General features: G+C 72.1%; 38 protein-coding genes and 1 other RNA gene. 8 read left to right on the top strand and 31 right to left on the bottom strand.

What is annotated here, in order from left to right:
* The coding region (locus MHY49_RS12200) for a histidine phosphatase family protein (RefSeq protein WP_239204459.1) at positions 1-780 on the top strand (780 nt) is incomplete at its 5' end.
* Positions 781-815: 35 nt separating this feature from the next.
* The gene (locus tag MHY49_RS12195) at positions 816-1,352 is read left to right on the top strand and encodes a DUF4916 domain-containing protein (RefSeq protein ID WP_239204457.1); all 537 of its coding nucleotides are present in this window, start codon (positions 816-818) and stop codon (positions 1,350-1,352) included.
* Positions 1,353-1,401: 49 nt separating this feature from the next.
* Here the strand turns inward: MHY49_RS12195 and rdgB are convergent, their stop codons facing one another.
* The 8 genes from rdgB to MHY49_RS12155 all read right to left on the bottom strand — a co-directional run bounded on the left by rdgB (position 1,402) and on the right by MHY49_RS12155 (position 8,063).
* The gene (gene rdgB / locus MHY49_RS12190; RefSeq protein ID WP_239204456.1) at positions 1,402-2,073 is read right to left on the bottom strand and encodes an RdgB/HAM1 family non-canonical purine NTP pyrophosphatase; all 672 of its coding nucleotides are present in this window, start codon (positions 2,071-2,073) and stop codon (positions 1,402-1,404) included.
* On the bottom strand, positions 2,070-2,849 hold the full coding sequence (gene rph / locus MHY49_RS12185) for a ribonuclease PH (protein WP_239204455.1): 780 nt from the start codon (positions 2,847-2,849) through the stop codon (positions 2,070-2,072). Before rph ends, rdgB begins: the two co-directional genes overlap by 4 nt.
* 139 nt (positions 2,850-2,988) lie before the next feature.
* A complete protein-coding gene (locus tag MHY49_RS12180; RefSeq protein ID WP_239204454.1) occupies positions 2,989-3,783 on the bottom strand; it encodes an MBL fold metallo-hydrolase in 795 nt (264 codons plus the stop codon).
* Entirely contained in the window at positions 3,780-4,595 is an 816-nt protein-coding gene (gene murI, locus MHY49_RS12175) for a glutamate racemase (RefSeq protein WP_239204453.1), read from the bottom strand. The genes MHY49_RS12180 and murI overlap by 4 nt, the downstream gene beginning before the upstream one ends.
* Positions 4,596-4,692: 97 nt before the next feature.
* Positions 4,693-5,337 carry a DUF2017 family protein gene (locus tag MHY49_RS12170; RefSeq protein ID WP_239204452.1) on the bottom strand — a complete coding sequence of 215 codons (645 nt, stop codon included), beginning with the start codon at positions 5,335-5,337 and terminating at the stop codon, positions 4,693-4,695.
* The gene (gene clpS / locus MHY49_RS12165) at positions 5,337-5,672 is read right to left on the bottom strand and encodes an ATP-dependent Clp protease adapter ClpS (RefSeq protein WP_228358041.1); all 336 of its coding nucleotides are present in this window, start codon (positions 5,670-5,672) and stop codon (positions 5,337-5,339) included. The genes MHY49_RS12170 and clpS overlap by 1 nt, the downstream gene beginning before the upstream one ends.
* Before the next feature lie 104 nt (positions 5,673-5,776).
* Positions 5,777-7,624, bottom strand: coding sequence for a DEAD/DEAH box helicase (locus MHY49_RS12160; RefSeq protein WP_239204451.1), 1,848 nt, complete (start codon positions 7,622-7,624; stop codon positions 5,777-5,779).
* A 55-nt stretch (positions 7,625-7,679) separates the two neighbouring features.
* On the bottom strand, positions 7,680-8,063 hold the full coding sequence (locus MHY49_RS12155) for a DUF3039 domain-containing protein (protein WP_228358039.1): 384 nt from the start codon (positions 8,061-8,063) through the stop codon (positions 7,680-7,682).
* A 95-nt stretch (positions 8,064-8,158) separates the two neighbouring features.
* Between MHY49_RS12155 and MHY49_RS12150 the strand changes: the two genes are divergently transcribed.
* The gene (locus MHY49_RS12150; protein ID WP_239204449.1) at positions 8,159-9,388 is read left to right on the top strand and encodes a serine hydrolase domain-containing protein; all 1,230 of its coding nucleotides are present in this window, start codon (positions 8,159-8,161) and stop codon (positions 9,386-9,388) included.
* A complete protein-coding gene (locus MHY49_RS12145; protein ID WP_239204447.1) occupies positions 9,385-9,816 on the top strand; it encodes a VanZ family protein in 432 nt (143 codons plus the stop codon). Before MHY49_RS12150 ends, MHY49_RS12145 begins: the two co-directional genes overlap by 4 nt.
* On the opposite strand, the gene MHY49_RS12140 is transcribed toward MHY49_RS12145, so the two are convergent.
* The 9 genes from MHY49_RS12140 to hrpA all read right to left on the bottom strand — a co-directional run bounded on the left by MHY49_RS12140 (position 9,731) and on the right by hrpA (position 24,024).
* The gene (locus MHY49_RS12140; protein ID WP_239204445.1) at positions 9,731-10,645 is read right to left on the bottom strand and encodes an ABC transporter ATP-binding protein; all 915 of its coding nucleotides are present in this window, start codon (positions 10,643-10,645) and stop codon (positions 9,731-9,733) included. The two genes, MHY49_RS12145 and MHY49_RS12140, sit on opposite strands and share 86 nt — an antisense overlap.
* Complete coding sequence (locus MHY49_RS12135) at positions 10,642-12,501, bottom strand: dipeptide/oligopeptide/nickel ABC transporter permease/ATP-binding protein (protein WP_239204444.1); 1,860 nt, start codon at positions 12,499-12,501, stop codon at positions 10,642-10,644. Before MHY49_RS12135 ends, MHY49_RS12140 begins: the two co-directional genes overlap by 4 nt.
* Before the next feature lie 3 nt (positions 12,502-12,504).
* Complete coding sequence (locus tag MHY49_RS12130; RefSeq protein ID WP_228358034.1) at positions 12,505-13,482, bottom strand: ABC transporter permease; 978 nt, start codon at positions 13,480-13,482, stop codon at positions 12,505-12,507.
* 11 nt (positions 13,483-13,493) lie between these two features.
* Positions 13,494-15,173 carry an ABC transporter substrate-binding protein gene (locus MHY49_RS12125; protein ID WP_239204443.1) on the bottom strand — a complete coding sequence of 560 codons (1,680 nt, stop codon included), beginning with the start codon at positions 15,171-15,173 and terminating at the stop codon, positions 13,494-13,496.
* A complete protein-coding gene (locus tag MHY49_RS12120) occupies positions 15,170-16,297 on the bottom strand; it encodes a GNAT family N-acetyltransferase (RefSeq protein ID WP_239204442.1) in 1,128 nt (375 codons plus the stop codon). The genes MHY49_RS12125 and MHY49_RS12120 overlap by 4 nt, the downstream gene beginning before the upstream one ends.
* Positions 16,294-17,496, bottom strand: coding sequence for an exo-beta-N-acetylmuramidase NamZ domain-containing protein (locus MHY49_RS12115; protein WP_239204441.1), 1,203 nt, complete (start codon positions 17,494-17,496; stop codon positions 16,294-16,296). Before MHY49_RS12115 ends, MHY49_RS12120 begins: the two co-directional genes overlap by 4 nt.
* 123 nt (positions 17,497-17,619) lie before the next feature.
* Positions 17,620-19,071, bottom strand: coding sequence for an NAD-dependent malic enzyme (locus tag MHY49_RS12110; RefSeq protein WP_239204440.1), 1,452 nt, complete (start codon positions 19,069-19,071; stop codon positions 17,620-17,622).
* A gap of 130 nt (positions 19,072-19,201) precedes the next feature.
* Positions 19,202-19,786, bottom strand: a complete 585-nt coding sequence (locus tag MHY49_RS12105) for a hypothetical protein (RefSeq protein WP_200503123.1) — start codon at positions 19,784-19,786, stop codon at positions 19,202-19,204.
* 332 nt (positions 19,787-20,118) lie between these two features.
* Positions 20,119-24,024 (bottom strand): ATP-dependent RNA helicase HrpA, encoded by a 3,906-nt coding sequence (hrpA, locus tag MHY49_RS12100; protein WP_239204438.1) that lies wholly within the window; start codon positions 24,022-24,024, stop codon positions 20,119-20,121.
* Positions 24,025-24,214: 190 nt separating this feature from the next.
* On the opposite strand from hrpA, the gene tdh reads away from it, so the two are divergent.
* Together tdh and MHY49_RS12090 are read left to right on the top strand one after the other, a co-directional pair.
* Positions 24,215-25,285, top strand: coding sequence for an L-threonine 3-dehydrogenase (gene tdh, locus MHY49_RS12095; protein WP_200503154.1), 1,071 nt, complete (start codon positions 24,215-24,217; stop codon positions 25,283-25,285).
* A 71-nt stretch (positions 25,286-25,356) separates the two neighbouring features.
* A complete protein-coding gene (locus MHY49_RS12090) occupies positions 25,357-26,574 on the top strand; it encodes a glycine C-acetyltransferase (RefSeq protein ID WP_239204436.1) in 1,218 nt (405 codons plus the stop codon).
* Here the strand turns inward: MHY49_RS12090 and MHY49_RS12085 are convergent.
* The 3 genes from MHY49_RS12085 to MHY49_RS12075 all read right to left on the bottom strand — a co-directional run bounded on the left by MHY49_RS12085 (position 26,543) and on the right by MHY49_RS12075 (position 30,770).
* Entirely contained in the window at positions 26,543-27,544 is a 1,002-nt protein-coding gene (locus tag MHY49_RS12085; protein ID WP_239204434.1) for a phosphotransferase, read from the bottom strand. The genes MHY49_RS12090 and MHY49_RS12085 overlap by 32 nt on opposite strands.
* 43 nt (positions 27,545-27,587) lie before the next feature.
* A complete protein-coding gene (locus MHY49_RS12080; protein WP_239204432.1) occupies positions 27,588-29,006 on the bottom strand; it encodes an MFS transporter in 1,419 nt (472 codons plus the stop codon).
* A gap of 288 nt (positions 29,007-29,294) precedes the next feature.
* The gene (locus tag MHY49_RS12075; RefSeq protein WP_239204430.1) at positions 29,295-30,770 is read right to left on the bottom strand and encodes a SulP family inorganic anion transporter; all 1,476 of its coding nucleotides are present in this window, start codon (positions 30,768-30,770) and stop codon (positions 29,295-29,297) included.
* A 189-nt stretch (positions 30,771-30,959) separates the two neighbouring features.
* Here MHY49_RS12075 and MHY49_RS12070 point away from each other — a divergent pair, with 189 nt between their 5' ends.
* Entirely contained in the window at positions 30,960-33,056 is a 2,097-nt protein-coding gene (locus tag MHY49_RS12070) for a glycoside hydrolase family 3 N-terminal domain-containing protein (RefSeq protein WP_239204428.1), read from the top strand.
* Positions 33,057-33,460: 404 nt separating this feature from the next.
* Here MHY49_RS12070 and ssrA read toward each other — a convergent pair.
* Positions 33,461-33,831, bottom strand: a transfer-messenger RNA (tmRNA) gene (gene ssrA / locus MHY49_RS12065).
* A gap of 188 nt (positions 33,832-34,019) precedes the next feature.
* Here ssrA and MHY49_RS12060 point away from each other — a divergent pair.
* Positions 34,020-34,589 (top strand): hypothetical protein, encoded by a 570-nt coding sequence (locus MHY49_RS12060; RefSeq protein WP_239204426.1) that lies wholly within the window; start codon positions 34,020-34,022, stop codon positions 34,587-34,589.
* A 66-nt stretch (positions 34,590-34,655) separates the two neighbouring features.
* Here the strand turns inward: MHY49_RS12060 and smpB are convergent, their stop codons facing one another.
* The 10 genes from smpB to MHY49_RS12010 form a co-directional block, all read right to left on the bottom strand.
* Positions 34,656-35,162: an SsrA-binding protein SmpB gene (smpB, locus tag MHY49_RS12055; protein WP_228358021.1), complete on the bottom strand. Its 507-nt coding sequence runs from the start codon at positions 35,160-35,162 to the stop codon at positions 34,656-34,658.
* 146 nt (positions 35,163-35,308) lie between these two features.
* A complete protein-coding gene (locus tag MHY49_RS12050) occupies positions 35,309-36,646 on the bottom strand; it encodes a M23 family metallopeptidase (RefSeq protein WP_239204424.1) in 1,338 nt (445 codons plus the stop codon).
* A 2-nt stretch (positions 36,647-36,648) separates the two neighbouring features.
* Positions 36,649-37,566: a permease-like cell division protein FtsX gene (ftsX, locus tag MHY49_RS12045; protein WP_200503116.1), complete on the bottom strand. Its 918-nt coding sequence runs from the start codon at positions 37,564-37,566 to the stop codon at positions 36,649-36,651.
* Positions 37,563-38,534: a cell division ATP-binding protein FtsE gene (ftsE, locus tag MHY49_RS12040; protein WP_239204422.1), complete on the bottom strand. Its 972-nt coding sequence runs from the start codon at positions 38,532-38,534 to the stop codon at positions 37,563-37,565. The genes ftsX and ftsE overlap by 4 nt, the downstream gene beginning before the upstream one ends.
* A gap of 131 nt (positions 38,535-38,665) precedes the next feature.
* Positions 38,666-39,790, bottom strand: a complete 1,125-nt coding sequence (gene prfB, locus MHY49_RS12035; protein WP_228358019.1) for a peptide chain release factor 2 — start codon at positions 39,788-39,790, stop codon at positions 38,666-38,668.
* A gap of 58 nt (positions 39,791-39,848) precedes the next feature.
* Complete coding sequence (locus tag MHY49_RS12030; RefSeq protein ID WP_239204420.1) at positions 39,849-41,021, bottom strand: glycerate kinase; 1,173 nt, start codon at positions 41,019-41,021, stop codon at positions 39,849-39,851.
* Positions 41,022-41,098: 77 nt separating this feature from the next.
* A complete protein-coding gene (locus tag MHY49_RS12025; RefSeq protein WP_239204418.1) occupies positions 41,099-41,590 on the bottom strand; it encodes a pilus assembly protein TadG-related protein in 492 nt (163 codons plus the stop codon).
* Positions 41,587-42,192, bottom strand: coding sequence for a TadE/TadG family type IV pilus assembly protein (locus MHY49_RS12020; protein WP_239204416.1), 606 nt, complete (start codon positions 42,190-42,192; stop codon positions 41,587-41,589). The genes MHY49_RS12025 and MHY49_RS12020 overlap by 4 nt, the downstream gene beginning before the upstream one ends.
* Entirely contained in the window at positions 42,189-42,557 is a 369-nt protein-coding gene (locus MHY49_RS12015) for a TadE/TadG family type IV pilus assembly protein (protein WP_228359688.1), read from the bottom strand. Before MHY49_RS12015 ends, MHY49_RS12020 begins: the two co-directional genes overlap by 4 nt.
* Before the next feature lie 29 nt (positions 42,558-42,586).
* Positions 42,587-42,835 (bottom strand): hypothetical protein, encoded by a 249-nt coding sequence (locus MHY49_RS12010; RefSeq protein ID WP_239204412.1) that lies wholly within the window; start codon positions 42,833-42,835, stop codon positions 42,587-42,589.
* Positions 42,836-42,891: the final 56 nt, after the last annotated feature.

Below are 42,891 nucleotides of genomic sequence, written 5' to 3'. Positions count from 1 at the left end.
CCCCACCGTCCACCCACCCGCACGACCCCTGACCCTGGACGCCGGACCATCGCCGCGGACGGCTACCCTGGCCGGGACGACGATGCGCGGCACCTGCCGGCCCGTCGGCCCCCACTCACCTCGTCCTCAGGAGCGTTCCCGACGATGACCCTCTTCGGCCTCGTGCGACACGGGCAGACCGACTACAACCTGCGGGGCCTGTTCCAGGGCTCGAGCGACATCCCGCTGAACGCGACCGGCCGCGAGCAGGCGCACCACGCGCTGGACGGCGCGCCGGACATCGCCTGGGACGCGGCCGTCTCCTCCCCGCTGGGGCGTGCGGAGGAGACCGGTCGGATCATCGCCGAGGACCACGGCATCCCCTTCGTCGGGACGGATCCGCGGCTCACGGAGATCGACTGGGGCGCTGCCGAGGGGCATGACGTCGCCGAGATGGAGGCCCGCTACCCCGGGCGCGCGTTCCCCGGTCGCGAGGGCCTGCAGGCCGTCGCCGACCGCGGCTACCTCGCGCTCGACGATCTCGCCGAGCGCTTCCCCGACCAGAACGTGCTCGTCGTCGCCCACGGCACCTTCATCCGCCTGCTGCTCTCCGGCGTCACCGGGACACACCTGCCCTCGATCCCCAACGGCGCGCTCTCCCTGCTGCGTCACGAGGGCGAGTCGTGGCAGGTGGAGATGATCGCCGGTGAGGCCGCCGAGGAGCCCGCGCGCACCGCGCCCGTGGGAGCCTCGCCGCGCTTCCCGCTCTCCGAGCACCACCTGCGCCCCTACGGACTCTGAGCAGTCCGCCACTCCCCGACCTTCCAGGAGGACACATGAGCCGCACCGCCGTGGACGCCGAGGGCGCCTGGTTCGAGCCCGAGAGGATGGCCGAGCTGCGCCGCGCACTGCCCATCGCCTATGTGGACGTGGTGCCCGTGCGCACCGACGTCGACGGCGCGATCACGCAGGTCGGACTGCTGCTGCGCGCGTCCGGGAGCGGGCGCATCATCCGCGCGATCGTCTCCGGCCGCGTGCTCGTGCACGAGACGCTGCGCGAGGCCATCGCCCGGCACGTGGAGAAGGACCTGGGCACGATGGCGATGCCGCGGATCCCCGTCTCGCCCGTGCCGTTCACGGTCGCCGAGTACTTCCCGACGCCCGGCCAGTCGCTGTTCACCGACCCGCGGCAGCACGCGATCTCGCTCGCGTACATCGTGCCCGTGGACGGCGAGGCGGCCCCGCAGGAGGACGCGCTCGAGCTCACGTGGTTCGACGTCGCGGAGCTGCGCGAGGGCGAGGTGCTCTCCGAGCTCGACAACGGCCACGACGTGATCGTGCGCCGCGCCCTCGCCCACGCCGGGCTGGTCTGAGACCCCGGCCGGCCCCGCCCTGCGGGATCGGGACCGGCCGGGCGGCCGCTCAGCCCAGCAGCTGGGCGATGTCTCCCGCGATCGCGCGGAACGCCCTGCCGCGGTGGGAGATCGCGTTCTTCTCCTCGGGGCTCAGCTCTGCCGCGGTGCGCTCCTGCCCCGCGGGCTGATCCGCCGGCACGAAGAGCGGGTCGTACCCGAAGCCGCCCTCGCCCCGACGCTCCGTGAGGAGACGGCCCGGCATCTCGCCGCGCTCGACGCGCTCGGTGCCGTCGGGCGCGACCAGCGCCGCCGCGCACACGAAGCGCGCGGCGCGGTGCTCGGCGGGCACGTCGCCCATCTGGGCGAGCAGCAGGTCGTTGTTGGCCTCGTCGTCGCCGTGGTGCCCCGACCAGCGGGCGGAGAGGAAGCCGGGGCTGCCGCCGAGCACGTCGACGGCGAGACCTGAGTCGTCGGCCACCGCGATCAGGCCCGTCGCCGCGCTCACCGTGCGGGCCTTCAGCAGGGCGTTGCCCTCGAAGGTCACGCGGTCCTCGACGACGTCGGGGAGCTCGAGGCCGGCCGACGAGACGAGCATGCCGTCCTCGAATCCGGGGACGATCTGCTCGAGGATCTGCTGGAGCTCGCGGAGCTTGCCCTGGTTGTGGCTCGCGATGATGATGCGGGCCCCCTCGGGGATCGGGGCTGCGCCGGTCCCCCGGTTCTCGTCCGCCGGGCTCATCGGCCGACCCCGAGGGCATCGCGCTGGAGCGCCGAGAGGTCGGCGCAGCCGCCGACGGCGAGATCCAGCAGGGTGTTCAGCTCGGAGCGGTCGAAGGGCGCGCCCTCGGCGGTGCCCTGGACCTCGACGAAGGAGCCGGAGCCGGTGACGACGACGTTCATGTCGGTCTCTGCCTTCACGTCCTCGCGGTACTCGAGGTCCAGGAGCGCCTCGCCGTCGACGATGCCCACGCTCACGGCGGACACGGAGTCCGTGAGGACCTCGCGGGCGGCGGGGACGGCGGCGTGCAGCTTGCCCCAGGAGATCGCGTCGGCGAGGGCCACGTAGGCGCCGGTGATCGCGGCGGTGCGGGTGCCGCCGTCGGCCTGGAGGACGTCGCAGTCCAGCTGGATCGTGTTCTCGCCCAGGGCCTCCATGTCCACCACGGCGCGCAGGGAGCGGCCGACGAGGCGGGAGATCTCGTGGGTGCGTCCGCCGATCTTGCCTTTCACGCTCTCGCGGGAGGAGCGGGTGGAGGTCGCGCGCGGCAGCATCGCGTACTCGGCGGTGACCCAGCCGCTGCCCGACCCCTTCTTCCAGCGCGGCACGCCCTCGGTGAAGGAGGCCGCGCACAGCACGCGGGTGCGGCCGAACTCGACGAGAACGCTGCCCTCGGCGTGGTCGAGCCAGTTGCGGGTGATCCTCACCTCGCGCATCTCATCGGCCGTGCGGCCGTCGACGCGGGGGCCGTCGGTGCTGGGGCCGGTGCGGTGGGTCTCGGGGGTGGTCGCGCTCATGGGCCGCGCACCTCTCTCGCTGCTCGGGTGGCGGGCGGGGCCCGCGGGACGCAGTCGAGGATATCGGCCCGTCGGCCGTGCGCTCCGCACAGGAGCGGGCTCCGCTCAGGAGCGGGCTCCGCTCAGGAGCGGGCTCTGCTCAGGGCAGCGCGCGCACGGACTCCGTCTCGACCACGAGCGCCGGGCGCGCCATGGTGATCTGCCCGTCGAAGACCGCACGGGTCTCGGCCAGGGTGACCTCCGGGTCGGTCCAGGGGGCGATGTGGGTGAGGACGAGGCTGCGGGCTCCGACGGCGGCCGCTGCCTCCCCCGCGCGCCGCCCGGTGAGGTGGACGCCCGAGAAGCGGTCGTCGCGGCCCTCGATGTATCCGGCCTCGCACAGGAAGACGTCGGCCCCGCGGGCGAGGTCGAGCAGGCGGTCGCAGGTGTCGGTGTCGCCCGAGTAGGTGAGCACGCCGCCCCCTGCGGTCACGCGCATGCCGAAGGACTCGACGGTGTGGCGCACGGCGCCGATCTCGATGCGGAACGGCCCGATCTCGATCTCCTGGCCGTCGTGGATCGGACGGTGGTCGAAGGGCAGGCAGGTGACGCCGTCGGGGACGTCGCCCTCGCGGCCCAGCACCGCGCGCAGGCGGTGGGCGAGCCCCTCGGGGGCGAAGATCGGCAGGCGCGGCAGATCACGGGAGTTGTACGCCCAGAACACCTCGAGGCCGGTGAGGTCCAGGAAGTGGTCGGGGTGCAGGTGGGAGATCACCACGGCGTCCAGCGTCGCCGGGTCGATGTGCGCCTGGAGGGGCCCGAAGGCGCCGCTGCCCAGGTCCAGGAGGATGCGCCAGGTGCGGCCGTCCTCGTCGTCCTGCTCGAGGAGGTAGCTCGAGGCGGCGCCGGTGGGTCCTGCGAAGCTGCCGCAGCAGCCGATGACGGTCAGTCTCATGGGGTCACCACCGGGAGGGTCGCGGTCATGGTCACGGACGGGCCCAGGAAGCGCCGGGAGAGGCGCGAGAACATCGAGGGGGTGCCGTCGTGCGGCGCCGTCTCGGCGAAGACGTGCGCCGGCGGGTTCGGGTCCGTGCGCTGGATGCCGCCGGCCACGAGCTGGCGGTAGACGTCCAGGGCGGTCTCCTCGGCCGAGGAGACCAGGGTGACCTCGGATCCCATCACGTAGCTGATGGGGCCGGTGAGCATCGGGTAGTGGGTGCAGCCCAGCACGAGCGTGTCCACGCCCGCCTCCTTGACGGGCGCCAGGTACTGCTCGGCGATCCCGATGACCTCGTCGCCCTGGGTCTCGCCGCGCTCGACGAACTCGACGAAGCGCGGGCACGCGGCGGAGGTGATCTGCAGGCTCGGGGCGGCGGCGAAGGCGTCGTCGTAGGCGCGCGAGCCCACCGTCGCCTGGGTGCCGATGATGCCGACGCGGCCGTTGCGGGTCGCGGCGACGGCGCGGCGCACGGCGGGCTGGATGACCTCGATGACGGGGACGTCGTAGCGCTCGCGGGCATCGCGAAGCACGGCCGCGCTCGCGGTGTTGCAGGCGATCACGAGCATCTTCACGCCGCGCTCGACGAGATCGTCCATGATCCCCAGGGCGAGGGCGCGGACCTCCGCGATGGGACGGGGACCGTACGGCGTGTGCGCGGTGTCCCCGATGTAGAGGAGCTCCTCGCGCGGCAGCTGGTCCAGGATCGCTCGGGCGACCGTGAGGCCCCCGACCCCGGAGTCGAAGATCCCGATCGGCGCGTTGCTCATCTGCCCCACAGTAGGCAGGATCCTTTCAGCCCTCAGTGAGGACGCACTCAGTGCGCGGGACATCACACCGTCCGCGGGGCCGCGACCGGCCCGTCGATCAGTACTCGTCGATCGCGCGCAGCAGGCTCTCCTGCAGCCACGTGAGCAGCTCGTAGACGGCCGCGACGACATCGGCCCCGGCCACGCCGTCCTCGTCCTCGAGCGGGGGCGCGTCCTCGACGCGCTCCCCGATCTGCTGGAGCATGCGCAGGGTCTCGAAGTCGCCGTCCTGCGTGATGTGCAGCCGATCCGCCAGGACGATCCGCACGTCGTTCATGGCGCGCAGCCAGGAGGCGATGTCGTCGGCGGGGACGGTGACCTCGCCGTCACCGGGGCCGCTGCCGTCGAGGGCACGCACCAGGTGGGTGAGGTCCTCGATCTTCTCGGTCGCGAGGTCCTGCTGGCCCAGGCGGCGCAGCTCCTCGGCGACGGCCGCATCGGTGCTCGCGTCGGGGAAGAGTCGGCGCACCGCGGAGTCGCGGGGCGCGCGCACCGAGGACTGCGCGAACTCGGCCTCGAGGCGCTCGAGGGGATCGTCCGATCCGGCGGCGGCGCGCACCGCCCCGGGCTCCTCGCGCAGGTCGAGGTCGTGCCGGATGAGCTCGGCGACCTCCTGGGCGACCTGGCTGATGATCGCCTTCTCCTCGCCGTCCAGACGGCAGGCGATGTCGCCTCCCGGGCGGGGGCGGAACGCGTGGGCCATCAGCCCTCCTCCGTGCGCTCGAGGGTCGCGCGCAGGCCGTAGGAGTGCATGGCCTGCACGTCGGACTCCGCGCGCTCGCGCGAGCCGCGGGAGACGACGGCCCGTCCCTGCTCGTGCACCTGCTGCATGAGCTGGTGGGCGCGGGCGCGGCTGAAGCCGAAGTAGGTGCGGAAGACGTGCTCGACGTAGCTCATGAGGTTCACGGGGTCGTTCCAGACGACCGTCTGCCAGGGGCCGTCCTCGAGGTCCTCGGCCTGCGCGGCGCGCTCGGGGTCGAGGACGCCGACGGTGCGCGAGCCGCCGTCCGTGTCGGCGTCGGGATCGTGTCCGTGCACGGCGTCCTCCTTCCGGGGTCGCGTGGACCGCGTGGTTCATCGATTCTACGAAGCGGGTGGGACGAAGCGGTCAGCTCGGTCCCAGCGGGGTGCGGGCCCGGTCCTCAGCGGCGGCCGACGAACCAACCGCGCACGACCGCGATCCTCTCCTCGATCTGCTCGGCGCTGGCCTGCGGCACGGCGGGGCCGCCGCAGCGCGAGCGCAGGGTGTTGTGGACCTGGCCGTGCGGGGTGCCGGACTTGCGGGCCCACGCGGAGACCAGGGAGGAGAGCTCCTTGCGCAGGTCCATGAGCCGGCGGTGGTCGACGACGGGGATCGCCCGGTCCGCCTCGCTCGCGGCACCCTCGCCCTTCTTCGAGCGGCGGGCCATCTGGCTGGCCTGGCGCTCCTGGAGAAGGGTGCGCATCTGGTCGGCGTCGAGCAGGCCCGGGATGCCCAGGAACTCCTGCTCGTCCTCGCTGCCGGCGTCTCCCCCGGCGCCGTACTCGCCGCCGTCGAAGAGGACGCGGTCGAAGGACGCGTTCGACTCGAGGGCCTCGAAGGAGAGCTCGAGCTGGTCGGAGGCCTGCTCGGTGCGGTTGGCCTCCTCGATCAGGTGCTCGTCGAGCCCGGTCTCCGCATCGCCCTCCTGCGGGCGCAGGTCCAGGACGTGGTCGCGCTCCTCCTCCATGGCGGCCGCGTGGGCGGTGAGGATCGGCACCGAGGGCAGGAAGATGCTCGCGGTCTCGCCGCGGGTCCGCGAGCGCACGAAGCGGCCGACGGCCTGCGCGAAGAACATGGGGGTCGCGGTCGACGTCGCGTAGACGCCGACGGCCAGGCGCGGCACGTCCACGCCCTCGGACACCATGCGCACGGCGACCATCCAGCGGTCCTCGGAGTCCGAGAACGCCTCGATGCGCTTGCCGGCGCCCGCATCGTCCGAGAGGACGGTCGTGACCTCCTCGCCGGTGATGTCGTGGAGAGTCGCGGCGTAGGCGCGCGCCGTCTTCTGGTCGGTCGCGATGACCAGGCCGCCCGCGTCGGGCACGTGGCGGCGCATCTCCGTGAGGCGCTTGTCGGCCGCGGCGAGGACCGCTTGGATCCACTCGCCCTTGGGATCCAGGGCCGTGCGCCAGGCCTGCTGGGTGATGTCCTTGGTCTCGATCGCGCCGAGCTGCGCGGAGACCTCGTCGCCGGTCTTCGTGCGCCAGTGCATGCGCCCCGAATAGGTCATGAACATGACGGGGCGCACCACGTTGTCCCGCAGCGCGTCGGCGTAGCCGTAGGAGTAGTCGGCCTTCGAGCGCAGGAAGCCCTCGGAGTCCTCCTCGTAGACGACGAAGGGGATCTGCGAGGAGTCCGAGCGGAACGGGGTGCCCGTCAGGGCGAGGCGACGCGTGGCGGGATCGAAGGCCTCGCGCACGCCCTCGCCCCAGGTGAGGGCGTCGCCGGCATGGTGGATCTCGTCGAGGATCACCAGGGTGCGCTCGGCCTCCGTGCGCGCCCGGTGCAGCATCGGGTTCATGCCGACCTGCGCGTAGGTGATCGCGACGCCCTGGAAGTGGGCGCCATGGCGCCCCTGGGCGTTGGTGAAGTTCGGGTCGAGCGAGATGCCCACGCGCGCGGCGGAGTCCGCCCACTGGGTCTTCAGGTGCTCGGTCGGGGCGACCACGGTCACGCGGCGCACGGTGCCCTCGGCGAGGAGCATCGCGGCGATCTGCAGCGCGAAGGTGGTCTTGCCTGCGCCCGGCGTCGCGACCGTCATGAAGTCCTTGGGGGCGCGCTCGCGGTACATCGCGAGGGCCTCGGACTGCCAGGCGCGCAGCTTCGGGGCCGTGCCCCAGGCGGCGCGCTCCGGGTATGCCGGTGGGAGGGACTGCGCCGCCGCGGTCGAGGGCCGGTGCGGGTCGCTTGTCTGGGGTGTCGTCGGTGGTGTCACAGCGCGGACCACGTTACCGCCGCGCCCGGACATCCCGACGCCGGGGCACGGCGGGCGGGATGTGAGGAATCTTCGACGCGGAGATCCTTCAGCGCCGACCGCCGAAGAAGCCCCGGAACCCGCCGCGTCCGCCGCCCGAGCCGCCCTTGCCGCCACCCGCTCCGTCGCCGCCGTCGTTGGGCTCGCGCAGGCCGTCGTGGATCTCCTTGCACTCCGGGCACACGGGGTACTTCTTGGGGTCGCGCCCGGGCACCCAGACCTTGCCGCACAGGGCGATCACGGGCGTGCCGTCGAGGGCGGCCTGGGTGATCCGGTCGCGGCGCACGTAGTGGGCGAACCGGTCGTGGTCGCCGTCGTCGGTCTTCTCCTCGCGCTCCTTGGTCTCGCGGTCCAGCACGGCGGTCGCGCCGGGCGACTGGCCGGGGTCCTCGCGATACGGGTCGAGGCGGTCGGGATCGGAGATCGAGGGCATGTCAGGCTCCTTCGGGCTGATCGTCGTCGTTCCCGAGGGTAGTCGGCGTGGCAGGATCGGACACCCATGGAGCTTCCGGTGTGGAGGGGGATCACGTGAGCGCGAGGCCCGACGCCCAGCAGGGGGGCCTGCAGGCCCTCGTCGACGCGCTGCTCGCGGGGGCGCGCGGCGAGCGGCGGGGCGCCGCCGGCTCATCGGCCGACGGCGCGGTCGAGGACTCCCACGAGGGCGCGGGCGCGGTCGCCGCGGGGATCAGCGGGCCCGACGTCGTCGACGGGGGCTCCCTGCGGATCTTCGGCGGGGCCGCCGTGAGCTTCGCGGCCGACGGGTCGCTGCTGCCCGGCCCCGTCGGCCCGGTGGATCCCGCCGGCCCAGTAGATCCCGTCGGCCCCCGGACGCTCTTCGACATGGCCTCGGTGACCAAGGTCGTCACCGCTCTCACCGCCGCGACCCTGCTCGCGGACGGGTCCCTGGACCTCGAGGACCGGGCCGCGGACCTGTTGGATCCGGCCTTCGTGCCCGACGCGCGGATCACGGTGCGCCATCTGCTCACGCACACCGCGGGACTGCCGCCCACGATCCCGCTGTGGCGCATCGTCGGCACGCGCGAGCAGCGCCTCGCGGAGATCGGTCGCGCGGAGCTCGCCGCCGCTCCGGGCACCGCCCACGCCTACTCGTGCATCGGGTTCATCCTTCTCGGCGAGCTCCTCGCGAGCCTCGGCGGGAAGGACCTCCCGGCCCTCGCCCGCGAGCGCGTGCTGGCCCCTGCCGGCGCGGCCGACGCCACCTGGCGGCCCGACGATGACGCGCGCGCCCGCGCGGCGGCGACCGAGTTCCAGGAGGATCCGCCCCGCGGGCTCGTGCGCGGAGAGGTGCACGACGAGACCGCCTGGGCCCTCGGCGGCGTGGGCAACGCGGGGCTGTTCGCGACCCTCGACGACTCCCTCGCGATCGCGCGCGTGCTCGCGGGCACGGCGCCCGGGCCCCGGCTCCCGGAGGATCTGCGGCGCGAGATCGGACGCGACCAGCTCGCCCTCCCCGCCACCACGGGTGCGCCGTGGCGCCAGGGGCTCGGCGTGAGGATCGGCCAGGAGCACCCGGACGGATCTCTCGTGCCCGGCGTGCTGGGGCATCCGGGGTTCACGGGCACCGCCCTGTGGGCAGACCCCGCCACGGGCACCGTCGCTGCGCTGCTCACCAACCGCGTGCACCCGCGGCGCGGGCGCTTCGAGGTGCTCGGCGCGCGCCGCGAGATGGCGCGCCTCGCCTTCGCACCGGCATCGACATCGCCGTCGGCACCGGCGTCGGCAGGGCCGCGCCCGTGACCTCCCGCGTCCGCGTGCTCGTCGCGGGCCTCGCGCTCCTCGCGAACATCGGCTTCTACCTGCCCAGCGTCCCCGACACCGGACCAGCGGGCCCCGTGCGGATCGACACGGTCTACCACGTGGGCGTCTTCGCCCTCACCGTCTGGGCGTTCGGCCGTCTGCTCGCGCCCGCGCGGCGCTTCCCGATCGGCTGGGTGGTGCTCGCCGCCGCGGCCCACGCCGTGATCATCGAGGTCCTCCAGGGCGCGCTGCTCCCCCACCGCTCGGCCGACCCGGGCGACGTCCTCGCCGACCTCGTCGGGATCGCGATCGGGGTGCTCGCGTGGACCGCGGAGCAGAGGATCAGGCGCCGGGCGTCCCGATGGAGCGCCGCGGATCCGGGGCGGCCGCGAGCAGACGCCGCGTGTACTCGTCCTGCGGATCACTGATGACCTGCGCGGACTCCCCGCGCTCGACCACGCGCCCCTCGTGCATGACCAGGACCTCGCTCGAGTAGCGGCGGGCGCTGCCCAGGTCGTGGGTGATGTAGAGGACCGCGAGGTCCTCCTCGCGCCGCAGGTCGTCGATGAGGTCGAGCATGGCCTTGCGGATCGTCACGTCGAGCATCGAGACGGGCTCGTCGGCCAGCAGCACGGACGGCCCGGCGGCGAGCGCGCGGGCGAAGGAGACGCGCTGGCGCTCCCCGCCCGAGAGCTCGTGCGGGAAGCGGTCCAGGTAGTGCTCGGCGGGCTCGAGGCCCACCCGCGAGAGCAGCGCCGCGCTGCGCTCGCGCACCTCGTCGGCCCCGGACGCGTCCTGGTGCAGCCGCACCGCGCGACCCAGGATGTAGCTGATCCGGCGCAGGGGGTTGAGCGAGGCGAACGGGTCCTGGAGCGTCAGCTGGACCTGCCCGGTGTACTCGCGCGGCGAGGCGCCTCCGGATCGGGCCGATCCTCCGGCTCCTCCCGATCCGCCGGCCACCCGCTCCCCGTGCAGCAGGATCTCCCCGTCGGTGAGCGGCACCAGACGCGCGAGCAGACGGCCCAGCGTGGACTTGCCCGAGCCGCTCTGGCCCACCAGCGCGGTGACCTGTCCGCGGCGCAGCTCGAGGGAGACGTCGTCGACGGCGCGCAGGGTGCGGCGGCGGCGCAGCAGCCCGCGGCGGTCGCCCACGCCGTACTCCTTGACCAGGTGCCTGCCCTCGAGGACGACCTCGCCGCGCGCGGGGGTGTCCGGGGTGCTGGGGTCGGGGGTGCTGGGGTCGGCGGCGATGCTCATGCGAGGCTCCCGAGGGCTTCGAGGGAGTCCAGGAGACTCCGGGTGTACGGGTGGCGGGCGTCGCGGTAGATCTCGGCCGCGGGCCCGTACTCGACCAGGTGCCCGCGGCGCATGACGGCGATCGAGTCGGAGATCTCCAGCAGCAGGGCGAGGTCGTGCGTCGTGAAGACGATCGCGAAGCCGTACTCCTCGCGCAGTCGCACGATCTGGTCGAGCACCTCGCGCTGGACCAGCAGGTCCAGGGCCGTGGTCGGCTCGTCCATGAAGATGACGTCCGGCTCGAGCACCAGGGCGATCGCGATCGCGCCCCTCTGCTTCATCCCTCCCGAGAGCTCGTGCGGGTAGGCCCCCAGACGCTCGGGGTCGATGCCCACGCGGCGCAGGTGCTCGCGCGCGAGCTCGGTGCGCCGGGCCGGGCCGAGGTCGGGCCGGTGCACGCGGATCACGTCGTCGAACTGGGAGTGGATCGTGGTCACCGGGTTCAGGGCGTTCATGGCGCTCTGGAAGACCACGGCGATCTCCGTCCAGCGGATCGCGCGCAGACCGCGGGCGTCCAGGGAGAGCAGATCCGTCCTGTCCCCGGCGGCGGCGGTGTAGGTCACCGATCCTGCGGCGATGCGCGCGGGCGGGCGCAGCATCCGGGTGATGGCGTTGGTGAGCGTCGACTTGCCGCTGCCGGACTCCCCCGCCAGACCCAGGATCTCCCCGCGGTGCAGGGTGAGCGTGACGTCGTCGACCGCGTGCACGGTGCCGTGCTCGGTCGGGTAGTCGACGCTCAGGTGATCGGCCTCGATGACGGGGTCGCCGGGCACGTCCGACGGTCGGATCACAGGATCGGCATCCGGCACGGTGTCGGCGAGCGCGGCGCCCGTCGCCCGCGCAGGGGCCGACGGCGCCGCGGGCCCCGTCGGCCCCGCGCTGACCGCGGCCCCGCCGGCGGCGGCGTCGGCCGTGGTGGCATCGCCGCCCGCGGCGAGCGATCCGCGCACGGCGCGGCGGCGGGAGGAGCCCGTGCGCAGCCGCGGGTTCGCGTACTCGTCGATGCCGAAGTTGATGAGCGCGAGGCCCGCGCCGATCACGGCGATCGCGAGGCCCGGCGGGACGTACCACCACCAGGCGCCCGAGAGCAGCGCCTGCCCGCTCTGGGCGAAGTAGAGCATCGATCCCCAGGAGACCGTGGTCAGCGAGCCGAGGCCCAGGAACGACAGGCCCGCCTCGGAGAGGATGCCGCCGATCACCGAGAACAGGAAGCCGGAGGCGACCAGCGGGAGCATGTTCGGCAGCACCTCGGCGAACATGATCCGGGTGCGGGACTCCCCGCTCGCGCGGGCCGCCTCGACGAACTCCCGGCCGCGCAGGGACATCGTCTGCGCGCGGATGACGCGCGCCGAGCCCGCCCACGAGGTGATCGCGATGACCACCGCGATCGCGAACATGCCGCGGCTGGGCAGGTAGCCGGTGAGGACGATCAGCAGCGGCATGCCCGGGATCACCAGGAACACCGCGGTGAGGATGTACAGGAGGTCGTCGGCGACCCCGCGCAGGTACCCGCCGAGCAGGCCGATGATCACCGAGAACACCTGGGAGACGACGCCCGCGACGAGGCCCACGAGCAGGGAGACGCGCGCTCCGGTGACGAACTGCGCGAAGACGTCCTGGCCGGTCTGGGTGGTGCCCATCCAGTGCTCGGCCGAGGGCGGGCGCAGCAGGTCGAAGGAGGTCGCCTGCGGGGAGAAGCGGGCGGTGAGCGGGCCGATCACGGCGATCAGCACGAACACCACGACGATGAGGATCCCGGCGCGGACCTTGCCGCTGCGGGGCATGAGGCGGGTGAGGGAGGTACTCGTGGTGGACATGGGTCAGGCCCCCTGCCGGGTTCGCGGGTCCAGGAACACGTAGGCCACGTCGGCCACGAGGTTCGCGGCGATGACCGCGAGGGAGATGATGAGGAACAGGCCCTGCATGAGCGGGAAGTCCTGGGCCTGCACGGCGCTGAACAGGGTGTATCCGACGCCCGGATAGTTGAAGATGACCTCGGTGAGCATGGAGCCGCCGACGACCGCCCCCAGCGAGAGGGCGAAGCCGGTGATCGAGGGCAGGATCGCGTTGCGGGCGGCATAGGTGACGAGCACCCGCCGCGGCGGCAGGCCCTTGGCCTCCGCGAGGGACACGTAGTCCTCGCCCATGACGGTCACGGTCATGTTGCGCATCGAGAGCACCCAGCCGGCGAAGGAGCCGATGACGATCGTGATCGCCGGGAGCAGGGCGTGGTAGAGGACCGAGCCGATGAACTCCGGGGTCCAGCCGGGGAAGAGGATCCTCTCGTAGCCGCCGGCGTTGGGGAACAGGCTCAGATGGACCGAGAGCACGAGCACCAGGATCAGCGCCATCCAGAAGTACGGGATGGCGTTGAGGAAGGTCAGCGCCGGCAGCACATGGTCCGACCAGGTGCCGCGGCGCCATGCGAGGAGCACGCCCAGTGCGGTGCCCAGCAGGAAGCTCACGATCGTCGCCACGCCCACGAGCCCGAGGGTCCACGGCAGCGCCCCGGAGATGATGTCGATGACGGGCACCGGGAAGTGGCTGATGGAGGTGCCCAGATCCCCGTGCAGCAGGTCCTTCAAGTAGTCGAGGTACTGGACCGGGAGGGGGTCGTCGCTGACCCCGTAGGCCTCGGCGATCGCCTTCTTGGCCTCGGGATCGATCGCCCCCTGGGAGCTCTCCAGCAGCAGGGTCACGGGATCGCCGGGCATGAGCCGCGGGATGAGGAAGTTCAGGGTGAGGGCCGCCCACGCGATGAACACGTAGAGCCCGATCTTGCGCGCGAGGTACTTCATCGCATCCTCCGTCAGTCGGTGGTCCGGGTGAGCTCGCGCAGCACCAGGATCCTGTCGATCGGGCTGTAGGGGGCGCCGAGCGCGTAGGGATGGTCGGGATCGGGGAATCCGGACCAGAACTCGGTGCTGTAGTTGAACCAGTTCGGGGCGGTGACCAGGGCGAGTGCGGGAAGCTTCTCGACGACGATGTCCTCGAGGCCGTCGATGCAACGCTGCTGCTCGGCCTCGTCGTCGGTCGCGGTGAACGCGTTCAGCAGATCGTCGGTGTCGTCGTCGTACCAGCGCTGGAAGTTCGCGAGCACGGTGCCGTCCTTGCTCCGGTGCTCGCTCGAGAGCATCGAGCGGTACATGAACCAGGGACTGGCGCCGGCGGACACCGTGGAGAGGGTGACGTCGAAGCTCCCGGCGTTGCGCTTCTCCGTCCAGGACTCCATCGAGACGCCCTGCGGGGTGAAGCGGACACCGATCTTCTGCAGCTGCTCGTTCAACACCTGGGTGACGCTCACCCAGTCGACGAAGCCCGAGGGGATCTGCAGCGGGAACTCGAGCTTGGTGCCGTCCTCGGCGGCGCGCACGCCGTCCGGGCCGCGCCGGTAGCCGGCGTCGTCCAGGACCTTCTCCGCCTTGTCGGGGTCGAACTCGAACTCCTTCCCCTGGTACCTCTTCGCGATGTACTGCTCGAAGGTGGGTCGCGGCAGACCGGTGGGATGGGGCGGGCCCACGTAGCCCAGCATCGCGATGTCCGCGATCTGCTTCCGGTCGATCGCGAGCGAGATGCCGCGGCGCAGCTCGAGGTCCTGCCAGAGGTCCTTCTCGAGGTTGAAGGTCAGGTTCACGACGCCCAGGCCCGGGTAGTAGTAGCCGCGGTGCTCGGGATCCTTCGCGACGAAGATCTTGTCGACGTTGGCGACGAACCCGCCGGACCAGTCGATCTCGCCGGCCTGCAGCGCGGTGTTGAAGGTCTCCGTGGAGTACGAGGGGTAGTAGAGCTCGGGGACCTCGAAGTCCTCGACCGCCCAGTGCTTCTCGTTGCGGCGGAAGGTGTAGAGCTGGTCGGAGAAGCGATCGAGCATGTACGGACCGGAGCCGACGGGCTCGGCGATCGCGTCCTTCTCGACGTCGAGGGTCTCGAAGATGTGCTTGGGGACGACGTAGGAGCCGCCCAGCGTCGGCGCGTGCGCGAACGAGGGCCCGTCGAAGGAGACCTCCACGGTGCGCTCCCCCGTGCGCTTCGCATCCTTGATCGGCAGCGCGGAGCCGTTGGTCGCGGGCTTGTCGCGGAGCATGAGCAGGGAGTACTCGACGTCCTCCGCGGTCAGCGGATGGTCGTCGGTGAACACGATGCCCTCGCGCACGAGGATCTCCGCGCTCGTGCCGTCCTCGCCGAAGGTGATCTTCTCGGCGACCCACGGCACGGGCTTCTCGGGGTCCATGGCCGTGTACACCATGAGCGGCTCGAAGATGAGCCCGCTCGCGCCCTGCAGGGCCGTGGGCGAGTAGGGGTTGAAGTTCGGCTGGTAGACGGTCACGTCGTTCGCGTGGATGCGCAGCGGCGGGTTCTCGGAGTCCTGCGCGGCGGGGCCGCACGAGGAGAGCCCGACGGCGGTGAGGCCGGCGGCGCCGACCGCCGCGCCGAGCACGGTGCGGCGCGCGGGACGCGGGGACGACGGGGGCGGGCACGGGGCGGTCATGGGCGCGACCTCTCCTTCGGGATCGGGACTGCCGGGATCGGGTCTGCCTGGATCGGAGTTGCATCGGGGCGGACGGGGAGCTCGAAGGGCGTGGTGGTCGCGAGCGGACGGAAGCCCCGCGAGAGGTACATGCGGTGGGCGGGACCGCTCGTCGAGGTCCACTGGAACCAGGCGCGGCGGGCGCCCGCGTGCGCCATGCGCACCAGGGCGGCGTCGAGCAGGGCGCCGCCGACCCCGCGTCCGCGGGCGTTGGGCAGCACGCCGATGGGACCGAAGCGCTCGGGATCCGCGCCGACGATGTCCCAGGCGGCGATGCCGAGGACCTCCCCCACGGGCTCCGCCGCGGACCCCGTCGCGTCACGGGCGAGCAGGATCGTGCCCGCCGGCCCGTCCGCCGGATGGTGCCCTCGAGACTCCTCCTCCGCGCGGTGCGCGACGTGGGCGCCGAGAAGCTGCGCCCAGTCCTCGGACAGGTGGAGGCGCACGGCGGCGAGCATCCCGGGCACCTCCTCGGGGGCGCACGGAGCGATCCGGACATCGGGAGGGTGGGCGCCGCCGGCCGGGGTCCCCTCCGCAGGACCCGTGAGCTCGCGCTCCATGGCGAGCGCGCTCCCCACCTCGTGCGCTCCGCGGGCGCGGAGGAAGGCGGCGGTGCCGGGGTCGGCGGCCTCGTCGATGCCGGGAGCCGCGTAGCCCCTCGGTCGTCCGCTGATCACGAGGCTCTCGGCGCCCCACCGGCGTGCGTGCGCGAGCGCCGCGTCGAGCAGGAGGGTGCCGATGCCCCGGCGGCGGTGCGCGGGGTGCACCGCGCCGCTGACCAGGTACGCCGCGCCGTCCTGCGTTGCGATGTGCGCGAAGCCCACCGGTGCCGGATCCCCTGCGCGTCCCGCCGCCTCCTCGGTGCCCCCGGTGTTCTCAGCGTCCTCGGCGACCAGCACGATCGAGCTCCGCGGATCGGGGTCGGCGAGCACGAGCTGCGTGAGCTCCTGCGCGGTGAGGGGTCGCGCGGTGCCCGTGGTGAGCGCGGCGAGCGCCGGGAGATCCCCGGGGCGCAGCTCCTCGCGCACGCGGATGACCCCGCTCGTCGGCCCCGCCGGGCCCGCCGTCCCCGCCGTCCTCGTCATGCGGTCGCACCGTCCCTGTCGAGGAGCTCTGGAACGGGCGAGGCGGCGAGGATCTCGGCGAGATCGGCGCCGTCGTCGACCCCCTCGCGCAGTGCGCTCGAGCCCCAGAGCAGATCGATGAAGGGAGGGCGCTCCGGGGCGTTGCGGCGCCAGAACTCCCCGCCGGCGTGCTGGGCGCGCATGACCGCGAGCACGCCGTGCCCGATGCGGATCGGGTCGAAGCCGCCGCTCGTCGCGGTCCCGCTGTCGTCGGGAGCGCCGCCGACGAGCGCGGCGGGATCGTCGGCGAGGTGGAGTTGGACACCGTGGAGGATCCGGCCGGCGAAGTCCCCGTGCGTGGCGCGCACCTGGACCTCGCGCACGAGGACGCCGGGCAGCTCGAGCTCGCGCAGGGCGTCCGCGAAGCGGCGGTCGGCCCATGGTGCGCCGAGCACCTCGAAGGGGGTCGTGGTCCCGCGGCCCTCGCTCCAGGTGGTGCCCTCGACGAGGCACGTGCCCGGGTAGAGGGCGAGCGCGGTGGGGGTCGGCATGTTCGGGGAGGGCGGCACCCAGCGGGCGGAGCCGTCGGTCCCCGGTGCAGGGGTGATGGAGAGGTCGAGAGGGTCCTCGAGGTGGTGGGCCGCGGCGTGACGTGCCACGTCGCCCAGACGGCCGCCGTGGCGCAGGGGGATGTTCATGCGCCCCACGAAGCTCGCGCAGGCGGGGTCGAGACCGGGGCCCAGGGGTGCGGCGGGCAGCGGGGCCGAGCGGTCCAGGACGTGCACCGGCAGGCCGAGGCGGGCGCACGCCTGCATGGCGTCGACCATCGACCAGGGATAGGTAAAGAAGCGACAGCCGATGTCCTGCAGGTCCACGAGCAGTCCGTCGATCCCGCTGCGCTCGAGCAGGGCGACCAGATCCTCGCCGTGCACCCCGTAGGAGGAGAGCACCGGGATGCCGGTCGCGGGATCCCGCTGGTCGGCGCCGCCCTCCCCCGCCTGCTCACTGCCCCAGTACCCGTGCTCGGGGGCGATCAGGCAGTGCGGACGGATGCCCGCCTCCACGAGCGCATCGACGCCGCGCCGCAGCTCGGACGTCGTGGCTGCGAAGTTCGTCAGCAGGCCGGGACGCGCGCACCCCGGGAGCTCGGCCTCGAGCCTCCCGGGGTCCGCGATCAGGACGTCGAGCCCCGACACCCTCTGGTGTGACGCAGGGAACATCCCTCGAGGGTAGTGAAGTTACCTCCGCGTGTCACCCGTTTTCGGTGAACTTGGTGCTTTCACGGGGCGGAGGGACCGTGCGGGCCGCGCGCCCGGGAGGGCACGGGGCCGCGGGCCCTCGGCTCAGAGGTGGATCTCCTCGGCGTAGACCGCGGGGATCGCCCCGGTGATCGTGTCCACGGTGCCGGCCTCCTCGCGGGCGACGTGCTCCACGGCCGCGGCCACCGCCTTGGTGACGCCCTCGTTGAAGACGCTCGGCACGATGTAGGTGGGGTTCAGCTCCTCGGAGGAGACCACGTCGGCCAGGGCCTTCGAGGCCGCGAGCAGCATCCGGTCCGAGACGTTCGTGGCGCGCGCATCGAGCAGTCCGCGGAACACCCCGGGGAAGGCCAGGACGTTGTTGATCTGGTTGGCGAAGTCGCTGCGGCCGGTCGCGACGACCTCCGCGTGCTTCGCGGCCTCGGCCGGATCGATCTCCGGGGTCGGGTTCGCCATCGCGAACACGATCGAGCGGTCCGCCATGCGGGAGACGTCGTCGGCGGTGAGGATGTTCCCGGCGCTCACGCCGATGAACACGTCGGCCCCGGTGATGGCGTCGCTGAGCGCGCCGGTGAGCTGGCGCGGGTTGGTGACCTCGGCGATCCAGGGCAGGCGGCCCTCGAGGTTCTCCCGCCCCTCGTGGACGATGCCGTCGATGTCGGTGACGACCACGTCGCGGGCGCCCGCGGCGCGCAGCAGGCGCAGGATCGCGGTGCCCGCGGCGCCCGCGCCCGAGAGCACGATGCGCACGTCGGCGATGCTCTTGCCGACCACGCGCAGGGCGTTGCGCAGCGCGGCGACCACGACGATCGCCGTGCCGTGCTGGTCGTCGTGGAAGACGGGGATGTCGAGCTCCTGGCGCAGGCGGTCCTCGATCTCGAAGCAGCGCGGGGCCGAGATGTCCTCGAGGTTGATGCCGGCGAAGACCGGGGCGATCGCCTTCACGTGGGACACGATGTCCTCGACGGAGTGCGCGTCCAGGCAGATCGGGAACGCGTCGATGTCCGCGAAGCGCTTGAAGAGGGCGGCCTTGCCCTCCATGACGGGCATCGCGGCGAGCGGACCCAGGTCGCCCAGGCCCAGGATCGCGGAGCCGTCGGAGACGACGGCGACGGTGTTGCGCTTGATGGTGAGGCTGCGGGCGTCCTCGGGGTGCTCGGCGATCGCCTTCACGACGCGCGCGACGCCCGGGGTGTAGACCATCGAGAGGTCGTCGCGGTGGCGGATCGGGACCTTCGACTCGACGGTGAGCTTGCCGCCCAGGTGCGCGAGGAACGTGCGATCGGAGACCTTGCCGAGCTCGACCCCCTCGAGGTCCTTGAGGGCCTCGACCACCTCCATGGCGTGGTCGTTGTCCGCGGTGAGGACGGTGAGGTCCGCGCGCATCCGCTCGGGCCCGGAGGCGGAGACATCGAGCGCGGTGACCAGGGCGCGGTGCGCCTCGATGGTCCCGGTGATGTCGCTGACCGCCGCGGAGTGGGCGGCGAACTCGAGACGGATCGTGATGGAGTAGCTGACTGATGGCGCCGGTGACATGCGGCTCATCGTAACGTCGCGGGCCGCCGCTGCGGGACGCCTCGGCGCGGCGCGCCCTGGACGGATCCCCGCCGTGTCCGTCCGCCCGTACGGAGGCGGCTCATCCACCGACCGACGGGCGGTCGACGGCTCAGTCCGTGAAGGACTTCACCTCGTCGGAGTAGCGCTCCCACAGGGTCTCCGCGGCGCTCGCCTGCTCGGCGTAGCGGTCGGGGTAGGCGGACTGCTGGACGGCCTGGGCGGCCTCGCCGAGATCCCAGTCGTCGTAGTCGGGGGCGACGTCGAGGAGGCCCGGGGCGCTCGAGTGGTCGCCGAGGCCGAGGAACGCGTCGATCGCCTTCTTCTTGTGGCGCACCTCGGACTCGGTGCCCCATCCCGCCGAGGGACGCTGCTGGAAGAGACCGCCGGAGTCGAGGTCGACGGCCGGCTGGTAGTTGTACAGCCACGCCTCGACGATCGCGGTCGCGAGCACGATCTGGGTGCCGTGGGCGCTGATGTCATGGCCCTTGCAGACGGCGATGATGAAGCGCGCGTTCTCGACCTGCCAGTCGTCCATCGCGTCCAGCGCGAAGCCCTCGCGGGTCTCGGCGCGCGTCATGAACGACTCGGTCCAGTCGTCGGAGTCGGCGTCGGCGGCCATGGCCGGGGCGGCCGTGGCGAGGGCGGTCAGTCCGATGGTCCCGGCGAGGAGCAGGCGGCGGCGGGAGAGGGTCATGCGAGGCACCTTCGAGGTCTGTGGTTCCGGGATCCGGAAGGACGCCGATGACGCTAGCGAGCGCACGAAGCGCTGTGAACAGGGCATCTGTCCGGTTCGCCCGAGTCCGACCGCGGTTCTTTGCGCGGGCATGAACTCCTTGACCCGGCGCCCGCAGAGCCTCCGTGACCTCATCGTGACCGGTCGAGCGGGCGTTCAGACGCCGCCCAGCGCCCTCCGGGATCCTCCGCAGTGCGCTCACCACGGCGAACGCAAAAGTTGCGTATGCGATCGACGGAGGTGGCTCCGAGCACACGGATCAGGGGGCGTGTGTCACGTCCCGCGGCGCCGGCTCAGGCCGAGAGCGCCGCGATCGCCGTGCGGAGGCGCTTGTCGGAGACGGTCTCGCGGGTGCCCAGGGTCTGGGCGAACAGGCTCACCCGGTACTCCTCGAGCAGCCAGGGGATGCGCGTCGCGTCCTCCTGGGCGGCGCGCGAGCGGGAGAGCTTCGCGCGGGCGCGCTCCCACAGCTGCTCGACGTCGTGGACCTGCCAGGCGAGCTTCGCGTCGCGCGGAGGGTTCTCCTCGAGCTTCTCCAGCCGGATCCCGTCGGCGCGCAGGTAGCGCACCAGGTCGCCCAGGTGCTCGACCCCCGTGCGGGAGACGAAGCGCTCCCCCACCAGGCCCGCGGCGTGCTCGCGGATCTCGGTGAGCTGCTGGAGGATCGTCAGCGAGGAGACGCGGCCGAGCGACTTCGCGAGCTTCGCGTGGGCGGCGAGGGCCGCGGCCGCGTCGCGCACGGCCTGCGCCGCGACCCGGTCGTGGTCCGTGCGCACGCGCGCGAGCGCCGCGTCGAACTGCTCGCGCGTGCGCACGGAGCCCGCGTCGCCCACCAGATGAGCGGTCGCGGCCGCGGACGCGTCGGCCAGGAGGGCAGCGCTCGAGGGGTACGGGGACTGCGCGACGGCGAGCTTCGTGGGGTTCGGCAGCGCGTTCAGCACGGACGCGAGGTCCGGGTGCAGCTCGCGGTCCACGAGCGCGATCACGCCCTCGGGGTGCGCGCTCGCCTGCTCCTCGGCGGTCGCGAGCACCTTCAGGTCCACCCGCTCGACCTGCCCGTCGGCCCCGCGCACGGCGACCAGCGCCGGATACCCGGTCACCTCGAGACCGCCGACGCGGCTGCGATGCACCGCAGGGACGCCCGCCTCGGGGAAGGCTGGGAGGTCGCGACGGGCGAGGTCCTCGCCCTGCGTGGTGACCGAGGCGTCCATGCGCGTCTTCAGGCGCTTCTGGAGCGCGCCGAGGTCGTCGCCCGCGCCGATCTCCCGACCCTTCGCGTCGACCACCCGGAAGTGCATGCGCAGGTGGGAGGGGATGCGGGCGAGGTCGAACTCGGGGCCGTACAGCTCGAGGTCCTGCGGGACGCCGGGGAGGGCGACGAGCTCGTCGGCCGCCGCCTCGACGAACGCCTCGCCGGCGTCCGGGTCGTCGTCGTGGAGGGTCGCCGCGACCGCCTTCGCGCGCTCGGGGGCGGGGACCAGGTGGCGGCGCAGGGGCTTGGGCAGGGAGCGGATGAGCTCGGTGACGAGCTCCTCGCGCATCCCCGGGACCAGCCAATCGAAGCCGCGCGGGGTGACGCGGTTGAGGACCGCGAGGGGGATCGTCGCGGTGACGCCGTCGCTGCCGCGCGCACCCACGTCCCCGAAGGAGTAGCTGAGCGGCAGCGTGAGGTCCCCCTGCACCCAGGTGTCGGGGAAATCGGCCTGGATCGCGGCGGTGACGGACTCGTCGGCCGCGAGCAGGTCGTCCTCGGTGAGCGTGAGCAGGTCGGGGGTGATGTGCCGCTGCTTCTTCCACCAGGCGTCGAAGTGGCGGCCGGAGACGACGTCGGCAGGGATGCGCGCGTCGTAGAACGCGAAGACCTGCTCGTCGCCGATGAGGAGGTCGCGCCGACGGGTCTTCGCCTCGAGCTCCTCGAGCCTCTCGATGAGCGCCCGGTTGTCGCGGAAGAAATGGTGGCGGGTCCGCCAGTCCCCCTCGACGAGGGCGTTCTGCAGGAAGATGTCCCGGGCGAGCTCGGGGTCCACCCGGCCGAAGGGCACCACGTGGTCGGCGACGATGGGCACCCCGTAGAGGGTGACCTTCTCGTGCGCCATCGCGGAGGCCTGCTTGGAGGACCAGTAGGGCTCGGAGTGGGAGCGGCGCACCACGTGCGCGCCGATCTCCTCGGCCCAGGCGGCGTCGATCCTCGCGGCGGTGCGTCCCCAGAGCCGGGACGTCTCGACGAGCTCGGCGACCATGACGAGCTCGGGGCGCTTCCTGGCGAGGGCGGATCCGGGCCAGAGCGCGAACCGCGCGCCCCGGGCGCCGGAGTACTCGCGGCTGCGGTCGTCGTAGAGGCCGACGTGGGAGAGCAGCCCCGCGAGCAGCGCCTGGTGGATGCGCGCGGGATCGGCCTCGCTCTTGTTGAGGTGGAGATCGGCGTCCTTCGCCATGTCCTTCAGCTGGGAGTGCAGGTCCCACCATTCGCGGATGCGCAGGTAGTGGAGGTATTCGCCGCGGACCTCGCGGCGGAACGCGCTGCCCGAGAGCTCCTTGCGCCGCTCCTGGAGGTGGTTCCAGAGGTTCAGCAGGCCCAGGAAGTCGCTGGTCTCGTCCTCGAAGCGCCTGTGCTTCTCCTTGGCCTGCTGCTCGAAGCCGAGCGGACGCTCGCGCGGATCCTGGATGGAGAGCCCTGCGACGATCACGAGGACCTCGCGCAGCGCGCCGAGGCGGTCGGCCTCGATGAGCATGCGCGCCATCCGGGGGTCCAGCGGGAAGCGCGCGAGCAGCCGGCCGATGTCCGTCAGGCGCCGTCCTCCCGGCGCCTTCGGGTCGGTCTCGATGGCGCGCAGCTCCTCGAGCAGGCGCACGCCGTCGGTCACGGCGCGCGTGGCAGGGGGCTCCACGAACGGGAAGGACTCCACGTCCCCGAGCCCGAGGGAGGTCATCAGCAGGACGACGGAGGCGAGGTTGGTGCGCAGGATCTCGGGCTCGGTGAACTCCGGGCGGGTCTCGAAGTCCTCGCGGGAGAAGAGACGGATCGCGATGCCGGGATGGGTGCGGCCCGAGCGGCCCGACCGCTGGTTCGCGCTGGCCTGGGAGATCGGCTCGATCGGAAGGCGCTGCACCTTGGTGCGCTGGGAGTAGCGGGAGATGCGGGCGAGGCCCGAGTCGATCACGTAGGTGATGCCGGGGACGGTGAGCGAGGTCTCGGCGACGTTGGTCGACAGGATGATCCGGCGGTGCGTGCCCGCGGGGCGCGGCGAGAAGATCCGCTGCTGGTCGTTCGCGGAGAGCCGGCCGAACAGCGGCAGCACCTCGGTGGGCAGACGGCCCCGGCCTCCCGAGCCCAGGTGCTGCTCGAGGCTGTCGCGGATCTCGCGGATCTCGCGCTCGCCGGGCAGGAAGACGAGCATGTCGCCCGGCCCCTCGGCGGCGAGCTCGTCGACCGCGTCGATGATCGCCTCGTCGAGGTCGCGCTCGATGGAGTGGATGTCCTCGAGCTCGTCGGCCTCCGAGGCCTCCTCGGCGGCGACCTCCGCGTCGATCACGAGCGGCCGGTAGCGGACCTCAACCGGATAGGTGCGCCCGGAGACCTCGAGGACGGGCGCCGGGTGCATCGCGCCGTCGGCCCCGCTGGTGGCGAAGTGCTGGGCGAAGCGCTCGGGGTCGATGGTCGCCGAGGTGATGACGACCTTGAGGTCGGGGCGCTGCGGAAGGATCTGCCGGAGGTAGCCGAGGATGACGTCGATGTTCAGCGAGCGCTCGTGGGCCTCGTCGATGATGATCGCGTCGTAGCGCCGCAGCAGGCGGTCCGAACCGAGCTCGGCCAGCAGGATGCCGTCGGTCATCAGCTTCAGCCGGGCGCCGCGGGCGACCTCCTTGGTGAAGCGCACCTGGTAGCCGACGGTCCCCTCGCCGAGCTTCTCCCCCAGCTCGGAGGCGATGCGGCTCGCGACGCTGCGCGCGGCGAGCCGTCGCGGCTGCGTGTGGCCGATGACCTTTCCGTTCCCGCCGAAGCCGAGCTCGAGGAGCATCTTGGGGATCTGCGTGGTCTTGCCGGATCCGGTCTCGCCGGCGATGACGACGACCTGGTTCTCGCGCAGCGCGGTGAGGATCTCCTCGCGCTGCTGGGAGACGGGCAGCTCGCCCGGGTAGGTGATCGCGAGCTGCGGTGCCTCGGGGTGGGTCTCGGTGGTGCTCGGGCGCGCGCTCATGATGGGACATGCTAGGCGTTCGGAGGCGTCGGGGTCGCCCCGATTCCCGGTGCCCGCCCGCGGGGCCGGGCACTGCCGCCGCCCCTCGGCATCCGTGCGCGTTCTCGCGCTGAACGCGCACACCTGCGCAGGGGCGGATAAGGTGACGGGCGACGGCTCTCGAGGAGGAGACACGGGGATGACAGAGACGATGCGCGCCCTGCGCAAGACGGCGCCGGGACCGGGGCTCGAGCTCACCGAGGTGCCCGTCCCCGCGATCGGCCCCTGGGACGTGCGCATCAGGGTGCTGCGGGCAGGGCTCTGCGGCACCGACCTGCATCTTCTCGCCTGGGACTCCTCCGCCGAGGCCATGTGCGACACGGTCCCCTTCACCCCGGGGCACGAGTTCTACGGGGAGGTCGTCGAGATCGGCTCCGAGGTCCCCGACGTGCGCGTGGGCGACCGCGTCTCCGGCGAGGGCCACGTGGTGTGCGGGGTCTGCCGCAACTGCCGCGCGGGCCGGCGCCAGATGTGCATCCGCACACGCAGCGTCGGCGTGCAGCGCGACGGCGCCTTCGCCGAGCAGGTCGTCATCCCCCACCAGAACGTCTGGGTGCACGAGCACGAGGGCCGCGAGGAGTTGATCAGCCCCGAGCTCGGCGCCGTGTTCGATCCCTTCGGGAACGCCGTGCACACGGCCCTGAAGTTCCCGCTGGTGGGCGAGGACGTGCTGATCACCGGCGCCGGTCCGATCGGCCTCATGGCCGCCGCCGTGGCCCGCCACGCGGGAGCGCGCTTCGTCGCCATCACGGACGTGCACGAGCACCGGCTGCAGATGGCACGCGCCGCGGGGGTCGACCTCGCCGTCAACGTCGGCGAGCGCCGGATCACGGACGTGCAGCGCGAGCTCGGCATGAAGGAGGGCTTCGACGTGGGTCTGGAGATCTCCGGGCAGCCCAGCGCCCTGCAGGAGATGATCACGAACATGAACCACGGCGGGAAGATCGCCCTGCTGGGCCTGCCCGCACGGCACTTCGAGCTGGACTGGACCACGGTCATCACCCACATGCTCACCCTGCAGGGGATCTACGGACGCGAGATGTTCGAGACCTGGAACGCGATGAGCGCGATGATCTCCACGAGCCCCCTGCTGCGCGAGCGGATCCGCGCGACCGTCACCGACGTGCTTCCCGCGACCGCGTGGGAGCGCGCCTTCGAGATCGCGCGCTCGGGCAGCGGCGGCAAGGTCGTGCTGGACTGGACCGTGTTCGACGGCTCCTGACCCGCCCTGCTCCATCGCACTTCACCGCACCGCACCGCACCGATCATCGCCCGCCTGAGGAGGCACCCCTGATGTACGCCGACGTGAAGGGCCAGCTGGCCGCCGAGCTCGAGGAGATCCGCGAGGCGGGCACCTTCAAGAACGAGCGCACGATCTCGACCCCGCAGTCAGCGCACGTCGAGGCCGCGGCCTTCGGCGACGCCCCGGCGGAGGTGCTGAACTTCTGCGCGAACAACTACCTGGGCCTGGCCGACGACCCGCGGCTCATCGAGGCCGCGAAGAAGGCGCTGGACGAGCGCGGGTTCGGCATGGCCTCGGTGCGCTTCATCTGCGGCACCGGGGACCTGCATCTCGAGCTCGAGCAGAAGGTCAGCGAGTTCCTGGGCACCGAGGCGACGATCCTGTTCTCCTCGTGCTTCGACGCCAACGGCGGCGTCTTCGAGTCCCTGTTCGGCGCGGGCGACGCGATCATCTCCGACGCGCTGAACCACGCCTCCCTCATCGACGGCATCCGGCTGTCCAAGGCCTCCCGCTACCGCTACCGCAACGCCGACATGGACGATCTGCGCGCCCAGCTCGAGGCCACCCGGACGCAGAACGACGGAGCTCCCGCTCGCCGCACGATCATCGTCACCGACGGCGTGTTCTCGATGGACGGGTACCTCGCGCCGCTCGATCGCATCTGCGACCTGGCCGACGAGTACGGCGCTCTCGTCCTGGTCGACGACTCCCACGCCGTCGGCTTCATGGGCGACACGGGCGCCGGCACCCCCGAGCACTTCGGGGTCTCCGATCGCGTCGACATCTATACCGGCACCTTCGGCAAGGCGCTCGGCGGCGCCAGCGGCGGCTACGTCTCCGGCCGCGCCGAGATCGTGGACCTGCTGCGCCAGCGGGCCCGCCCCTACCTGTTCTCCAACTCGCTCGCGCCCGCGATCGTCGCCGCCACCCTCACCGCCCTGGACCTCGTCGAGGGCAGTGCGGACCTGCGCGAGAAGCTGTTCGAGGGCGCCTCCCTGTTCCGGCGCCGCATGGTCGAGGAGGGCTTCGAGCTGCTGGACGGCGAGCACGCGATCATCCCCGTGATGTTCGGCGACGCGCGGCGCGCGGCGAAGATCGCCGACGCCATGCTCTCGCAGGGCGTCTACGTCACCGCCTTCTCCTACCCCGTCGTGCCCAAGGACCGTGCGCGCATCCGCGTGCAGCTCTCCGCGGCGCACTCCCCCGAGGACATCGAGACCTGCGTCCAGGCCTTCGTCACCGCGCGCGGCGCGACCGAGGTCTGCTGAGCGCGTCGAGCATCCGCCGGGCGCTGTGCTCGAGGGCGGCGTGAGTGGTCTCCTCCGCATGCGCCGGGTGGGAGAGCATCGCCGAGGCGAATCGTGCGGCCCACGCCCGGGCGCGCAGCACGAGCGCGTCCCGGGCACGCGCATCCGCCTCCCGCGCCCAGGCCGCACGCCGCAGATAGGTGCGGATGGCGCCGCCCGAGGGATCGAGGTGGAAGATCGCCCCGAGATCGCTCGCGGGATCGCCGGCGCAGGTGTCGCCCCAGTCGATGAGACCGAGCCGGGTCGCGCCATCGCGCGAGGATCCCTCCGCGGGCACCACCAGGTTCCCCGGATGCGGATCGCCGTGCAGCAGCAGGTCGGGGCCGTCCCAGACATCCGCGTCCAGGCCCTGCTCCCACGCGGCGCGCACCCTCTCCCCCGTCGGCCGATCCAGGAGCGACCTCTCCTCGGCGACGGCCGCGCTGCGCCGCTCGAGGGGCACGCCCCGCACGCGCCCGCGGGGATGCCCCGTCGGCGCCGTCCGATGCAGCGCGGCGAGGGAGATCGCCAGCAGCTCGGCGAGCCGCGGCGCGGTGCCCGGCGCGCTCCGCACGAGCTCCGCGACCACATCGCCCTCGATCCACGTGAGCAGCGCCGCGGGCCCGCCCGGCGCATCGGCCGGGGCCTGGCCCAGCAGACGAGGGCGGGAGAACGGAAGGGTGCCCGGCAGGGCGTCCGCATTCCCCAGCAGGGCGATCTCGTGCTGGAGGATCTCGCGGGCGATCTCCCGCTCCGGCACCCGCAGCACCACGCGCGTGCCGTCCTCGAGGTCCCCGACGTGCCACTGGCTGTTGTCCCAACCCCGGCCCAGGCGCGTCGGACGGGCGGCGCGGGAGACGAGGACGCGCGAAGCGCCCTCCTCGTACCGGATCCGGTCCAGGAGGGCGCTCACATGCGCGGGGGTCGTCGGCCCGCTGCGGGCTGCTGCCATGGGCCCAGGGTAGGCCGGGGCGCGGGGTGCGCGACCGGCCGGGTCAGACGCCGAGCGGCTGCTCGCTGGGCCCGGGCTCGCCGCCCGCGGTGCCCCGGGCGGCCAGCGCCTCGGCCTCGCGCCGCTCGCGCTCGGCCTGCCGGGCGGCGTCCCGCGGGTAGCAGAAGTAGAAGCCGCACCAGATCACGGCGTTGATCAGGTAGGGGACGACGCAGAACCAGAGGAAGGTGACCTGGAGGTCGCCGAAGACGTCGGCGATGATGCCGATGTTGATCGAGAGGATCGCGGTGATGCCGCCCTGGACGAACGAGAACAGGAAGGCGAAGGCCGAGGCGCCGAGCTTCTTGGGGACCACGGTCGAGACGATCGGCAGCACGCAGCCGGAGAAGCCGATCGAGAACACGAGCCCCATCACGAAGGTCGCCGCATAGATGAACACCCGGCTGGTCGAGTCGATCTGCGTGGCGAGGAAGATCGTGCCGGCGAAGCACACCAGGTAGACCTGCATCAGCATGATGCGGCCCTTGTAGCCGAAGCGCGCGGTCACCAGGTCGCCGAGGAACCCGCCCAGGAACGCGGAGAACATCGATCCCAGCGAGAACACGGCCATCACCAGCGCCGCCTCGGGCACGCCCATCCCGCGCACGTCGACGAGGAACTGGGTGTAGAAGCTCAGCAGGATCAGCGACGTGATGAACGGCAGCATGACGACGATCATCCAGATGGTGGGGATCCTGAACAGCTGGCCCACGTCGCGCAGGCGGAAGGTGCCGGACTCCGGGTCGTCGGTGACGCTCACGGACTTCACGGCCGGCTTGGGCACCCACAGCAGGATCAGCAGGCCCGAGACGATCGAGATGGCGCCCATCGTCCACAGGGCGTAGCGCCATCCCTCGGGATTCGATCCGAACAGGCCGATGGCAGGGCCGATGAGGATGCCGACGCCGCCGCCGATGCCGCGGACCATGCCGTAGGCCTTGCCCCGCTCGGACTGCTTGAACAGGTCCGGCAGCATGCCGTTGAGGACGGGCTCGGAGGCGACGGTGCCCACGGCGGAGATGGCGAAGAGCACCACGAGCGCGGTGTAGCTGGTGGCGAAGCCGCATGCGACGGTCCACAGGCCCCACACGCCGGTGACGAGCACGAGCACCCGCTTGCGGCCGAAGCGGTCCGCCGCGATCGCCCAGGTGGGCCCGAAGATCATGCGGGCGAACATCGGGATCGCGCTGAAGATGCCCAACTGTGTGTAACCGAGGCCGAAGGCGGCGGCGATCAGCGGGAAGAAGGTCTTGGTCAGTCCGGACTCGGAGTTGTCGACCGCCTGGGAGAACCCGAGGGCCGCGACGGCGCGGGCGCGCTTCGGGGGCTTCGGCGCCTCGGAGCTGGGCGGAGCGAGGGTGGGCAGGCCGGAGCCGTAGTAGGCGTACCCGGCGTGCTTCGTGGTGTCGTTGACGTGAGACATCGGTGTCCCCTTCGGAAGGGCCGCGACGGTGCGGCTCGGTCTCGAGACAGCCGGTCGCTGTCGGAGGAGGTCAGCCCGCCCTCCGCCGCCGTGGCGGGCTGCGGGGGCCGGTGCTGAGCGCTGAATCTCCCCCGGCCGATGCAGCGGACGTGACCGATTGCACGATGTTGCCGACGGGCGGGACCGACGTGCCTGGTCAGGCACCGCTGTTGCCGCGCGTTGTCGTGGTCACGAGGTCGGAGGGAGAGCGTCGATCCCCCGCGCGTCGGCCTGCAGCCGCGAGGTGGTTCAGCCGAGCCGCCCGCCGAGGCGCTGCACATAGTGGTCGGAGATCCGGTCGAGCCCGGTGAACTCGACGCTGCGTCCGGTGCGGTGGTACTGCTCGCGCACGCCGTCGAGCGCCGCGACGCTCGAGGCGTCCCACACCGTCGCCCCGCTCAGGTCGACCGTCACGTGCGAGGGGCCCGCGTCGTAGTCGAACTGCTCGACGAGATCATTGCTCGAGGCGAAGAACAGCTGGCCGCGCACGCGGTAGAACCCCGGGTCTCCGGGGTCGCGGACCACCTCGGTCATGTGGGCGACGCGCCGCGCGAACGCGACGGCGGCCGTGATCACCCCGAGGATCACGCCGACGGCGAGGTTGTCCGTCAGCACCGTGCCGAGCACGGTCACCAGCAGCACGACGGTCTCGCTGCGGGGCATGAGGGGCAGGGTGCGCAGCGAGTGCCAGTCGAAGGTGGTGGCTGCGACCACGAGCATCACCGCGACCAGGGCGGCCATGGGGATGCGGCCGACGGTGTCGCCGAGGGCGACGGACAGGGTGATGAGGAAGGCGCCGGCGAGGAACGAGGAGAGCCGGGTGCGGGCGCCCGCCTGCTTCACGTTGACCATGGTCTGGCCGATCATGGCGCAGCCGCCCATCCCGCCGAACACCCCGGTGATCACGTTCGCCGCGCCCTGTCCGAGGGCCTCGCGCGTGCGGGAGGTGCGGGTGCGGGTGATGTCGTCCACGAGGTTCGCCGTCAGCAGCGATTCCATGAGGCCGACGAGCGCCATCGCGACCGCGTACGGGGCGATGATCCCCAGGGTGTGCAGGGTCAGCGGCACGTGCGGCAGGCCGGGGACGGGCAGGCTATGGGGCAGGGCGCCCTGGTCGCCGACCGTCGGGACGTCGGCCCCGAGGCTGACCGCCGCGAGCGTGATCAGAAGGATCGTCACGAGCGGGGCCGGGATGCGGCGGGTCAGCCGCGGGAACAGGACGATGATGGCGACGCCGGCGGCGACCAGCGGGTAGACCAGCCAGGGCACGCCGATCAGCTGCGGGAGCTGGGCGGAGAAGATGAGGATCGCGAGGGCGTCGACGAATCCGACCATCACCGAGCGGGGGATGAACCGCATCAGCCGGGCCACGCCGAGGCCGCCCAGCAGCATCTGCAGCATCCCGCCCAGGATCACGGTCGCGATGAGGAAGTCGACGCCGTGGTCGCGGGCGACGGGGAAGATCACCAGTGCGATCGAGCCCGCGGCCCCGGAGACCATGGCGGGCCTCCCGCCGAGCACCGCGGTCGCGCAGGCCATGGTGAACGCCGCGTACAGACCCATCCGCGGGTCGAGCCCGGCGACGATGGCGAAGCTCAGCGACTCGGGGATCAGCGCGAACGCGGTGACCAGCCCGCCGAGCACCTCGATCGAGAGCAGGCGGGGATCGCGCAGGACGCTCAGCACGGACGGGGCGCGGCGGTCCGTCTGGAGGGTGGCGGGCATGGGCTCGAGTATCCCGCAGGCGGGCCCGACGGCACGCGTCGTGGTGACGCGCACCGCGGCCGGCCGACGGCCGGGCCGGGGCGAGCAGCAACGCGTGGCAAGGCATGCGTCGGCGCTGCGTGCCGCGGGTAGCGTCGCGACGAAGGTTCCCGCGCGACGTCCCGGCGCCGCCGTCACGAAGGAGTGCACGTGTCCGTTACGCCCCGCCCGCAGGCCGCTCAGGTCCCCCTCGCCTCCCGCGTGAAGCAGATCATCGAGGTCGACGGCCTGCGCTTCCGCGACCTCGACGGCGACGGCGAGCTCGCGCCCTTCGAGGACTGGCGCCTGCCCGCCGCCGAGCGCGCGGCCGACCTGGTGGCGCGCATGAGCCCCGAGGAGAAGATCGGCCTCATGGTCATCAACTCCCGCTCGATGGGCATCTCCCAGCACGATCCGGAGCTGACCAGCCACGACGGCGCACTCGACGAGCAGTACCACCCGATCAAGCTCGATCCGCACAACTCGGCCGGGGACCCCTACGAGGGCACCACCGAGCAGATCACGCAGATGCACATGCGCCACTTCATCATGCGCGAGACCCCCACCGGATCGCGCATCGCGACCTGGATCAACGCCATGCAGGAGGTCGCCGAGACCACCCGCTTCGGCATCCCCGTGATCGTCGCCGCGAACTCGAAGAACGAGGCCGGCGGCTTCCGGATGGGCGCCACCCCCGAGGACCAGGACTTCACCCAGTGGCCCGGCACGCTGGGCCTCGGCGCGACCCGCGACCCGGAGCTCGTGCGGCGCTTCGCCGAGCTCTCGCGGCAGGAGTGGGCCGCGAGCGGTCTGCGCAAGGGCTACATGTACATGGCCGACACCGTCACCGACCCCCGGTGGTTCCGCTCCTACGGCACCTTCGGCGAGGACCCGACGTTCAACGCCGCGGCGATCGACGCGGTGGTGCGCGGCTTCCAGGGCGAGGACGGCCTCGGCACCGACGGGGTCGCCCTGACCACCAAGCACTTCCCCGGCGGCGGCGCCCGCGAGAACGGCTTCGACCCGCACTACGCGGAGGGCCGCTTCAACGTGTACCCCACCCCGGGCTCCCTCGAGGCCTATCACCTGCCGCCCTTCCAGGCGGCGATCGACGCCGGCACCTCGAGCGTCATGCCCTACTACGCGATCCCGTCGAAGGAGAAGTCCGCGACCCCGCAGGGCCGGCTCACGGAGTTCGAGCAGGTCGGTTTCGCATTCAACAGCGAAGTGCTCGCGCTGCTGCGCGCGATGGGCCACACGGGCTACATCAACTCCGACTCGGGGATCCTGAACAAGATGGCCTGGGGCGTCCAGGAGCTGTCCGTGCCCGAGCGCGCGGGCGCCGCGATCTCGGCGGGCACCGACATGATCGCCGACACCAACGACGTCCGCTCGATCCGCGAGGCCTTCGTCAAGGGGCTCTTCCCGGCCGAGCGGCTCGACGAGGCCGCCCGTCTGCTGCTCGTGGAGCTGTTCGCCCTGGGGCTGTTCGAGAACCCGTACGTCGACCCCGAGCGGGCCGACGAGGTCGTCGCGAACACGCAGGCGCAGGAGGCGGCCCTCGAGGCGCACCGCCGCTCGGTCGTGCTGCTGAAGAACCCCGCTGACCGCTCAGCCGGCCCCGGCGCGGCGGGGACGGCCGCGGAGGACGGGCGCCGCATCCTCCCGCTGCGCCCCGACGCGCTCACCGGCCGACGCGTGTACGTGGAGATGTTCGAGGACGGCATCACCGTCAAGCGCCTGGACGCCCTGCGCGCACGCATCGCGGGCGAGCACCCCGAGGTCACCTTCACGACCGACTTCCATGAGGCGGACATCGCGATCGTCCTCGCTCGCCCGTTCACGGGCGACTACTTCCGCTCGACCGGTCTGCTGGACCTCACGATCGACGAGCACTCCGGCGTGGACCTCGCGAAGATCCGGGAGATCCGCGGCAGCGTGGACACCCTGGTGGTGGGGCTGAACGCGGTGATGGCCTGGCTGCCCGGGACCCTCGAGACCCTCGCGGACGCGTTCGTGTGCGGCTTCGACACCCGGCTCGAGACGCTCGTCGACGCGATCCTGGGCGACTTCTCCCCCACCGGGCGCCTGCCGCTGACCTTCCCGATCTCCGACGAGGCGATCGCGGTCGACGAGAACGGGATCTGCGCCTCCCCCAACGACGTCCCCGGCTTCGCCAAGGAGCAGCACATGGACGGCCGTCCGTACGTGTACGTCGACTCCGAGGGCGGGCGCTGGGTGAGCGGCTTCGGCCTCGAGTACGCCTGATCGGCGGGGCGCCGCAGCCGGTGACCGGGCGTCCTTGAGGGAGGCCGTGCGGGCCGGCTGCCGGGATGTCTGCCGGACCGGCTTCCGGGATGCCTGCCGGACCGGCTTCCGGGATGCCTGCCGGACCGGCTTCCGGGCCGGGTCCCGCATCCGTGTCCACGCCTGACCGCGGGCATTCCAGGGGGTCCTGTCGTCGACGGGCCGAGGGTGAGGAGCCGTGGCGATATCGCCACGGCTCCTCACCACCGGCCCGTCCCTGACGGCAACCCCACGACACACGGCCCGCCCCACCCGACGGCCTCGCCCCGCTCGGCACGATCGCCCCACGTCGCACGCACAGCTCGCGGCGCACGCCAGAAAGGCCCCCTATCCTGCACGCCGATGCAGGTGAGGGGGCCTTCTGAGGGTGGAGACGGCGGGAATCGAACCCGCGTCCGATAGTGCTGAGCGAGGGCTTCTCCGGGCGCAGTCCGTGTTGGCGTTTTCTCAGTCCCGACGATCCCACGGACGCGTCGTCGACGGACTCAGTCACTCTGAGGTGTTCACCCGACCTCGATGACGAAGGCCGGAAGCAGTGGCTCCTTTGATGATGGAACGATCCGGGTCAGGAGCACCCCCGGGGTTCCAGACTGCTAACGCTGATCAGGCAGCGAGAGCGAAGTCAGTGCGCTTGGGTTCGGCACTTATTGGTTTCCCAGGAGCGTTGACGAGATGACCTGGGATCCTCGGCCCGCTTCCCCTCACTGGACAACTACCGTCGAAACCGATCGTCCCCGAGTGTGGGTCGCGTGAAGACGGCGACCTGGGTCGCCGAGCACTTTGCCGCTGTTCACGTATCAATCCACAGGCGCGGCGTGCCGCGCTGTGCCTCCAGTGTAGCCAGGTGTCCGCGAGGTGGCCAGCGCTTATCGCTCAGCCCACGGTGAACGCCGCGGCGCCCTCCCCCGGCCGTACGGTGAAGCGGTGAGCAGCTTCGAGTTCGAGGGCATGACCTTCACGATCGACCCGATGACGCTGCGCGAGAGCGTGGACGACCCGGGAGCGCTCGCGCGCTGGTGCGCGGCGAACCCGCGGGACCCCCGCGCCGTCGCCCACCTGCGGATCCTCGGCCGGCTCGAGGAGGCCGAGGCCCTGGGTCGCGTCCTGCTCGCGGACAGCCCCGCACATCCCGTCGCCCGTGCCGCCCTGCGCACCCGGCTGGCTCAGGTGCTGCAGTGGCAGGGCCGCTTCGAGACGGCCGACGAGGAGTACTCGCGCGCCGCGGAGGAGACGGGGCTCTCGGACGACCCGACCGCTCCGAGCTCGATCCTCGCGCTCGCCGCGGTGCTCCAGCACCGCGCGAAGAACCGCTTCGAGCACGCCCTGGTCGCGGAGGCCGGGGAGCGCCCGCGGCTGTCGGCGCGCCTCATGGACGCCGCCCGGGAGGACGCACGACGGGCGCTCGCGATCCGCGAGGGTCTGCGCGCGAGCGAGGACCAGGTCCTCAGCAGCCGCGAGACGGTCGCGCGCCTGGAGCGCGACGGCGAGGGCTGAGCGGGCGCTGAGCGGGCGCGCGGCTCAGACCCGGCGGATCATCCCCGGCGACTCGAACCAGGGGGCTCAGACCAGTTCGCGGCGGCGCATGGCGCGCTGGGCCTCGCGCAGGTCCTGCTTCTCGCGCAGGGTCTGGCGCTTGTCCCAGTCCTTCTTGCCGCGCGCCAGGGCGATGACGACCTTGGCGTGGGAGCCCAGGAAGTACATCTCGAGCGGCACGAGCGTGAAGCCCTTCTCGCGGGTCTTGCCGGCGAGCTTGTCGATCTCGGCGCGGTGGAGCAGGAGCTTGCGCTTGCGACGGGCGGCGTGGTTCGTCCAGGTGCCCTTGACGTAGGGGGCGATGTGCACGCCCTCCATCCACATCTGCCCGCCCTCGATGAAGCAGAAGCCGTCCACGAGCGAGGCGCCGCGGTCGCGCAGCGACTTCACCTCGGTGCCGGTGAGCACGATGCCCGCCTCGAGGGTGTCGTCGATGTGGTAGTCGTGGCGGGCCTTCTTGTTCGACGCGATGAGGGTCTTCTTGGGTCCGTCGGCCTGCTGCTGCTTCTTCTTCGCCGGCTTGGTGGCGGCCATGTCGCCCCTCCTCACGTCTCGCGGCTCCCGGGGCTGCGCCCCGCCTGTGCGGTACGACAGCTTATCGGCCCCGCCTGCGAGCGGGCCATGGGTTTTCGCTCGGGGCGCAGACCCGGGGCGCGGCGAGAGGGCAGGGAGGGAGCAGGTCAGCCGATGTAGTTCACGGGGTTCACGGCGGTGCCGTCCTCGTGGATCTCGAAGTGCAGGTGACAGCCCGTCGAGGAGCCGGTGGTGCCGACGTAGGCGATCGTCTGCCCCTGCTTCACGTGCTGTCCGGTGGAGACGGCGAAGCGCTCCAGGTGGTGGTACGAGCTCGTCATCACGTGCCCGCCGGATGTGCCGTGGCCGACGATGAGCTTGTTGCCCGCGCTCGCGTTCGACGTGGTGGCGAGCACGGTGCCGTCCTTGGTGGCCTTCACGGCCGATCCGCAGGCGGCGGCGAAGTCCATGCCGGCGTGCAGCTTGCGGGTGTGGTAGATCGGGTGCACGCGCCATCCGAAGGGCGAGGAGCGCCGGGCGTTCGAGGGGGCGAGCCAGCCGGACTTCGAGACCGGGGTGGACAGGGCGCCCGAGGATCCGCCGGAGCCCGAGGACTTCTTCGCGGATGCGGCGCGCCGGGCGGCCGCCTCCTTCTCCTTCTCCTCCTTGATGAGGTCGGAGATCTCGGAGTCCAGCGCCGAGCTGCGGTCCTCGAGGTCGGACTGGTCGTCCTTGTACTTCTCCTTCTTCTTCTCGAGCGCGTCGGCCTGCTTCTTCTGCGTCGCGTAGAGGTCGTCGAGGGTGTCCTTGGCGTCCTGCGCCGACGTCTTCGCCTTCTCCTTGCGCGCGACCGCTGCCTCGGACTCCTTCTTGAGGTCGTCGATCTCGGCGCGGACGGCGTCCAGGCGGTCGGCGGCGTTCTCGGTGACCGACTGGTCGGTGCGGAGGTCGTCGAAGCGGGTGCCCTGCGCCTCCAGGGTGAGCTTGAAGTTCATCGAGCGGTCGACGGCGTCCTGCGGGTTCGCGCTGCCCACGTAGACGCTGGTGGGGTCGGGCAGCCCGCCGCCCTTGTAGGCGGACAGCGAGACCTCGTCGAGCTGCTCGCCGGACGCGTCGACCTCCTTCTTGCCGCTGTCGACCTGGCCGCTGAGGTCGGCCTCCTCGGCCTTCGCGTCGGCGAGGCGGTCGCCGATCTCCTCGTCCTCGTCCTCGGCGTCGGACAGCTCCGACTTCGCCTTCTCGAGGGCCTTCTGGGCGTCGGGGATCTTCAGCTCGGTCTTGGCGAGGGCGAGGTAGGTGTCCGCCAGGTCCGAGTTCACGTCGCTGAGCTCGATGCGCAGGTCGTCGAGCTGGTCCTCGACGCTCGCCTTCTCCTGCTCCTTCTGCTTGCGGTCCCCGTCGGCGCGCGCGGGAGCCAGCGGGGAGAGCATCATCTGGGTCGCGACGAGCGCGAGTGCCAGCACCAGCAGGGTGAGGATCCGCAGGTTCCGAGCGCGGGACGTCATGGTCACACCTTCAGGTAGCGGTTGAGCGAGACGATCGAGGATCCGATCGCCAGTATCGCCCCGATCAGCACGAGGATCGGCGCTATCCACAGCAGGTCGGCGCTTCCCACGGTGATCAGCTCCGATCCGAGCGTCGGTGCGAGCCAGCCCTCGACCAGGAAGTGGGTGCCGGTCCACAGCAGGCCTCCCGCGATGAGCGCGCCGAGGATTCCGGCGACCGCCCCCTCGAGCATGAAGGGAGTGCGGATGAAGACGTTCGAGGCGCCCACCAGGCGCATGATCGCGATCTCGCGCCGACGGTTCGCGATGGACATCCGGATCGTGGTGGCCACCAGCAGCACCGCGGCGACCAGCATCAGCACCGCGAGGCCGACCGCGAACACCGTGGTCTGGTTCAGCACATCGATGAAGGGGGCGTAGGCGCTGAGCAGGTCGGAGACCTCGTCGACGCCGTCACGGCCCTGGAAGAACTCCACCACCGCGTCGGACTTCGAGGAGTCGTCGAGCGTGATGTGGAAGGAGACGGGCATGTCCTTCGCGGTGAAGTCGGAGGCGAAGCCCTGCCCGGAGAACTGCTCCTGGTAGATCTTCAGGGCCTCGTCCTGGTCGCGCTCGGAGTAGGAGTCGATGTACGGGGCCAGCACGTCCCCGTCCAGCGCCTCGCGCACCGACTGGATCTGCGCGTCGGTCGCGGCTCCCCCGGCGCACGTGGACGCCGTGGAGTGCGGCGAGCACATGAAGATCGTGACCTGCGACTCCTGCACCAGCGTCGCCTTCATGTCGAAGATCTGCTTCTGCATGAGCAGACCCGCGCCGACGAAGCTCAGGGAGACCGCGGTGACGATGACGACCGAGATCACCATGGCGATGTTCCGCCACAGGCCGCTGAGGATCTCGGAGGCGATGTACCGGCCCCTCATCGTGCGCCCTCCTCGCGGTCGGAGGCGTGCGGGAGGTCCTCGGCCAGCGCCTCCTCGGAGAAGGCCTCCTCGGCCTCGTCCAGCAGGTCGCGGGGACGGGCGTCGGGCACCAGCTCCTCCTCGACGACATCGGATCCTGCGGCGCCGGACGCTGCGGAACCGGACGCTGCGGCGGCGGAGCCCGCGGCGACCGAGCCCTCGCCGGCCGGCTTCGCGCCCCCGGCGTCGCCCTCGGTCGGATCCTCCCCGTCCTCGACGTTCCCGGAGATGACGCTCACGGGGGTCGGGGACTCGTAGGTGCCCTCGGCCTCGTCGCGGACGACGCGCCCGTCGACGAGCTCGACGACGCGTCGGCGCATGCGGTCCACGGCCGCGCGGTCGTGGGTGGCCATGAGCACGGTGGTCCCGCGCTCGTTGATCTGCGCGAGCAGGTCGAGGATGCCCTCGGCGGTCGCCGGGTCGAGGTTGCCGGTGGGCTCGTCGGCCAGCAGGATCGAGGGGCGGTTGACGTAGGCGCGGGCGATCGCCACGCGCTGCTGCTCGCCGCCGGAGAGCTCGTGGGGCATGCGGCGCCCCTTGTCCTCGAGGCCCACCATCTCCAGCATCTCGGGGACCAGGCGGCGCACCACGCGGCGGGGCGTGCCGATCACCGCGAGCGCGAACTCGATGTTCTGGTACGCGTTCTTGGAGGGCAGCAGCCGGAAGTCCTGGAAGACCATGCCGATCTCGCGGCGCAGCGCGGGGACGCGCCACGACGGGATCCGGGCGAGGTCCTTGCCCGCGACGTGCACGCTGCCGCGCGTGGGGGTGGCCTCCTTGAGCACGAGGCGCATGAGGGAGGACTTGCCGGAGCCCGAGGCCCCGACGAGGAAGGCGAACTCCCCGCGCGCGAACTCGAGGTCGATGTCCTGCAGCGCGGGCGACTGTCCTCGCAGGTACGTCTTGGAGACGTCGTCGAAGCGGATCACGGCGGCCTTGGGGGTTTCGGGGGTGCGTACCCGACCAGGCTAGGGTCGATCAGCGCCGACGCCGCGCGGGCGCGCGCAGGCGCCGGGTCAAACCTTGGTCAAGGCGTCGGGCCGTGGAGGCGGGCGGCCTCTCAGCCCTCCGCCGCCTCGGCCTTCTGCTGCCCGACGCGCCAGCGGATGCCGGCCTCGATGAGCTCGTCGATCTCGCCGTCGAACACGGCGGAGGGGTTGCCCTCCTGGTGCTCGGTGCGCAGGTCCTTGACCATCTGGTACGGGTTCAGCACGTAGGAGCGCATCTGGTCGCCCCAGCTGGCCTTGACGTCGCCCGCGAGCTCCTTGCGCTCGGCGGCCTCCTCGGCCTTCTTCAGCAGCAGCAGGCGGGACTGCATGACGCGCAGGGCGGCCGCGCGGTTCTGGATCTGCGACTTCTCGTCCTGCATCGAGACCACGGTGCCCGTGGGGAGGTGGGTCATGCGCACGGCCGAGTCGGTCGTGTTCACGCTCTGACCGCCGGGTCCCGAGGAGCGGAACACGTCGACCTTGAGGTCGTTGTCGGGGATCTCGATGGAGTCGGTCGACTCGATCAGCGGGATCACCTCGACCGCGGCGAAGGAGGTCTGGCGGCGCCCCTGGTTGTCGAAGGGGCTGATGCGCACGAGCCGGTGGGTGCCGCCCTCGACCGAGAGGTTGCCGTAGGCGTAGGGGGCGGAGACCTCGAAGGTCACCGACTTCAGCCCGGCCTCCTCGGCGTAGGAGGTGTCCATGACCTTGGTCGGGTAGCCGTGGCGCTCGGCCCAGCGCAGGTACATGCGCAGGAGCATCTCGGCGAAGTCCGCGGCGTCGACGCCGCCGGCGCCCGCGCGGATCGTGACCACGGCGTTGCGCTCGTCGTACTCGCCGGAGAGCAGGGTGCGCACCTCGAGCTCGTCGAGGGTGCGGCGGATCGAGGTCAGCTCCTTCTCCGCCTCGTCGGCGGTCTCGGCGTCGTCCTCCTCCGCCGCGAGCTCGACCATGACCTCGAGGTCGTCGATGCGGGAGGAGAGGTCGTCGATGCGGCGCAGCTCGCTCTGCGCGTGCGACAGGGCCGCGGAGACCTTCTGCGCGTTCTCGACGTCGTCCCAGAGGTCGGGGGCCGAGGCCTGCTGCTCGAGATCGGCGATCTTCGCCTTGAGGGCGTCGAGATCCGTCACCTTCTCGATCGACCCCAGGGTCGTGCGCAGGTGCTGGATCTCTTCGGTGAAGTCGATGGTCGCCACGAGAGGCGAGTCTACGGGAGAGCGCCTGCACGCCGGGCGGGGCACGGGATCGGATGCGTCACCGCGCGCTCGGCCGTCGGCCCTCCCCGCCCACGTACTCGCCGATCTCCCGGCCGATGTCCTCCAGCAGCTGCGCGGTGCGATCCATCGCGTCCTCGACGTCGAGAGCACGGGAGAGGAGGTCCAGGGCGAGGTCGATGCCGGCTCCCTCGAGCTCGTCCGGCGCGAGCTCGAGGGAGCCCGCGACGGCGATCACCCGGGCACCCGCGTCCGCCGCGCGGCGCGCGACCTCGGCGGGCCCCTTGCCCGAGAGGGTCTGGCGGTCGAGCCGCCCCTCGCCCGTGATGACGACGTCGGCGCGCGCGAGGGCTGCGTCGAAGCCGAGCAGGTCGAGGACCGCGTCGGCCCCCGAGACGAAGTCCGCGCCGAGCGCGTAGAGCGCGAAGCCGGTGCCGCCGGCGGCACCCGCGCCGGGGCGCTCGCGCAGGGGCGTCGGGGCCGACGGGCCCGTGCTCGCCTGCTCGACGGCGTCGGCCCAGCGGCCGAGGATCTCGTCGGCCGTCCGGATGTCGGCGTCGGCGAGTCCCTTCTGCGGGCCGAAGACCGCGGCGGCGCCGTCGGGCCCGAGCAGAGGGTTGGTGACGTCGCACGCCGCCTCGAGGTGCACGCCCTCGAGGGCTGCGAGGGCCGGGCCGAGATCCGCGCTCGCGACGCCCGCGAGGCCGTCATGGCCGTCGGGGATCGGGGTGTCGTCGCCGTCGAGGAGCCGGGCGCCGAGCGCCGCGAGGAGACCTGCGCCGCCATCGGTGCTCGAACTGCCGCCGAGTCCGATGACCAGGTGCGCGGCACCCGCGTCGCGGGCGGCGAGGATCAGCTCGCCGAGTCCGCGGGTGCTCGCACGGGCATGGTCGAGGAGCGTGCGGCCGGCGGCGTCGCCGGGCAGACGGCGCAGGCCGGAGGTCTCGGCGAGCTCGAGGACCGCCTCGGCGCCGCTCTGGGCCCAGCGCGCGGTGATCGGCTCGCCCGTCGGCCCGGTGATCCGGGCCTCGTGGGCGGTGAACCCGGCGGCGAGCGCGGCCTCCACGGTGCCGTCGCCGCCGTCGGCGATCGGGAGCAGCTCGGTGCGCGCATCGGGGCTGGTCGCGACGATGCCGCGGGAGAGGGCGGCCGCGACCTCTGCGGCGCTCAGGGAGCCCTTGAACTTGTCGGGGGCGATGAGGACGGTCGGCATGCGATCTGGCTCCTTGTGGTCGGCGGCGCGGGATCCGCCGTGGTGTCTGCTCGGGTGCTTCCCGCGGGCTCGTGCGTTCAGTCGGACCGGGCGCTACCGCTCACGTCCAGCGGGATGCTGATGACCCCCGTGCGGGTGATCCAGCCGATCAGCGGAGGATCCGTGACGGCCCCGAGGCGCACCTCGACGCTGCCGTCCTCGAGGACCCGGGCGTCCTCGACGTGGATGTCGCGGGTGCGGGTCGATCCCGGCGGGTAGGACTCGAGGTACTCCTCGGCCTCCCGGCGCACGTCCGTGCTCCGCAGGGAGGTGGGACCGTCCTCGTAGACGGAGTCCTCGCCATAGGCCTGCGAGGCCGCGAGGGCCGCGCCGTCGGCCGCGTTCTGCAGGCGGTTCCTCTCGAGCTGGACGCCCGTGATGGCGGTGCCCACGCCGATCACCATGAGGATCACGACGAGCACGCCGGTGGTCAGCACGGTCATCGTGCCGGTGTCCCGGCCGAGTGCGGTGCGCAGTCGCCCGAGGGGACCTGTGCTCGAGGGGCCGACTTGTCTCCGTCGCACGCTCATGAGTCGTCGCTCCGCTCCTGGGCACCGGGTCGCGAGGCCGTCGGAGCGTCGTCGGCACCAGGGACCTCGCCCTCTCCGTCCTTCCCGGCGCGTTCTCCCGGCGCCCGGTACTGGTCGGCCTCGACGACGTGCTCGGCGCCGACGTGCACGGGGCCGTCCGCTCCGAGCATCGGTCCGAGGCCGGGGATGGGCACGCCGATCGTCACCTCCGCGGTGACCTCGCTGCCGGCCGCGGAGCACGGGTCCTTCGAGCAGTGGATGGTCACGGCGTCCTGCGAGGACAGCCCATGGTCCTCGAGGGTCATCCTCACCATGGCCTCGGTGCGGGCCTCGGCCCGGGACGCGTCCGGCTCGGTGGCGTGGATCCGGGCGGCGTCGCGCGCGATCACATCGGCGGCGAACACGGCGCCCTGCACCGATCCGAGCGAGAGCACGAGGTAGAGGGAGGGGATCAGCAGGATCACCGAGAGCGCGACGAACTCCACGAGCGCGTTGCCGTCCTCGCGGGCCAGTCGTGAGCGCAGCGCTCGCACTCCCTGCGGCACGTGGAGGTCCGACCGCTCCCGGCGCCGGGCACGGCGATCCCTGTCTCGTCCGCTCACCAGGTGTCCTCATCGATCGCATGGCCGTCCACGTGCATCGTGCCGGCGGGACCGAGCAGCCCGACGAGCGGGAACGAGGCGCTGACGCGGACGCGGATCACGCCGTCGCCGTCCTCGTCGGCCTCGACGTCGACCTCGTAGTCCTCGCCGAAGCGGTCGTGGACGAGCTGCGCGCCGCGCACCTCGCCGTCCGCGGGCGAGTTGCCCTCGAGCGAAGCCGTGTGCGCCGCCTGCACGGCGGCATCGGTCAGCGTGTTGCGGGTGTGCACCACCAGCGCGCACTGGATGATCGTCAGCGCGATCACGATGATCAGCACGGCGACGAGCGGGAACTCGACGACGGCGGACCCTTCGTCATCGCGCAGGCGACGGCGCAGCGCACCGGCGCGGGTGCTCAGAGCTTCCGGTTCAGGAAGGGCTCCATGGCGTTGTTGAAGATCTGCACGATCTGATCGGAGGCCACGGCCCACAGGGCGACGACGATCGCCGCCGTCATCAGGGTGATCATCACCCAACCGGGCACGTCCCCGCGCTCGTCCGCCAGGGAGGGCCGGGAGCCCGCGGGCATCGGGCGCCGGTGGCGAGGCCCGACGCGCAGGGATGCGGGGGGCGTGCGGTGCATCGTCAGTCGGTGGATCGTCATGGTGCTCTCCTTCTGCCGCGGTGGCGCGGCGCATGGGGTCAGGGATGGGGAGGGTG

The organism is Brachybacterium sp. ACRRE (assembly GCF_022346485.1).
GTDB lineage: Bacteria > Actinomycetota > Actinomycetes > Actinomycetales > Dermabacteraceae > Brachybacterium > Brachybacterium halotolerans.
This window is presented reverse-complemented; position numbering and strand designations above follow the sequence as displayed.

Coding starts and splice junctions, on each gene's coding strand:
- MHY49_RS12140 (WP_239204445.1), bottom strand. CDS start 10,645: ATGAGCATCGCCGCCGACCCCAGCACCCCCGACCCCAGCACCCCGGAC.
- MHY49_RS12155 (WP_228358039.1), bottom strand. CDS start 8,063: ATGCCCTCGATCTCCGATCCCGACCGCCTCGACCCGTATCGCGAGGAC.
- rph (WP_239204455.1), bottom strand. CDS start 2,849: ATGAGCGCGACCACCCCCGAGACCCACCGCACCGGCCCCAGCACCGAC.
- murI (WP_239204453.1), bottom strand. CDS start 4,595: ATGAGCAACGCGCCGATCGGGATCTTCGACTCCGGGGTCGGGGGCCTC.
- MHY49_RS12075 (WP_239204430.1), bottom strand. CDS start 30,770: ATGCCCGCCACCCTCCAGACGGACCGCCGCGCCCCGTCCGTGCTGAGC.
- MHY49_RS12170 (WP_239204452.1), bottom strand. CDS start 5,337: ATGGCCCACGCGTTCCGCCCCCGCCCGGGAGGCGACATCGCCTGCCGT.
- MHY49_RS12090 (WP_239204436.1), top strand. CDS start 25,357: ATGTACGCCGACGTGAAGGGCCAGCTGGCCGCCGAGCTCGAGGAGATC.
- smpB (WP_228358021.1), bottom strand. CDS start 35,162: ATGGCCGCCACCAAGCCGGCGAAGAAGAAGCAGCAGCAGGCCGACGGA.
- MHY49_RS12160 (WP_239204451.1), bottom strand. CDS start 7,624: ATGTCCGGGCGCGGCGGTAACGTGGTCCGCGCTGTGACACCACCGACG.
- MHY49_RS12105 (WP_200503123.1), bottom strand. CDS start 19,786: ATGACCCTCTCCCGCCGCCGCCTGCTCCTCGCCGGGACCATCGGACTG.
- MHY49_RS12195 (WP_239204457.1), top strand. CDS start 816: ATGAGCCGCACCGCCGTGGACGCCGAGGGCGCCTGGTTCGAGCCCGAG.
- ftsX (WP_200503116.1), bottom strand. CDS start 37,566: ATGAGGGGCCGGTACATCGCCTCCGAGATCCTCAGCGGCCTGTGGCGG.
- MHY49_RS12120 (WP_239204442.1), bottom strand. CDS start 16,297: ATGACGAGGACGGCGGGGACGGCGGGCCCGGCGGGGCCGACGAGCGGG.
- MHY49_RS12135 (WP_239204444.1), bottom strand. CDS start 12,501: ATGTCCACCACGAGTACCTCCCTCACCCGCCTCATGCCCCGCAGCGGC.
- MHY49_RS12180 (WP_239204454.1), bottom strand. CDS start 3,783: ATGAGACTGACCGTCATCGGCTGCTGCGGCAGCTTCGCAGGACCCACC.
- MHY49_RS12130 (WP_228358034.1), bottom strand. CDS start 13,482: ATGAAGTACCTCGCGCGCAAGATCGGGCTCTACGTGTTCATCGCGTGG.
- tdh (WP_200503154.1), top strand. CDS start 24,215: ATGCGCGCCCTGCGCAAGACGGCGCCGGGACCGGGGCTCGAGCTCACC.
- MHY49_RS12085 (WP_239204434.1), bottom strand. CDS start 27,544: ATGGCAGCAGCCCGCAGCGGGCCGACGACCCCCGCGCATGTGAGCGCC.
- MHY49_RS12030 (WP_239204420.1), bottom strand. CDS start 41,021: ATGCCGACCGTCCTCATCGCCCCCGACAAGTTCAAGGGCTCCCTGAGC.
- MHY49_RS12110 (WP_239204440.1), bottom strand. CDS start 19,071: ATGTCACCGGCGCCATCAGTCAGCTACTCCATCACGATCCGTCTCGAG.
- MHY49_RS12010 (WP_239204412.1), bottom strand. CDS start 42,835: ATGACGATCCACCGACTGACGATGCACCGCACGCCCCCCGCATCCCTG.
- MHY49_RS12080 (WP_239204432.1), bottom strand. CDS start 29,006: ATGTCTCACGTCAACGACACCACGAAGCACGCCGGGTACGCCTACTAC.
- MHY49_RS12115 (WP_239204441.1), bottom strand. CDS start 17,496: ATGTTCCCTGCGTCACACCAGAGGGTGTCGGGGCTCGACGTCCTGATC.
- hrpA (WP_239204438.1), bottom strand. CDS start 24,024: ATGAGCGCGCGCCCGAGCACCACCGAGACCCACCCCGAGGCACCGCAG.
- MHY49_RS12050 (WP_239204424.1), bottom strand. CDS start 36,646: ATGACGTCCCGCGCTCGGAACCTGCGGATCCTCACCCTGCTGGTGCTG.
- MHY49_RS12125 (WP_239204443.1), bottom strand. CDS start 15,173: ATGACCGCCCCGTGCCCGCCCCCGTCGTCCCCGCGTCCCGCGCGCCGC.
- rdgB (WP_239204456.1), bottom strand. CDS start 2,073: ATGAGCCCGGCGGACGAGAACCGGGGGACCGGCGCAGCCCCGATCCCC.
- MHY49_RS12025 (WP_239204418.1), bottom strand. CDS start 41,590: ATGAGCGTGCGACGGAGACAAGTCGGCCCCTCGAGCACAGGTCCCCTC.